General features: G+C 42.2%; 54 protein-coding genes (1 of these 54 running past the window's edge). 31 read left to right on the top strand and 23 right to left on the bottom strand.

Going from position 1 to position 57,671, the window contains the following annotated elements; all coding sequences use genetic code 11:
• On the bottom strand, positions 1–39 hold the 5' portion of the coding sequence (locus AC1DUD_RS28715; protein WP_477380958.1) for a cytochrome ubiquinol oxidase subunit I. Its footprint begins 1,278 nt before the window's first position; 39 of the gene's 1,317 nt are visible here — the first part of the coding sequence; its start codon is at positions 37–39; the stop codon falls past the left edge of the window.
• Positions 40–425: 386 nt separating this feature from the next.
• Positions 426–1,457 (bottom strand): LacI family DNA-binding transcriptional regulator, encoded by a 1,032-nt coding sequence (locus tag AC1DUD_RS28710; RefSeq protein WP_477380956.1) that lies wholly within the window; start codon positions 1,455–1,457, stop codon positions 426–428.
• 130 nt (positions 1,458–1,587) lie between these two features.
• Between AC1DUD_RS28710 and AC1DUD_RS28705 the strand changes: the two genes are divergently transcribed.
• The 7 genes from AC1DUD_RS28705 (at position 1,588) to AC1DUD_RS28675 (ending at position 10,843) form a co-directional block, all read left to right on the top strand.
• A complete protein-coding gene (locus AC1DUD_RS28705; protein WP_477380954.1) occupies positions 1,588–3,066 on the top strand; it encodes a xylulokinase in 1,479 nt (492 codons plus the stop codon).
• Positions 3,067–3,145: 79 nt separating this feature from the next.
• Positions 3,146–4,474 (top strand): xylose isomerase, encoded by a 1,329-nt coding sequence (xylA, locus tag AC1DUD_RS28700; protein ID WP_477380952.1) that lies wholly within the window; start codon positions 3,146–3,148, stop codon positions 4,472–4,474.
• Between the two features lie 48 nt (positions 4,475–4,522).
• A complete protein-coding gene (locus AC1DUD_RS28695) occupies positions 4,523–6,229 on the top strand; it encodes a sodium/sugar symporter (RefSeq protein ID WP_477380950.1) in 1,707 nt (568 codons plus the stop codon).
• 208 nt (positions 6,230–6,437) lie between these two features.
• On the top strand, positions 6,438–7,838 hold the full coding sequence (gene uxaC, locus AC1DUD_RS28690; protein ID WP_477380948.1) for a glucuronate isomerase: 1,401 nt from the start codon (positions 6,438–6,440) through the stop codon (positions 7,836–7,838).
• Positions 7,839–8,867, top strand: a complete 1,029-nt coding sequence (locus AC1DUD_RS28685; protein ID WP_477380946.1) for a PfkB family carbohydrate kinase — start codon at positions 7,839–7,841, stop codon at positions 8,865–8,867.
• The gene (locus tag AC1DUD_RS28680) at positions 8,867–9,529 is read left to right on the top strand and encodes a bifunctional 4-hydroxy-2-oxoglutarate aldolase/2-dehydro-3-deoxy-phosphogluconate aldolase (RefSeq protein ID WP_477380944.1); all 663 of its coding nucleotides are present in this window, start codon (positions 8,867–8,869) and stop codon (positions 9,527–9,529) included. Before AC1DUD_RS28685 ends, AC1DUD_RS28680 begins: the two co-directional genes overlap by 1 nt.
• Positions 9,530–9,550: 21 nt before the next feature.
• Positions 9,551–10,843 (top strand): MFS transporter, encoded by a 1,293-nt coding sequence (locus tag AC1DUD_RS28675; protein WP_477380942.1) that lies wholly within the window; start codon positions 9,551–9,553, stop codon positions 10,841–10,843.
• Positions 10,844–10,892: 49 nt separating this feature from the next.
• Here the strand turns inward: AC1DUD_RS28675 and AC1DUD_RS28670 are convergent, their stop codons facing one another.
• Positions 10,893–11,132: a hypothetical protein gene (locus tag AC1DUD_RS28670; RefSeq protein ID WP_477380940.1), complete on the bottom strand. Its 240-nt coding sequence runs from the start codon at positions 11,130–11,132 to the stop codon at positions 10,893–10,895.
• A gap of 165 nt (positions 11,133–11,297) precedes the next feature.
• Here AC1DUD_RS28670 and AC1DUD_RS28665 point away from each other — a divergent pair, with 165 nt between their 5' ends.
• Positions 11,298–12,233, top strand: coding sequence for an MBL fold metallo-hydrolase (locus tag AC1DUD_RS28665; protein ID WP_477380938.1), 936 nt, complete (start codon positions 11,298–11,300; stop codon positions 12,231–12,233).
• Between the two features lie 21 nt (positions 12,234–12,254).
• Here the strand turns inward: AC1DUD_RS28665 and AC1DUD_RS28660 are convergent, their stop codons facing one another.
• Positions 12,255–12,932 carry a peroxiredoxin family protein gene (locus AC1DUD_RS28660; protein WP_477380936.1) on the bottom strand — a complete coding sequence of 226 codons (678 nt, stop codon included), beginning with the start codon at positions 12,930–12,932 and terminating at the stop codon, positions 12,255–12,257.
• Positions 12,933–13,065: 133 nt separating this feature from the next.
• Between AC1DUD_RS28660 and AC1DUD_RS28655 the strand changes: the two genes are divergently transcribed.
• The 4 genes from AC1DUD_RS28655 to msrA all read left to right on the top strand — a co-directional run bounded on the left by AC1DUD_RS28655 (position 13,066) and on the right by msrA (position 16,186).
• The gene (locus tag AC1DUD_RS28655) at positions 13,066–14,418 is read left to right on the top strand and encodes a sensor histidine kinase (RefSeq protein ID WP_477380934.1); all 1,353 of its coding nucleotides are present in this window, start codon (positions 13,066–13,068) and stop codon (positions 14,416–14,418) included.
• Positions 14,411–15,106, top strand: coding sequence for a response regulator transcription factor (locus AC1DUD_RS28650; protein ID WP_477380932.1), 696 nt, complete (start codon positions 14,411–14,413; stop codon positions 15,104–15,106). The genes AC1DUD_RS28655 and AC1DUD_RS28650 overlap by 8 nt, the downstream gene beginning before the upstream one ends.
• Positions 15,107–15,200: 94 nt before the next feature.
• Positions 15,201–15,452 carry a DUF3820 family protein gene (locus AC1DUD_RS28645; RefSeq protein ID WP_477380930.1) on the top strand — a complete coding sequence of 84 codons (252 nt, stop codon included), beginning with the start codon at positions 15,201–15,203 and terminating at the stop codon, positions 15,450–15,452.
• 74 nt (positions 15,453–15,526) lie between these two features.
• Positions 15,527–16,186, top strand: a complete 660-nt coding sequence (msrA, locus tag AC1DUD_RS28640; protein WP_477380928.1) for a peptide-methionine (S)-S-oxide reductase MsrA — start codon at positions 15,527–15,529, stop codon at positions 16,184–16,186.
• Between the two features lie 81 nt (positions 16,187–16,267).
• Here msrA and corA read toward each other — a convergent pair whose 3' ends face one another.
• Entirely contained in the window at positions 16,268–17,392 is a 1,125-nt protein-coding gene (gene corA / locus AC1DUD_RS28635) for a magnesium/cobalt transporter CorA (RefSeq protein WP_477380926.1), read from the bottom strand.
• On the bottom strand, positions 17,393–18,004 hold the full coding sequence (locus tag AC1DUD_RS28630; RefSeq protein ID WP_477380923.1) for a WbqC family protein: 612 nt from the start codon (positions 18,002–18,004) through the stop codon (positions 17,393–17,395). It abuts the gene before it with no gap.
• A 35-nt stretch (positions 18,005–18,039) separates the two neighbouring features.
• Here AC1DUD_RS28630 and AC1DUD_RS28625 point away from each other — a divergent pair, with 35 nt between their 5' ends.
• The gene (locus tag AC1DUD_RS28625; RefSeq protein ID WP_477380921.1) at positions 18,040–18,924 is read left to right on the top strand and encodes a lysophospholipid acyltransferase family protein; all 885 of its coding nucleotides are present in this window, start codon (positions 18,040–18,042) and stop codon (positions 18,922–18,924) included.
• On the top strand, positions 18,921–19,958 hold the full coding sequence (locus AC1DUD_RS28620) for a glycosyltransferase family 2 protein (protein ID WP_477380918.1): 1,038 nt from the start codon (positions 18,921–18,923) through the stop codon (positions 19,956–19,958). Before AC1DUD_RS28625 ends, AC1DUD_RS28620 begins: the two co-directional genes overlap by 4 nt.
• Here the strand turns inward: AC1DUD_RS28620 and AC1DUD_RS28615 are convergent.
• Complete coding sequence (locus tag AC1DUD_RS28615; RefSeq protein ID WP_477380916.1) at positions 19,930–22,473, bottom strand: mechanosensitive ion channel family protein; 2,544 nt, start codon at positions 22,471–22,473, stop codon at positions 19,930–19,932. The genes AC1DUD_RS28620 and AC1DUD_RS28615 overlap by 29 nt on opposite strands.
• Positions 22,474–22,552: 79 nt before the next feature.
• Positions 22,553–22,972, bottom strand: coding sequence for a type II 3-dehydroquinate dehydratase (gene aroQ, locus AC1DUD_RS28610; RefSeq protein ID WP_477380914.1), 420 nt, complete (start codon positions 22,970–22,972; stop codon positions 22,553–22,555).
• A 40-nt stretch (positions 22,973–23,012) separates the two neighbouring features.
• Between aroQ and xerD the strand changes: the two genes are divergently transcribed.
• The gene (gene xerD / locus AC1DUD_RS28605; RefSeq protein ID WP_477380912.1) at positions 23,013–23,912 is read left to right on the top strand and encodes a site-specific tyrosine recombinase XerD; all 900 of its coding nucleotides are present in this window, start codon (positions 23,013–23,015) and stop codon (positions 23,910–23,912) included.
• Positions 23,913–23,921: 9 nt separating this feature from the next.
• Here the strand turns inward: xerD and AC1DUD_RS28600 are convergent, their stop codons facing one another.
• Entirely contained in the window at positions 23,922–24,344 is a 423-nt protein-coding gene (locus AC1DUD_RS28600) for an acyl-CoA thioesterase (RefSeq protein WP_477380910.1), read from the bottom strand.
• Positions 24,345–24,601: 257 nt separating this feature from the next.
• On the opposite strand from AC1DUD_RS28600, the gene AC1DUD_RS28595 reads away from it, so the two are divergent.
• The gene (locus AC1DUD_RS28595; RefSeq protein WP_477380908.1) at positions 24,602–24,958 is read left to right on the top strand and encodes a response regulator; all 357 of its coding nucleotides are present in this window, start codon (positions 24,602–24,604) and stop codon (positions 24,956–24,958) included.
• A gap of 124 nt (positions 24,959–25,082) precedes the next feature.
• Here the strand turns inward: AC1DUD_RS28595 and AC1DUD_RS28590 are convergent, their stop codons facing one another.
• From AC1DUD_RS28590 to AC1DUD_RS28580, 3 genes are read right to left on the bottom strand one after another with little or no spacing between them, the layout of a single operon-like run.
• Positions 25,083–25,859 (bottom strand): HAD-IIA family hydrolase, encoded by a 777-nt coding sequence (locus tag AC1DUD_RS28590; RefSeq protein ID WP_477380905.1) that lies wholly within the window; start codon positions 25,857–25,859, stop codon positions 25,083–25,085.
• Positions 25,860–25,899: 40 nt separating this feature from the next.
• Positions 25,900–26,283, bottom strand: coding sequence for an SRPBCC domain-containing protein (locus AC1DUD_RS28585; RefSeq protein ID WP_477380903.1), 384 nt, complete (start codon positions 26,281–26,283; stop codon positions 25,900–25,902).
• Positions 26,284–26,306: 23 nt separating this feature from the next.
• Positions 26,307–26,897 carry an acetate uptake transporter gene (locus tag AC1DUD_RS28580; protein ID WP_477380901.1) on the bottom strand — a complete coding sequence of 197 codons (591 nt, stop codon included), beginning with the start codon at positions 26,895–26,897 and terminating at the stop codon, positions 26,307–26,309.
• A 104-nt stretch (positions 26,898–27,001) separates the two neighbouring features.
• On the opposite strand from AC1DUD_RS28580, the gene gpmA reads away from it, so the two are divergent.
• The 4 genes from gpmA (at position 27,002) to AC1DUD_RS28560 (ending at position 31,015) form a co-directional block, all read left to right on the top strand.
• On the top strand, positions 27,002–27,691 hold the full coding sequence (gpmA, locus tag AC1DUD_RS28575; RefSeq protein WP_477380899.1) for a 2,3-diphosphoglycerate-dependent phosphoglycerate mutase: 690 nt from the start codon (positions 27,002–27,004) through the stop codon (positions 27,689–27,691).
• Between the two features lie 89 nt (positions 27,692–27,780).
• Positions 27,781–28,266, top strand: coding sequence for a hypothetical protein (locus AC1DUD_RS28570; RefSeq protein ID WP_477380897.1), 486 nt, complete (start codon positions 27,781–27,783; stop codon positions 28,264–28,266).
• Between the two features lie 621 nt (positions 28,267–28,887).
• The gene (locus AC1DUD_RS28565) at positions 28,888–30,498 is read left to right on the top strand and encodes a hypothetical protein (RefSeq protein WP_477380895.1); all 1,611 of its coding nucleotides are present in this window, start codon (positions 28,888–28,890) and stop codon (positions 30,496–30,498) included.
• A 172-nt stretch (positions 30,499–30,670) separates the two neighbouring features.
• Complete coding sequence (locus AC1DUD_RS28560) at positions 30,671–31,015, top strand: phosphoribosylpyrophosphate synthetase (RefSeq protein ID WP_243487780.1); 345 nt, start codon at positions 30,671–30,673, stop codon at positions 31,013–31,015.
• 130 nt (positions 31,016–31,145) lie between these two features.
• Here the strand turns inward: AC1DUD_RS28560 and AC1DUD_RS28555 are convergent, their stop codons facing one another.
• The gene (locus AC1DUD_RS28555) at positions 31,146–31,709 is read right to left on the bottom strand and encodes a hypothetical protein (RefSeq protein WP_477380892.1); all 564 of its coding nucleotides are present in this window, start codon (positions 31,707–31,709) and stop codon (positions 31,146–31,148) included.
• 123 nt (positions 31,710–31,832) lie between these two features.
• Between AC1DUD_RS28555 and AC1DUD_RS28550 the strand changes: the two genes are divergently transcribed.
• The 3 genes from AC1DUD_RS28550 to guaB all read left to right on the top strand — a co-directional run bounded on the left by AC1DUD_RS28550 (position 31,833) and on the right by guaB (position 36,171).
• The gene (locus AC1DUD_RS28550) at positions 31,833–33,071 is read left to right on the top strand and encodes a M16 family metallopeptidase (RefSeq protein WP_477380890.1); all 1,239 of its coding nucleotides are present in this window, start codon (positions 31,833–31,835) and stop codon (positions 33,069–33,071) included.
• A 104-nt stretch (positions 33,072–33,175) separates the two neighbouring features.
• Positions 33,176–34,453 (top strand): M16 family metallopeptidase, encoded by a 1,278-nt coding sequence (locus AC1DUD_RS28545; protein WP_477380888.1) that lies wholly within the window; start codon positions 33,176–33,178, stop codon positions 34,451–34,453.
• Positions 34,454–34,698: 245 nt separating this feature from the next.
• Complete coding sequence (guaB, locus tag AC1DUD_RS28540; protein ID WP_477380886.1) at positions 34,699–36,171, top strand: IMP dehydrogenase; 1,473 nt, start codon at positions 34,699–34,701, stop codon at positions 36,169–36,171.
• 89 nt (positions 36,172–36,260) lie between these two features.
• Here the strand turns inward: guaB and AC1DUD_RS28535 are convergent, their stop codons facing one another.
• Positions 36,261–37,040, bottom strand: coding sequence for a hypothetical protein (locus AC1DUD_RS28535; protein WP_477380884.1), 780 nt, complete (start codon positions 37,038–37,040; stop codon positions 36,261–36,263).
• A gap of 107 nt (positions 37,041–37,147) precedes the next feature.
• Here AC1DUD_RS28535 and AC1DUD_RS28530 point away from each other — a divergent pair, with 107 nt between their 5' ends.
• The 3 genes from AC1DUD_RS28530 (at position 37,148) to AC1DUD_RS28520 (ending at position 40,498) form a co-directional block, all read left to right on the top strand.
• Entirely contained in the window at positions 37,148–37,732 is a 585-nt protein-coding gene (locus AC1DUD_RS28530; RefSeq protein WP_477380882.1) for an LOG family protein, read from the top strand.
• A gap of 88 nt (positions 37,733–37,820) precedes the next feature.
• Positions 37,821–38,762: a hypothetical protein gene (locus AC1DUD_RS28525; RefSeq protein WP_477380880.1), complete on the top strand. Its 942-nt coding sequence runs from the start codon at positions 37,821–37,823 to the stop codon at positions 38,760–38,762.
• 107 nt (positions 38,763–38,869) lie between these two features.
• Positions 38,870–40,498 (top strand): acyl-CoA carboxylase subunit beta, encoded by a 1,629-nt coding sequence (locus AC1DUD_RS28520; RefSeq protein ID WP_477380878.1) that lies wholly within the window; start codon positions 38,870–38,872, stop codon positions 40,496–40,498.
• 171 nt (positions 40,499–40,669) lie between these two features.
• Here the strand turns inward: AC1DUD_RS28520 and AC1DUD_RS28515 are convergent, their stop codons facing one another.
• From AC1DUD_RS28515 to AC1DUD_RS28495, 5 genes are all read right to left on the bottom strand, one after another.
• Positions 40,670–41,416: a hypothetical protein gene (locus AC1DUD_RS28515; protein ID WP_477380876.1), complete on the bottom strand. Its 747-nt coding sequence runs from the start codon at positions 41,414–41,416 to the stop codon at positions 40,670–40,672.
• A 19-nt stretch (positions 41,417–41,435) separates the two neighbouring features.
• A complete protein-coding gene (locus AC1DUD_RS28510) occupies positions 41,436–43,736 on the bottom strand; it encodes a family 20 glycosylhydrolase (RefSeq protein WP_477380874.1) in 2,301 nt (766 codons plus the stop codon).
• Positions 43,737–44,153: 417 nt separating this feature from the next.
• A complete protein-coding gene (gene trxB, locus AC1DUD_RS28505; protein WP_477380872.1) occupies positions 44,154–45,110 on the bottom strand; it encodes a thioredoxin-disulfide reductase in 957 nt (318 codons plus the stop codon).
• A 73-nt stretch (positions 45,111–45,183) separates the two neighbouring features.
• Positions 45,184–46,359: a dipeptidase gene (locus AC1DUD_RS28500; protein WP_477380870.1), complete on the bottom strand. Its 1,176-nt coding sequence runs from the start codon at positions 46,357–46,359 to the stop codon at positions 45,184–45,186.
• Positions 46,360–46,479: 120 nt separating this feature from the next.
• Positions 46,480–47,475: an aldo/keto reductase gene (locus tag AC1DUD_RS28495; RefSeq protein WP_477380868.1), complete on the bottom strand. Its 996-nt coding sequence runs from the start codon at positions 47,473–47,475 to the stop codon at positions 46,480–46,482.
• A gap of 168 nt (positions 47,476–47,643) precedes the next feature.
• On the opposite strand from AC1DUD_RS28495, the gene AC1DUD_RS28490 reads away from it, so the two are divergent.
• The 5 genes from AC1DUD_RS28490 to AC1DUD_RS28470 all read left to right on the top strand — a co-directional run bounded on the left by AC1DUD_RS28490 (position 47,644) and on the right by AC1DUD_RS28470 (position 52,989).
• Positions 47,644–49,692: a BatA domain-containing protein gene (locus AC1DUD_RS28490; RefSeq protein ID WP_477380866.1), complete on the top strand. Its 2,049-nt coding sequence runs from the start codon at positions 47,644–47,646 to the stop codon at positions 49,690–49,692.
• A gap of 31 nt (positions 49,693–49,723) precedes the next feature.
• A complete protein-coding gene (locus tag AC1DUD_RS28485; protein WP_477380864.1) occupies positions 49,724–50,974 on the top strand; it encodes a dihydroorotase in 1,251 nt (416 codons plus the stop codon).
• Positions 50,975–50,981: 7 nt separating this feature from the next.
• Positions 50,982–51,647, top strand: coding sequence for a hypothetical protein (locus tag AC1DUD_RS28480; protein WP_477380862.1), 666 nt, complete (start codon positions 50,982–50,984; stop codon positions 51,645–51,647).
• Positions 51,648–51,684: 37 nt separating this feature from the next.
• Positions 51,685–52,266 (top strand): DUF4199 domain-containing protein, encoded by a 582-nt coding sequence (locus AC1DUD_RS28475; RefSeq protein WP_477380860.1) that lies wholly within the window; start codon positions 51,685–51,687, stop codon positions 52,264–52,266.
• Positions 52,267–52,425: 159 nt separating this feature from the next.
• The gene (locus AC1DUD_RS28470; RefSeq protein WP_477380858.1) at positions 52,426–52,989 is read left to right on the top strand and encodes a DUF4199 domain-containing protein; all 564 of its coding nucleotides are present in this window, start codon (positions 52,426–52,428) and stop codon (positions 52,987–52,989) included.
• Between the two features lie 199 nt (positions 52,990–53,188).
• Here AC1DUD_RS28470 and rseP read toward each other — a convergent pair whose 3' ends face one another.
• From rseP to AC1DUD_RS28450, 4 genes are all read right to left on the bottom strand, one after another.
• The gene (gene rseP, locus AC1DUD_RS28465; RefSeq protein ID WP_477380856.1) at positions 53,189–54,523 is read right to left on the bottom strand and encodes an RIP metalloprotease RseP; all 1,335 of its coding nucleotides are present in this window, start codon (positions 54,521–54,523) and stop codon (positions 53,189–53,191) included.
• A 19-nt stretch (positions 54,524–54,542) separates the two neighbouring features.
• The gene (locus tag AC1DUD_RS28460; RefSeq protein WP_477380854.1) at positions 54,543–55,730 is read right to left on the bottom strand and encodes a 1-deoxy-D-xylulose-5-phosphate reductoisomerase; all 1,188 of its coding nucleotides are present in this window, start codon (positions 55,728–55,730) and stop codon (positions 54,543–54,545) included.
• A gap of 6 nt (positions 55,731–55,736) precedes the next feature.
• Positions 55,737–57,236: a GH3 auxin-responsive promoter family protein gene (locus tag AC1DUD_RS28455; protein WP_477380852.1), complete on the bottom strand. Its 1,500-nt coding sequence runs from the start codon at positions 57,234–57,236 to the stop codon at positions 55,737–55,739.
• Position 57,237: 1 nt separating this feature from the next.
• Positions 57,238–57,671: glycerophosphoryl diester phosphodiesterase membrane domain-containing protein (locus AC1DUD_RS28450; protein WP_477380850.1), on the bottom strand; the 434-nt coding region annotated here is incomplete at its 5' end.

The following is a 57,671-nucleotide window of genomic DNA, read 5'->3' as shown; positions in this document are numbered from 1 at the left end:
TAAGGCCATTTGGGATCTGGCCGCTAAAAAATCATCCATAAGTATTATACTTAAATAATGGTTGAAATTAAGGCTTAATGTAACAAATCTGTAACTAAATGCTTATTGATATTGAATTTAAAATATGATTTTTATTGAGGGAAAGTTGGATTAGTGAGTATAATTTAGTAAAAATCCAGACTACAAAACAAGCGTCATTTGCCTCATACCTATCCATGACATAATTAAAATAGGGGTCATGTTGAGCTTGTCGAAGCACAGTGGGCAGGGCCTCTGCGCGCGAGTCTTCGACAGGCTCGGACTGACCGGCCCTCTTTTGTCATTTCACCATCAGAGTTCGCCGGATTTAAACACTCGCAATGACGGTTGTAGAAGTTTTATGTCCAGTGAGTCTCCTCTTCGGGGAGATTTAGAGGGGCCCGAGCTTACCCTTTCCTTGCCGTCGACCCCCTGATGATCAACTCTGGCTTTATACTAATGATCTTGGGTTTAACCGAAACCTCGGTGCTGGCGTTCTCCTGGAAAAATAGGTTACCGATAGTTTTACCCATGTAAACGCTGAACTGATCTATCGAAGTTATCGACGGACTGGTGATCTCCGTAAAAGCTTCATTGGAGTAACCGCAAATGCCCAGCTCAGAGGGCACCTTGATATTCATGGCATTGGCCACTTCTAAAACACCTAAGGCCGAAAAATCAGATGTTGAGGCAAATATCGCGTCTGGAGGCTGGGGGAGGTTAAGGAGCTTACGGGTAGCTTCGGCACCGAGCTCTTTTGTCCATGCGTTTTTAACCACCAACTCGTCAATAACTTTCACCTTGTGCGTTTCTAATGCTCTCAGGTAGCCGTTTTTACGCTGACGAAAGATGTTCAGGTTTTGCGGGCCTTCAAGTAAAGCTATTCGTTTATAACCGTTTTCTATCAGGTGCGATACCGCTTCAAATGAAGCCTGCTCGTTATCGTTAATTACCTTGAGGGTTTCCAGTTCTTCGGCAACGCGGTCAAACTGGATGAGTTGAATGCCATGATCAAGCACGTTTTGCAGGTGCTGGTAATCATAACTATCGGCCGATACCGAAATCACAATACAATCTACATGCTGATTGATCAGTGTATTTACACATTGAATTTCCTTATCATGCACCTCGCCCGATTGGCAAATGATGAGGTTATATCCTTTTTGGTAGGTTGTTTCCTCAATGCCGGCTATCACGTTACTGAAAAAGTTCTGGTTTATCCGCGGTACCACCACGCCAATGGTTTTTGAATGTCCCTTACGCAGGTTTGATGCCAAGGTGTTACGTTTATAATTCAGCTCATCGGCAGTTTTAATGATCAGCTCCCTGGTTTTTTCGTTTACCTGGCTGCTGTTGTTCAGCGCCCTTGATACCGAAGAAGCGGTTATGCCGAGCTTGGCGGCAATGTCATAAATGGTGGTACGTTTAACTTTCTTCATTATAGCGTGCAAGTTGGAAAAAATATTTTACGCAATCGATTGCAATTTTTATTTATTTCTTTATTTTCGTTGCGTTAAGTTACCAATTAATAAATACAACCAAAAAATCATACAAAAATCTAAATAAGCTATGCTGTTATTAGGGATTGATATAGGTACTTCGTCGGTAAAGGTAAGTGTAGTTGATGCCGCAACGCAAAATACAATTGCTTCGGCACAATACCCCGACCAGGAATCACCAATAAAAGCATTGCACCCCGGCTGGGCCGAACAATCACCATCGATGTGGTGGGAGCAGGCACAAAAGGCGCTGGGGCGCTGCCATGCCAAGGGAGGCTATAACTCAAAAGATATTGCTGCTATAGGTATAGCCTACCAAATGCACGGCCTGGTATTGGTTGATAAAGACCAAAATGTACTTCGCGATAGTATCATATGGTGCGATAGCCGAGCCGTTGAAATAGGCGATAAGGCTTTTGCAGCAATAGGCGAGGAGCATTGCCTGTCGCACCTGCTTAATTCGCCGGGGAACTTTACAGCCTCAAAACTGGCCTGGGTAAAGGAAAATGAACCGGAGATCTACAGTAAAATTGATAAGATCATGCTGCCCGGCGATTATATCGCCATGAAACTGACCGGCGAAATCACCACATCGGTATCCGCATTATCTGAAGGTGTATTCTTCGATTTTAAAACTAATGGCATCTCCAAAGAGATCATTAACTATTTTGGTTTTGATGAAAGCCTGGTTCCGGTTATTAACCCTGTATTTTCCTCGCACGGTACTTTGCAGGCATCCGTTGCCGAAAAACTGAATTTAAAGGCCGGCATCCCGGTTACCTATAAATCAGGCGACCAGCCCAATAATGCCCTATCACTAAATGTACTTAATCCCGGCGAAGTAGCAGCTACTGCAGGTACTTCAGGCGTTATATATGGCGTGGATGATCAATTGGTTTATGATCAGCAATCGCGCATCAACACTTTTGCACATGTTAACTATAGCAACGAGCAAAAAAGACTTGGCGTGCTGCTTTGCATTAATGGCACAGGCAGCTTATATCGCTGGGTTAAAAACACCTTCGGTACAGGCTACAGCTATAATCAAATGAATGCCGAAGCTGAAAAAGCCCCTTTAGGCAGCGAAGGCTTGCAGGTACTGCCTTTCGGTAACGGGGCCGAACGCATGTTAAATAACAAACAAGTAGGTGCACATTTCCAAAACATCGACCTTAACCTGCATACACCTGCCCATATTTTCAGGGCTGTACAGGAGGGGATAGCTTCATCCTTCCGTTATGGGTTTGATATTATGCGCGGCAATGGCATGAACCCAACCGTGATCCGCGCCGGTAAAAGCAATCTTTTCCTGAGCGATCTGTTCACTCAAACCTTTGTAAATGCTACGGGGGTACCTGTTGAGCTTTATAATAATGACGGCAGCGTTGGTGCGGCCTTAGGAGCGGGCATAGGCGCGGGAATTTTCAAATCACCATCCGAAGCATTCAGCAATATCAAAGCCATTAAACTGGTTGAACCAACGACCGATCAGTTTGAACCCGTTTACCAGGAGTGGAAAGCCTTGCTTGATTTGAAACTCAAAGCGTAAGGCCAAAGGCTGAAAGCAAAAAATTTAGAACCTCAATAATTCAATACACATAAATCATTAATTCGTTAATTAAAACAATATGAGCATAGTAACAGGTGAAAAGGAATTTTTCAAAGAAATAGGCCAGGTAAAATTTGAAGGCCTTGAATCAGATAACCCGCTGGCGTTTCGCTGGTATGATGCAGACAGGGTAGTGGCCGGTAAAACCATGAAAGATCATTTACGCTTTGCGGGTGCATACTGGCACTCGTTCTGCGGTAACGGTGCCGACCCGTTTGGTGGTGCTACGCACGTTTTCCCATGGGATGAAAAAGCTGACGCTGTAGAGCGCGCTAAAGACAAAATGGACGCGGCATTCGAGTTCCTTACCAAAATGAACCTGCCTTACTACTGTTTCCACGATGTTGACGTGGTTGATTATGGTAACGATGTTGCTGAAAACGACCGCCGTTTACAGGCTTTGGTTGATTATGCCAAACAAAAACAGGCAGCCAGTGGTGTAAAACTGCTTTGGGGAACTGCTAACCTGTTTAGCCACAAACGTTATATGAACGGTGCTTCAACCAACCCCGATTTTCATGTATTGGCCCATGCCGGTGCGCAGGTAAAAGCTGCTTTGGATGCAACTATTGCTTTAGGTGGCGAAAACTATGTTTTCTGGGGTGGCAGGGAAGGTTATATGAGCCTGTTGAATACCAATATGAAACGCGAGCAGGAGCATTTGGCTAAATTTTTACATACCGCTAAAGATTATGCCCGCAAGCAAGGCTTTAAAGGCACTTTCTTTATTGAGCCTAAACCATGCGAGCCAACCAAACATCAATATGATTATGATGCAGCTACCGTATTAGGCTTTTTACAGAAGTACGACCTGATCAATGATTTTAAACTGAATCTTGAAGTTAACCACGCTACATTAGCAGGTCATACTTTCCAGCATGAATTACAGGTAGCTGCCGATTCAGGTTTATTAGGTTCAATAGATGCTAACCGCGGCGATACGCAGAACGGTTGGGATACTGACCAGTTTCCGAACGATATCAATGAAGTGACCGAATGCATGCTGATCATTCTTGAAGCTGGTGGTTTCCAGGGTGGTGGTATTAACTTTGATGCCAAGATTCGCCGTAACTCAACCGATCCGGCTGATTTATTCTATGCACATGTTGGCGGTATGGACCTGTTTGCAAGGGCTCTGGTAACTGCTGATAACATTCTGCAAAAATCTGAGTACAAAAAACTACGTACCGACAGGTATGCCTCATTTGACAGCGGCACTGGGAAAGATTTTGAAGAGGGGAAGGTTTCTTTGGAAGATTTGCGTAACTATGCGATTGCTAACGGTGAGCCTAACGTGACAAGCGGTAAACAAGAATACATCGAAAATTTGATAAATCGATATATATAGTTTATAATTGTCAATCATACATATTAAACCAAAAGACAAACCAAAACAATGAACCTCAAAACCCTCTCGAATGGCGATTATGCTGTTTTCTTTATCTACTTTGTAATTGTTGCCAGCTACGGATTCTGGGTGTATAAGCGTAAACACAACGCCGATGCCACCTCAAAAGACTATTTTTTGGCCGAAGGATCTTTAACCTGGTGGGCTATCGGAGCATCGCTCATCGCCTCAAATATCTCTGCCGAACAATTTATAGGTACGAGTGGGTCTGCGTTTAAAATGGGCTTAGCCATATCTACTTACGAGTGGATGGCTTCTATCACCCTCATCATTGTGGCGGTTTTCTTTATCCCGGTATATCTTAAAAATAAGATCTTTACCATGCCGCAGTTCCTGCACCAGCGGTATAATGGAACGGTGGCGATGATCATGGCTATCTTTTGGCTGCTGCTGTACATTGTGGTTAACTTAATGTCAATCCTTTACCTTGGTGCATTGGCTATCAGCGGTATATCAGGGTTGGATATCCACTTGTGTATCTGGTTGCTGGCAATATTCTCGGCGGTTATTACCCTGGGAGGTATGAAGGTTATTGGATATACCGACGTTATCCAGGTAGCTGTACTTATACTGGGTGGTTTAATGGCATCTTATCTTGCGCTTACTTTGTTAAGCGAGAAAGAAGGCACCACTGGCTTACTGAACGGTTTCAAGATCCTGCATAGCGAAGCTACCGATCACTTCCATATGATCTTCAAAAAGGATAATCCAAATTATATGGACCTTCCGGGCTTATCTGTATTGATAGGCGGTATGTGGATCACCAACCTCAACTATTGGGGTTGTAACCAGTACATTACCCAAAGGGCTTTGGGCGCAAACCTGAAAACTGCCCGTGGCGGTATCCTGTTTGCAGCTTTCCTTAAATTGCTGATGCCCGTTATCGTGGTATTGCCGGGTATTGCTGCTTACCTGTTATACCAAAAAGGTATGTTCCACCAGGAAATGGCGAGCTCATCAGGTGTATTGGATCCTAACAAAGCATATCCATCATTGTTAAACTTATTGCCTACCGGCTTAAAAGGTCTTTCATTTGCCGCGTTAACAGCTGCAATTGTAGCCTCATTAGCAGGTAAAGCAAACAGTATCGCTACCATCTTTACATTAGATATTTACAAAAAAGCGATCAATCCTGAAGCTACTGATAAAAAATTGGTTAACCTGGGTAAGATCTCCGTACTTGTAGCCTTATTCTTAGGTATCGTATTATCAGAGCTTATCGGTAAATCATTAATGGGTGAAGGTAAACAAGGCTTCCAGTACATTCAGGAATATACAGGCTTTGTATCTCCGGGTATTTTTGCCATGTTCATCCTTGGTTTCTTCTGGAAAAAAGCTACTTCAAATGCAGCTTTATTTGCAACCATCGGCGGTTTCATATTCTCATGCTTCTTTAAGCTTTGCCCAAAGTTTATTGACTTGAGCTTCCTGTCGCCGTATGGCTTTTCAAAATTAGCTTTACAGGATGATAAGGTAACCCAGCTTTACGAGATCCCCTTCCTTGATCGTATGGGCTTTGTATTTATCATCTGCGTTGTAGGTATGTACATTATATCAAAAATTGATCAGGCCAGGGGCATTACAACTAATGGCCTTGAAATTGAGAGCTCGATGTTCAAAACTTCAAAAGGATTTTTGGCAGGTGCATTAATTGTAACCGGTATTGTAGTTTCACTGTACTCAATTTTCTGGTAGCAGAAATTTTACCAATAGATAAAAAAGGCGACGGGTTAATACTCGTCGCCTTTTTACTTCATAGTTGATGGTTTTTGCCTGCCAGCGAAAACGTTTGCGTGGATTGTTTAGGCTTATTACTTCCAACTTGCCTGTATGATGTGTAATTTGCCGCTTACAAGTATAAACTACTATACCATTAACCCTGGTATACATCTGTTAATAACCAATGAAGAATTTTTTAGATCAGGATTTCTTACTTCAAACTAAAACCGCGCAGCGCTTATATCATGAGTTCGCGAGCCATCAGCCTATCATTGATTACCACTGCCACCTGCCGCCAGATCAGATTGCTGATGATATCAATGTTAAAAACATTACCCAGATCTGGCTCTATGGTGATCATTACAAATGGCGCGCTATGCGTGCAAACGGTGTTAATGAGGCGTATATCACTGGTAATAAAACCGATGAAGAAAAGTTTACGGCCTGGGCTGCAACTGTACCTTATACGTTGAGAAATCCGCTGTATCATTGGACTCACCTTGAACTGCAACGGTATTTTGGTATCAATGAATTGCTTTCGCCCGCGTCGGCACAAAAAATATATGCTCAATGCAATGAAAAGCTGCAATCGCCTGAGTTTAGCATTCGCAACATCCTCAAAAATAAAAATGTAGAAGTTGTTGGCACTACAGATGACCCGCTGGATAATCTTAGTTATCATCAGAAACTGAAACAGGATGCATTCAGTGTAAAAGTATTACCTGCATACCGCCCCGATAAGGCTATGAACGCCGATGATATTGCCGGACTTAACAAATACATTGACCAGCTACAAGCTGTAGCTAAAGTAGATATTTCAAATTTTGATGACTATCTGAAAGCGCTTAAAATCCGTCATGATTATTTTGCGGAGAATGGTTGCAAATTATCCGATCACGGCCTGGAGCAGATCTATGCCGAGTATTATACTGATGCTGAAATCGCCTCCATCTTCACTAAAATAAGAAATAGCGAAGTATTACTGCCTTTAGAAATCCTGAAGTTTAAATCGGCCATGTTGTATTACTTTGCCATTTGGGATCATGAAAAAGGCTGGGTACAGCAATTTCACCTTGGTGCACTGCGTAATAACAATGCGCGTGCCTTAACCAATTTAGGTCCTGATACAGGTTGGGATTCTATCGGTGATTTTGCACAGGGTAGGGCGCTATCCAAATTCCTGAACAGGCTGGATACCACTAACCAGTTAGCCAAAACCATTATCTATAACCTCAATCCAGCCGATAATGAACTGTTTGCTACTATGGTGGGTAATTACAATGATGGATCGGTAGTAGGCAAAATGCAGTTTGGTTCGGCCTGGTGGTTTTTGGATCAGAAGGATGGCATGATCAAGCAATTGAACACATTATCAAACATGGGCTTGCTGAGCCGTTTGGTAGGGATGCTTACAGATTCACGAAGCTTTATGTCGTTCCCAAGACATGAATATTTCCGGAGGTTGCTTTGTAACCTTTTGGGCGATGATATAGAGAACGGCGAATTACCGAATGATATTGAATGGACAGGAAAGATCGTGAGTGATATTTGCTATTTTAACGCCAAAAACTATTTCAATTTTTAAATGAGCAATATCGAAAATACAAAGGGAAGCATACTCTCATTTGGCGAGTTGTTATTACGGATGTGCCCCGATGGTGAGGGACAATGGCTTGCAGAAAATAAACTGCCATTTTTTATAGGCGGCGCTGAGCTGAATGTTGCCAACGCCTTAGCCTTGTGGGAGCAGCCAATAAAATACTTTACCGCTTTGCCTGATAATGCATTATCCGAACAGCTTATCAGTTACTTGGAAAGCAAAAATATTGATACGGCAGCCATACACAAAAGCGGTAACAGGATAGGGCTTTATTACCTTACCCGCGGTAAAGATGTAAAGAATAATGCCATTGTATATGACCGTGCAGGTTCGGCTTTTGCCGATCTGAAACCGGGCATGGTTGATTGGGATGCTGTTCTTGAAGGGGTAAGCTGGTTTCATTTCAGCGCGATTTGCCCTGCTTTAAGCCAGCAAGCTGCCGACGTTTGCGAAGAGGTTTTACAGGCTGCAAGCAGAAAACATATCACCATATCTGTTGATCTTAACTATCGCCCTAAATTATGGCAGTATGGTAAAAAGCCAATCGAGATCATGCAAAAGCTGGTACAATATGCAGACATTATTATGGGGAATGTTTGGGCAGAGGAAACTATGTTGGGCATTCCCGTTACACCTGACATTCATGAATCAGGGCAGCAAAGCATATACCTCAAAGAGGGGCTTTATTCGTCCGAAAAGATCATGGATGCTTACCCGCGTTGCAGGGCTGTAGCCAATACTTTCCGTTTTGATGCCGGTAAAGGAGTTGAATATTATACGTCGCTTTATGCAGGCAACCGCTTCTATCATTCGCCAACCTACACTACCGAAACCGTGGTTGATAAAGTAGGCAGTGGCGACTGCTTTATGGCTGGGCTTATCTATGGTTTTTATAACAAGCAGGATCCCCAGCAATTATTGGATTTTGCTACGGCTGCCGCCTTCGAAAAACTTTTTATTGAAGGTGATGCCACCACCAAAACAGTTGATGAAATTTATAATGCTATGAAATAATGAGTAAAAAAGATATAGTACTTGACGCAATATTAAAGCAAGGTACATTACCGCTGTTCTTTTATAAAGATCCGGAAGTGAGCCTGCAGATAACCCGTACACTTTACAAAGCCGGCATCCGGGTATTTGAATATACCAACCGTGGTGCTGCTGCCCTTGAAAATTTCAAAGTTTTAAAACAAGCCCTTGCCAATGGCGAAATGCCTGGTTTGGAATTAGGTATCGGCACAATCAAAAGTGTTCAGGAAGCTGAGGCATTTATTGCCGCCGGGGCTGATTTTATCGTGTCACCGATTGTTAATCCCGAAGTAGGCAAAGTGGCAGCACAGCATAACCTGTTGTGGATTCCGGGGAGTATGACACCAACCGAGATCTATTTAGCCCAGCAAAACGGTGCTGCTTTAATAAAAATATTCCCGGCCAATATATTGGGGCCGGAGTTTGTATCGTCTATCAGGGATCTGTTTGCAGGTCAGTTGTTCATGCCAACAGGTGGGGTTGACTTGAGCCATGACAGTATCAGTACCTGGTTTAAAGCCGGGGTATGCGCGGTGGGGATGGGCAGCAAGCTCATTAGCAAAAGCGTGTTGGAAAACCAGGAGTACGACAAGCTTTACAACGATACATTAAAGCTGCTGGAAATAGTTCAAACCATTAAATAGCAATTACAAATCAATTTATAGATGAGAGAAGGAAAAATTGGTAACTACAGATGGGTAGTAGTTACTTTATTGTTTTTTGCCACTACGATCAACTACCTCGATAGACAGGTAATAGGTCTATTGAAACCAACACTTGAAAAAGAATTTAGCTGGACAGAAACTGATTATAGTTATATAGTAATGGCCTTTGCAACGGCATACGCTGCTGGTTTATTGCTTTTCGGTAATTTTATAGACAAAATTGGCACCAAACTGGGTTATACCATATCACTCATTGTTTGGAGTGTGGCAGCCATGCTACATGCCGCAGTTACGAGCACTTTTGGGTTCGGTGCAATTCGGGCTGTGTTAGGTATCGGGGAATCGGGAAATTTTCCTGCAGCCATAAAGGTAGTTGCTGAATGGTTTCCGAAAAGAGAAAGAGCACTTGCAACAGGTATATTTAATTCAGGGGCAAACATAGGTGCAGTAGTAGCTCCTATTATGGTGCCGTGGTTATTAGGTGCTTACAACTGGCAAATGGCATTTATCGTTACTGGTGCAATTGGTTTTGTATGGTTGATATTCTGGTGGTTTTGTTACGAAATTCCATCCAAACACTCAAAAATACAGCCTGCCGAATTTGAATATATTCACAGCGACTCTGAACCTGCTGCTTTATCCGAAGAAAATGAGACCAAAGTAAAATGGATAAAGCTGTTTGCCATAAGGCAAACCTGGACTTTCATTGTCGGCAAACTACTTACTGATCCCATATGGTGGTTTTTTCTGTTTTGGTTACCATCTTATTTTTCTACTACATTTAATCTCGATCTTAAAAAACCAAGTTTACCATTGATTTTGGTTTATACTGCGACATCAATAGGTAGTATAGGTGGTGGCTATTTGTCATCATATTTCATCAAAAAAGGTTGGTCTGTTTTTAAAGCGCGAAAAACGGCGATGTTTATCTTCGCGCTTTGCGTATTACCAATCATTTCAGCCAAGTATGCTACTAATGTTTGGCAGGCAGTTGCTTTAATTGGGTTGGCAGCTGCAGCCCACCAGGCTTGGAGCGCCAATATATTCACCACGGCGTCAGATGTATTCCCCAAAAAAGCACTAAGTTCAGTTGTCGGTATCGGCGGAATGGCTGGATCTGTGGGCGGTATATTGTTTCCATTGTTGGTAGGCAACATATTGGAGTTTTATAAAGAATCAGGACACATCACTTTAGGTTATAATATCATATTTATAATATGCGGTTGCGCGTATTTATTGGCTTGGTTTATCATGCACCTTTTATCACCAAAAATGAAACCCGTTAATATTTAACCAGATTAACAAAAGAAAAGCGCCTTAAGAAATTAAGGCGCTTTTCTTTTTATAAAGAATGGCTTGCCGCTTGTTCGGCAAGTTCATCTATCCAGCTTGAGAGATAGGGCTCTGTGCCATCAAGCCTTATCCATTCGCCGTCTTCATCCCTGGCTATTACCAAATGCAGCGTTTCATCTATCGACTTAAATTCGTAGGCATTTGGATAACCGGGACGGGTTACCTGTTGCGCTATACCGTCAATTTCACTATCGGTTCCTGTAAGTGTAGCATCAAATTGCTGTTCCATAATATTTACGATTTATTAACCTAACACAGCTTGGGTAATTTCTGTTTGCACCAGCATTAGGTAAGCGGCTATATTATTTGTTTTTAGGCTGATAAAATTGTTTTTAAATTTAACACAGCTAAAACTTTTCATAAACGAGTTATGTTTTGTTAACAATTATAAACCATGAACAGAAGGCTCAGTACAAAATATTTCCAGGTATCGCAAAGGGTATGGGGAACCAAATTATTGTTCGTTAATATTTATATGATAGCTAACCGCCCCGGTGCCGCTAAAGGCTGGGTTTTGGTTGACACGGGATTAAAAGGTTCGGCAGGTAAGATCATTGCCATGGCCGAAGAGCTTTTTGGCCCGGGAACAAGACCGGCTGCAATTGTGCTTACGCACGGTCATGGCGATCATGCAGGCGGTCTTGAAGAGCTATTGAAGATATGGAATGTACCCGTTTATGCTCACACGCTGGAATTACCTTATTTAACCGGCCTGTCATCATATCCTCCGGCCGACCCTTCATTACGTGATGGGCTGATGAGCCTTTTATCGGTATTTTTCCCTACAGCACCTATAAACCTCGGCACTAAAGTAAAAGCAATCGATATGGAAGAGGGGATTCCGGAACTTCCAGAATGGAAGATCATTCACACACCAGGCCATACACCAGGGCATATTTCATTGTTCCTCCCAATAAATTCAACCCTTGTGGTTGGCGATGCTTTTTCAACCACAAAGGCCGAATCAGCTTTGTATTCCTTTAGTTCGCTTAAGAAGTTAACCGGCCCGCCACGATATTTCACTACCGACTGGGAAGCAGCAGCCGAATCTGTCCGCAGGCTTACTGCGCTTGAACCGAGGACGGTAGCAGCAGGACACGGCCCTGTAATGCGCGGCCGTGAGCTTCATGATGAGCTACACGAACTGGCAGATAATTTTGAACAGCTGGCGATACCTGCAAAAGGGCGCTATGTAGGGCATCCGGCCATTTCAGATGAAATGGGCGTAAAATATATCCCGCCCTATGTAAGCAGCGGGATTTTGAAAGCAACTATTGGCTTGACTGCCGCACTGGCAACATTTTTTATTATAAGGGGGCTGCAGGAATAATCTGCAACCCCATAAGTATCGTTACGATTTAGCTGCCGACTCAATAGCTGTCGCCAATGCCTGATCGATGTCGTTTCCACCTATTTGCAGGAAGCGGATTATCCCTTTTTGATCAATCACCATAGACGTTGGATAATTAGCTACGTGGTATTCCTTACCTACGTTTTGCGTTTTGGGAAACAGCGCATATTCAAAAGTATGGTTCTTTAAAAACGACTTTATCGCGGGACTGTCGTCCCGGCAAAGTGCAAGGAAAACCACATCCTGCCCGGCATATTTGTTTTTAACCATGTTTAGTTTGGGCATTTCTTCAATACAGGGTGCACAGGTAGTAAACCAAAAATTAAGCACCACTGTTTTTCCCTTAAGTGCTGCCAGCGACCAGTTTTTGCCTTTAAGATCGGTCAATGTAAAATCAGGTGCGGGTTGGTTGAGCATTTTTTCCAGGTTAGCCTTCTTTGCGGCTGCTTCCTTCAAAAAATCATCGGTCATGGGCGATAGATGAACTTCATCAGGATGTTTGTCATCATGGCCCATCATGAAGCCCTTGCTTCCCCAGGCTTTGTTAACGCTGTCAATCTTATCGGCAGTTATAACCTTTCCATCCGGTAGGATGTATTTGGCATTATCAGGCATGTTTTGTGCCATTGCCTTCAATATTACACAATTGAATACGGCTAATAACAGGTACTTTTTCATATTGATTTTTGATTTTGTTTGGTACAAAATTATTATCCATACCGTGGTGTAATGTTAACGACCTGCAGTTTAGTGTTAACTAATGTTAACTGCAGGTAAATGAAAAACTATTAACCATATCTTTGTTATCATTGTGAAAAAGAGACTTGTATATATTTTTCTTGCGGCCGTCCTAACCGCAGGCGGTATTATCCTGTTCCAGTTTTATTGGGTATATAATTCCTATAAAACCGGCGAGCGTAATTTTAAGAATACGGCTACAAATGCATTGCTGCGTAGTATAGATATGTACCAGGTACAGCAAAATGAATTGCCTACCTCATTAAAATACAAGGCACCAACCTTGTCTTTTTTCATGAGGACCATTCCCAACCGCGACTCGATAGCATTGGATACCCCAAAAGTGATCAAAAAGTTTAATGCCGAATTTTTAACTGTAGCCGTAGATAAAAACAACCTACAAATTGTGAGGGCAATGGTAGCTCGGCTGTTATCGCAACAATTGCACAAATCACTAAGCCTTGATACTTTAACCCGGATTTTCAAAGGAGAACTAAAAAAGGAAAATATCGACATCCCGCTTAAGTTGGTCATTTTAAGAAACCAGATCAAAACTCCACCCGATGAAATTGCTGCGGTCATCAACTTTTATAAATCGCCTATTGTGGTTAAGGCCGAAGTAAACAGCAACAATTTGTTATTGGCACAAAATATTTTTCCGGCCTCGGTTTCTTTGCTGTTGATCCTGTTATCCGCCGGAAGCTTGTTTTATATGGGTATAATCATTAAGCGCCAGATGCAGCTCGATGGTATCAAAAATGATTTTATAAATAATATAACCCACGAACTACGCACCCCAATAACTATTCTTAAATCATCTAACGAGGCATTGGCCCAATTCGGCGCCGCTGCCGACCCGGAAAAACTGGAACGCTATCTTAAAATAAATGCCGCCGTGCTTGACAGCCTGGATAATAATGTTGACAGGGTACTGGAAATCACCAAATATGAACAAGGTGTAAAGCTGGCAAACCTGCAGCCTCTCAACCTCATGGAATTGGTGAACCAGGTAGCTGCACGGTTTAGCTTATATGAAAATGCCGTTATTGAACTCCAATACGATCTTCCTTATACAACTATTGTTACCGATGGCTTTATTATTGATACCGTCCTCAACAATCTCGTTGATAACGCAATAAAATACAGCGGCGAAAAAGTGAATATTCAAATCGGGATTAGTCCGGCTGCTAATGGCTGGCAATTACAGGTGGCCGATGATGGTATGGGTATGCAAGGGTTACATTTACCGCTTATATTTGATAAATTTTATCGGATCCAAAGCGGCGAACTGCATGATGTAAAAGGTTATGGCCTTGGGCTAAGCTATGTGAAACAGCTGGTAACTGCTTTAAAAGGAGAAATTGGCGTTACAAGCAAAATAAATAAAGGAACGACATTCACTATTGAATTTCCGCTTAATGGATAAAATAAAAGTACTGTTTGTTGAAGATGAACCCGTATTGGCATCGATAGTAAGGGAATCGCTTGAAACTCGTGGTTTTGCCATTGCTGTCGCTACAAATGGCGTGGAAGGCTGGAGCATGTTCAACTTAAACAAGCCGGATGTTTGTGTAGTTGATGTGATGATGCCCCGAAAAGATGGTTTTTCATTGGTGCAGGACATTCGCCGGGTTGATGAACTTGTTCCTGTTATTTTTTTAACAGCCCGTACCCAGACTGAAGATGTGCTGAAAGGATTGGAAATTGGTGCCGATGATTACATGAAAAAACCGTTCAGTATGGAGGAGCTGATATTGCGGTTAAAAGCGCTTGTACGCAGGAAAAGTATCAATAATAAAATGCTTCGTGATACGTCGGAAGAAATTAATATTGGTAATTGCAGTTTTAGCTATCAAAAGCTCGAATTTTATTGTCATAAACAGCTCTTCAATCTCTCCCAGCGCGAAGCCGATCTTTTACAACTCCTGGTACAATGCAAAAACCAATTATTGGAAAGAAAAACAGCGCTCATGAAACTTTGGGGCGATGACAGCCCCTTTAATGCCCGTAGTATGGATGTTTATATCACCAGGCTTCGCAAATTTATTAAGGAAGATTCGACGCTCGAAATTATCAATATCCGGGGCTACGGATATAAACTGATGGAATACTGATTATTTGTAGCCATTACTTTATAGATCCGGATTTTGAAAGTTCGTTACCTGGATTGGGATACCTAATCAAAGGTTAAAGTATTACCTTTACTGCGTGGAAAATTTAAAACCAGATCCTAAAATACTCATCGATATTGTACAAACCAGGATGCCTTACGGCAAATATAAAGGTACTATCATAGCCGATATTCCCGTATCTTACCTGGAGTGGATGTCCGGAAAGGGTTTTACTAAAGATAAAATGGGGATGTTATTATCAACCACATTCGAGATCAAAACAAATGGGCTTGGCGAGATCCTTTTCATGGTGAAAAAATCGCTCATGCAACAGGGAAGCCGGCGTTAATCTTATTTACACGGCAATGACCATCTGCCTGCTCCTTAATGGCGTATATTATGTACTAAATAGTTTTATCAATTATGAAAAAGTTGATCTTATATACAATAGGGATATTCCTGCTTTTAAGCAGTTGTGCCGATGGGCAAGGTTCAAAAAATGGCGATGATTTTGCAGCTTTACCTGCGCCAAAAACGGGGGAATCCGTAGCAACTTTTGGAGGCGGCTGTTTCTGGAGTATGAGTGAAGCCATGTCCGAACTGAAGGGCGTTAACAAAGTAATTTCAGGATATGCTGGTGGTACTACTAAAAACCCAACTTACCGGCAGGTAAGCTCTCAAAACACCAATCATGCCGAAACAGTCCAGATTTATTACGACCCAAAGGTGATCACCTTTGATAAAATAACCGAAGCGTTCTTCTTTGCGCATGATCCAACCACACTAAACCGCCAGGGACCGGATGAAGGTACCGATTACCGTTCGATAGCCTTTTACCGTAACGATGCAGAAAAGAAGATAATTGAAGCTACCATAAAAAAAGTAAATGAATCAAAGCACTATGCTGATCCTGTAGTTACTCAAGTTGTGCCTTTCAAGGTATTTTACCCTGCCGAGAACTATCACCAGGGATATTACCGTACTCACCCCAATCAGCCTTATATCGTAGGGGTATCAGAACCCAAAGTGATTAAGTTTAGGAAAGCGATGAAAGCGGATTTGAAGCCGGAGTTTGCCCGCTAACAAAATAAAGGGAACATTGCACACGGTAATGTTCCCTTTATTTGTTGTACACAACTCCCCTTTAGGACGCTGAGGGGGGATCTATAACCTGTTAAACCAACCCTTTTTCCAAAATACAAATACCTGCACCACAGCTATCAATAACATAAACACAATTGCATAAATATAGCCGTGGTGCCAATACAATTCGGGCATGTTGTCCGGAAGGATATGGCCTTTATCATCCTGCCGGGAAAAATTCATTCCGTAAATACCGGCTATAAAAGTAAGCGGAATAAAAATCACCGAAATAATGGTGAGCACTTTCATGATCTCGTTCATGCGGTTGCTTACCATGGATAGGTATAGGTCGATTATACTTGAGGTTACTTCCTTATAATTCTCAATAAGATCCATAGCCTGGATGCAGTGGTCATATGCATCCCGCAAAAACAGTTTTACTTCCGGCGTTATCAGCGGACTATCAGAGCGGATCATGTCATTGATTTTGTCCCGCTCGGGCCAGCTTGCACGGCGTACAACAATAAGCGTGCGTTTTAGCTGTTGGGCATCAAACATAATGGTTTTATCGGCACTGAGGTAGAGTTTATCTTCAAGCGCGTCCAGATGGTCACCAATCTCGGCTAATAAAACAAAATAGGTATCAATTATAGTGTCGGTAAGTGCGTAGCACATATAACCTGGCCCCGCTGTGCGGATAGCGCCTTTCCCGGCTTTTAAACGGGCTTTTACGGCATCAAAGCGTTCTGTATGATCTTCCTCAAAACTAACGATGATATTATCCTTTATAATAGCCGAAAACTGGCAGTTAATGATCTCGTTATCCTTATTGAATTGAACTATCCGGCTGGTGCAAAACGCATAATCCTCATATTCATCAAACTTAGGGCGCTGGTGGGTATTGGCAATATCCTCCAAAACCAATGAATTGATATTACAATGTGCGCCAATCTGTTCAATCAGATCGGCATCCCCCAGTCCGTTTATCTTGATCCAGTGCGTATGGTTATCGCATTTATTGAGCTGCTTTAAGGCTGTTTTTATATCCTTGCCTTCGCAGGTTACCAGCTCGTCTTTATTGTATGAGTAAACAGATATAATGGGCTTCAGGGCATCATCGGGGATATTGATAGTACCCGGCCTGTCGCCAACATTACCTGCATGTTTATTTTTTTTTAGGCGTAAACGTTTTAAGTTTCCGTTCATTTACAAATAGTTTATTGTTTGTGGCCCCTGGTTAAACAGCAGGTCAATAATGCTCAGGTTTTTCATAAAGCCCCGGCGGTCTTCAAATACCTGGAAATAGGGTTTCTGCTGCATTTCGCTTTCTTTTTTGGGATTAATAGAAAACCGAAAATCATGCAGGTTAGGATATTCGGCCTGGTATTCATCCGTAAAGTTTAATTCTGTCTTTATTTTGGTGAGCTTGAGCAGCAGGTTCAAAAGCTCCTGGTTATAATCAAATAAGTAGGTAATTTGTTTTTCGTAAAACGGCGCAAAATCATCTTCATAAAACTCAAAATAGGCTGAACGGCGGTAACAAGCCTGTAAGCTTTGCCAGTGCAGGCGCTGCCACATAAAATCGTAGCTGATTTTTACATCTTTAACTTTAGTATGATTTTTTGAACCTTTAATTACCGGCACTACCAATGCCAGCACACCATCGGGCGAATAGATATTAGCCCGGTTGCGATAAGTTTGTTTAGGAAAATGTTCTTCTCTTTCTATCAGTATATCAGGCTTGTACGTATTCAGCTGTACAAAATAATCTACCGGCGGAAGATAAAACATAGGTAATACAGCGCCTTTTTCAATCATATATTTTATGTTTGTGCTCAAAATCGGCTAAAATAATGATAAAAAAGGGTTTTACTAAGTTAGGTATATTAATTTTATACCTTATATCGTTACTTCCCTTTTGGTTTTTATACATTTTATCCGATATCGCTTTCATTATTATATACTACATCGTTCATTACCGCCGCGATGTAGTTCAGCAAAACCTGCGCAATGCCTTTCCCGAAAAAACAGATCAGGAGCGCCATGATATCGAACGCAAATACTACCGCTATCTGTCCGACTTGATGGTGGAAACCATTAAAATGATCACAGTATCAGAAAAGCAGATCAGAAAACGGGTAGTGGCTACCAACTCCGAGCTCGTTTTTGAATACTTTGCTAAAGGTAAGAGTATTATTGCAGTTGCGGGCCATTATTGTAACTGGGAAATGGCAGCCCTGAATTTTAATTTTGTTACCGATAAAAGGTTCATGATAGTTTACAAAAACTTGTCAAATAAAACATTCGACGATTTTTTTATTAAAATACGGTCGCGGTTTGGCGGGCAGCCTGTAGCCATGAAGCAAACGCTGCGCAAAATGGTGGAGTACCGTAAGGAGCTTACCGTAAGCGTACTGGTAGGCGACCAAACCCCTGTAATGCATGAGGTAAACTATTTCGCGGATTTTTTAAACCAACCAACAGCCGTATTTTTGGGGATTGAAAAAATTGCCAAAACAATTGACGCTGCTGTTGTTTTTTACGACATGAAAAGGGTAAAGCGCGGGTATTATGAATATACCCTGATACCGCTTACCGAAACACCAAAAGAAACTGCCGAACACGAAATAACAGATATGCACGTGAAGTACCTTGAGGGGATGATCAGAAGAGAACCGCAGTATTGGTTATGGTCGCACCGGAGATGGAAGTTTAAGCCGGAGGATTTACATAGATGACCCATACACCTAAAGTTGCTGTAGTTATTTTAAACTGGAACGGCGTAAAATACCTTAAACAATTTCTTCCTTCGGTACTATCATCAACATATCCCAACCTGGAAATTGTTATGGGCGATAATGCCTCATCCGATGATTCAGTGGCATTCATGCGCGTGAACTACCCATCGGTAAGGATCATCCAAAACGATAAAAACTATGGCTTTACAGGCGGTTATAACCGGGTGCTGGCCCAGGTAGATGCTGATTATTACATCCTGCTTAATTCGGATGTTGAGGTTACACCTGCGTGGATCGAGCCTGTTATTGAACTAATGGAAAGCGATAGTTTAATTGCTGCCGCAGCGCCCAAGATAAGATCATACGCACAAAAAGATTATTTTGAACATGCCGGTGCTGCCGGGGGCTTTATTGATAAGCACGGTTACCCGTTTTGCCGGGGCAGGATCTTTTACGAACTGGAAAAGGACAATGGTCAATATGAGCAATCGGGTGAGGTGTTTTGGGCATCTGGCGCTTCATTGTTCATCAAAAAAAGTATCTGGGATGAAGCAGGTGGTTTTGACGAAAGCTTTTTTGCCCACATGGAAGAGATCGACCTTTGTTGGCGTTTAAAAAACATGGGCTATAAAGTAATGTATTGCGCGCAATCAACCATTTTCCATGTTGGCGGAGGTACCCTTAATTCCGAAAACCCGTTCAAGACCTATTTAAACTTTAGGAACAACCTGCTGCTTATAAAAAAGAACCTTCCTTTCGGGCGGGCCTTTTGGGTGATCTGTGTCCGTTTTATGATGGACCTGCTTGCCTTACTCCGGTTTTTAATGGAGGGCAAGCGCAAAGATGCCTGGGCTGTAAGCAGGGCGCACCAAAGCTTTGTATTAAGCTTGTTTAAAAAGGTAAAAGGCGAAAGGCGAAAGGCGAAAGGTGGCGCAGCACAAAACAAAAAAGGCATATACAGAGGCAGTATTGTTTGGGACTTCTTCGTGAAAAAGAAGATCCATTTTACAGATCTTGATCCTTCGGAGTTTTAGTATCGTCTTGATCCTCTTCCGTTTCTTCGGCTTCGTTTAGGCCTGGCGCTTCTATTTTAATGGGTGGCAAGCCTTTGGGCCATATTACCCGTACATCCTGCTGACGGAACGGTATGTCTATACCTTCTTTAGCAAAAGCATCATAAATATCTGCCAATACCCTGCTTTTAAGAGAAAGCCATGTTGAAATATCCGCAGCCCAAAAGAATAACCTGAAATCAACCGAACTCTCGCTCAGGTTGTGCAGAAATACTGATGGAGCGGGTTGAGGCATAATATCATCATGATTGTTTAGCATATTTAATAACAATGCTTTAACCTGTTCAATATTGGAGCCATAAGCTACCCCGATAATCAGCTCGACGCGGCGGTTATTATTGCTTAATGTCCAGTTAATTACATGGTGCGAGATCAGGTCGCCGTTGGGGATGATCACTTCGGCACCATCAGCTGTGGCTATTTTACTGGCGCGGATCCCGATATCCATAATAGTACCCGAACGACTATCAACTTCGATGATGTCCCCAACCTGGATAGGTTTTTCAAAGGCAAGTATCAAACCAGAGACCAGGTTATTTACGATGTTCTGTAAACCGAAACCGATACCTATACCAAAGGCACTGATAATGATGGTTATCTTATCAATTGGTACGCCCGAGGCCGCAACTGCTAAAAAGAAACCCAAAGCTATCACACCAATGCGGATCAGCAGGGTAGAGGTGCGGTTCTTTTTCTTGGCAACATCAATATCATTGGCATGCTTGGCCGCAATATCGTAAAGGTAGCTGATAATTTTTGACGCGATAGACGACAGCCAGATTACCGCTACAAATATGATCACACTTTGAAATGTGAACTGGGTGTTAGTACCGCCTATGCTACGATTTTTGGTCAGGAAATCACCCAGGTAATCAAATACGGTATCCTCAATATTCAGGTTTTGGGTAAGCATCACCAGCCACAACAGGGCCGCCAGGATACTCAATACGCTTCTGAATTTGTTTTGAAGCAGTTTGTAGTCAATGAAAGAAGTAAGGTTGTTGCTCTTTTTACCAGCTTCCAGCTGGAGGAACAAAGCTTCCATAATGATATGCACAATGTAATACAAAGCAAGGGCAAGCCAAAGGTTATACACCACACTAACTCCAATGATCTTAGCCAAACTCACCCTGCCGAAAACATTGCATAAAAAAGAGGAGCCTTGCAGAAAGATAAAAACCTTAAGTATAAAACCGGTGTAAGGCAGGTAATCATCCTTAGCCTTACGTACTTTTGATAAAAACCTGAAACTTATTACCGAGGCAGCAAGTCCCAATACCAGTATCGCCACCCTGTCGATATTAGTAACCTGGATATAGAGGTTGCTCAGGCTATAAATAATGGTAATACCAAACAACTGCAGCATGTAGCGGAACATGGTTGCTGGACATGCCTTTTTTACCAGGTAAAGCAGGGCTATCATTAGCACCAGTAAAAACATTTCCAAAACTACTACCGGTGGGTGATCATAAAAGTTAGGCAGCAGCGTAAACGTTAAAATTAGTGACGATATGAACGGATGGTTTACAACATAATTAGCCTGGTTAAATACACTCTCGGGCGTATCATTGTCTCGTAAAATCCTTCTGCGACTGGCGCGTATCCATGCAAAAAAGGCGAATAGCACCACTAAACCTCCAAGGTGGATCAGGATATCCCGGCCAATAAAGAAGCTGAAAAGCTTGGCGTTCATATCGGCAGTAGCTTTTGTAGCCGGACCAAAATCATTGCCCTCATCGGCAGTCATGCTCCAGATGTTGCTATACTCCTGCGACATCGCCCGGATGCTGAAATCCCTGATCTTGGTATCAATCTGGTCTTTAAGGTCGAGTATAGTAATATATACAGCCGAAGTTCGGTTTTGCAGAAGTCCCACCTTTACCATCACTTTTTTATTGGTGGTATCAAGCCGGTGGTATTTGCTGTCGATAGCTATTTTCTGAATAAGATAGGTTGTGGCCAGCGAGCTATCGGCAGGCAGGATCTTTAAAACGCTATCGCGTGATATGGCGTCAAGATCATTTTGATTTTGAACAAGCTTGCTGTTGATATCGGCAAGTTGCTCCTGCCACAGGTCAAGCTGGTCATCACTACGGGTAAGCACATCCCTGATAGTATACAGGTACCTTAACGTGCTTGATTTATCATTATCAATAAGCGATTTAATGAGCGTAACCCGCTTTTCAAACGACGGCAGGCGTGTACTGATATCGGCAGTATCTAATTTTTTTGAAAGATTGCTTTTGATCTGGTTAAAAGCAGATGTATAATATTCAACCTTTTGCAGCAGGTTATTTACCGATGTATCCGAACGTTTAAGCGACCGCATCATCGAATCGCGTGATAGGATAGAGGCCCGCAACGAATCCCTTACCGAGTGAGTTTTTTTCTTTTTGGTTTGGCCAAATGTATCAACACTGAATAACAGCGTAACAAAAAGCAAACTTAGTGCGGCAACTCTGAGTATTTTAGGCATCTGAAAAAATAAGCTAAAAGCAATGGTTAAACACTTTTACGTCAAAAGCGTTTTATCAAAACGATAAAATATTTTAATATTATTTAACCGCGAGATTTTCAATGGCCAAACGGTAACTATCCATTCCAAAACCAGCAATTACCCCACGGCAATTAGCCGCGATCATTGATTTATGCCTGAACTCCTCGCGTTTGTGTACGTTGGAGATATGCACTTCAATAACCGGCGTATTGATAGCAGCAATGGCATCAGCAATAGCAAGGGAAGTGTGGGTGTAAGCGCCGGCATTAATCACAATACCATCGTAACTAAAGCCAACTTCATGTAGTTTATTTATAATTTCGCCCTCAATGTTGCTTTGGTAATAATCAATGGTGATGTTTGCAAAGCGTTGACGTAAGGTTTCAAGATAGGTTTCAAAGCTTGCATCGCCATAAATTGATTTTTCGCGAACGCCTAATAGGTTCAAATTTGGGCCGTTTATAATTTGTATCTTCATTAGTTCAAACTTAGCTATAAATCATCAAAACTAAAATCAATTGGATTGGCGTTCGGCAATAAAAGGTTTCCAGGCATATTTAAAATTAGAGAAGTCGCTGTCCGATAACTCCATCGAGGCTTATAGCAGGGATATAGAAAAGTTATATCAATTTTCAGACTTACAGGTAGTTAAACTGAAACCTGAATTAATTACTTTAACTGATTTACGCGGCTTCATTAACTGGATAAATGAGTTGGGCATGATCCCTTCATCGCAGGCCAGGATCCTTTCGGGTATCAAAGCTTTTTATAAATACCTACTGATGGAAGATATCATTAAATCCGATCCATCAGAGCTGCTCGAATCGCCAAAGATCAGGCGTAAGCTGCCGGATACGCTGAGTTATGAAGAGATCAATAAAATCATAGCTGCATTAGATCTTTCAAAGCCCGAAGGCGTGCGCAATAAAGCCATCCTGGAAACCCTGTACGGATCTGGCCTACGTGTATCCGAGCTTACCGAACTGAAGCTCTCCAACTTGTACCTTGATATTGAGTTTATAAAAGTAACCGGCAAGGGCAACAAGGAACGATTGGTACCCATTGGCAGTGAAGCTATAAAAGCGATCCGGATCTGGATAGAAAATGTCCGGGTACATAATTCTATTAAAAAAGGGGAGGAAGATTATGTTTTTCTGAACCGCCGGGGTACAAGGTTAAGCCGGCAGATCATTTTTTTAACCATCAAGGGCTTAGCGGAAACCATCGGGTTAAAGAAAAGAATAAGTCCGCATACATTTCGCCATTCCTTTGCTACGCATTTGGTTGAGGGTGGGGCTGATTTGCGGGCTGTACAGGAGATGCTGGGACACGAAAGTATCACCACAACGGAAATTTATACCCATTTGGACAGAGAATATTTAAAAAGCACGATAAGCCAGTTCCATCCGCGAAGCTAATACCTATCATCAAATGAGGTACTGATCAATTACATCCTGCGGGATCTTTGCACCACGGCCGGTAGCCATATCAATCATAACATAATCAAACCAGCCATCGCAGCAGATCTTTTTGGTGGCTTTATTAGTAATGGTAAACTTTACACGGCAGCCTTTGTCATCTATACTTTCGATGCCGGTTTTCACAGTGAAGTAATCGCCCATGGTTAGGGCACGCTTATAGTCAACATGAGCAGTGCGCACCACCCAGCCGAAACCACGTTCCATAAACTTTTCCATGGCCATGCCGTAGCAGCGCTCCATCTGATCGTAGCGGGCAGCCAGTACATAATCAAAATATTTGCTGTTATGTACGTGTTGAAACATATCTATATCATCAGGGCGTACGCGAAACTCAGATTCAAAAGTGGAGAGTTGGAGTGGTGTATCCATGCAGCAAATATAGCAATCCTATTTAAGCGAAAGGAAAGCCTCCAGTTTCTCTGAAGAACGAAAATGAAATTTAGGAGATAAGTATAAATAGCCAACTGTATTCAGGGTATAGGTATTGTTTGCAGTTATTCATAATAGCGTAAAGTGTAATGTGTGTTTTAAGTTACACGCAAGCGTGAAAGATTTGGTTGCAGATTTATCATACTTTCGCAGCCACACAACTACTATGATAGCATTTTCGTAGAAAAGGGTAATTTATGAGCAAACACATTGTATTAATAGAAGACGAACCTGATATCCTTGAATCTACTGCGTTACTGCTTGAGCATGCCGGTTTCCGGGTTTCCGGCTTCAAAGCTTTTACTACATTGGAAGAGATGGTTGCTTTGCGGCCTGATTGTTTTTTACTTGATGAGAACCTGCCGGCTATAAGCGGTCATATAATCTGTATTTTATTTAAATCGAAACCCGTTACCAGGGATATTCCTGTTGTACTGATCTCGGCTAACCCTGCTATCAAACAAATGGCCGCCCTTGGAGAAGCAGACGCCTATGTGGGCAAACCTTTTGAAATTGATGAACTGGTGGAGGTATTGACCAGGGTGATCATTTAAGGGCCTTACCTGCAAATAACTATATAGTTTCAACGTTTTTTATTTTAAACAAAAGCGTTTAAGCACAAAAGCGGACGGCCATCTTACTGGCCGTCCGCTTTTGAATAGATTTACAGATTATATCTTATGACCACCACTTAAGCGGGAAAACTACTTTGTCAACCGAACTTACTATCATATCCGGCTTAAATGCATAATGGCTCAATTGGTCTTTACTGGCAATACCTGACAATACGAGGATTGTTTTATAGCCCATTTGTACACCACCCTGGATATCGGTTTCCATCGTATCGCCAATTACGGTTGTTTCCGCAGTTTCGAGGCCCAGGAATTTCCTTGCCGAGCGCATCATAACCGGGCTTGGCTTACCGGTTACAAATGCTTTACGACCGGTAGCTTCCTCAATCATGGCTGTTGTTGCCGCTATCCCTAAATTGTTCCAGCCTGGTTTTTTAGGAGAGGGGTCCCTGTTAGTGGTAATAAATTTAGCACCCGCCAGGATCATATCAACTGCACGCTGTACCATCTCTAAAGTGAAATTGCGGCCTTCGCCTAAAACAACAAACTCGGGGTCGGAGTCAACAAGTGTGATACCGTTTTCGTGTAAACTGGTCAGCAAACCGCCTTCGCCCAACACAAAAGCGGTACCGTTAGGACTTTGGTCGCCCAGAAATTTGCCGGTAGCCATGGCACTGGTATAAACATGTTTTGTTTCAACAGTTATTCCCAAACGTTTAAGCTTGCGCACAACCTCAAGACTGGTACGCTGGCTATTGTTGGTCATAAAGGTAAACGGAATATCACTATCAATAAGATGTTTGATAAATTTATCAGCGCCGTATATCAATTCTTCGCCGCTGTAAATTACCCCATCCATATCAATTAAAAGGCCTTGTTTCATGGGTATAAAGTATTTAGTTTTTATTGGGTGAGAGGGTATATTAAGCGCCTTCAAAAAAATCGATCAGGCCACCAAAATAGCTGTCATTCCATCCGTCAACAATGTCGTTATAATCATCATCGGGAATGTTGGTGTGCCTTAACTCTGCCGAGGTGCCATGTTTATCATCGTGCAGTTTGATGGTTACGATAGAATTATCGCTTTGTCCTTCAAAATACCATTGCTGTACAACTTTTTTGTTAGGCTCAAATTCGATGTTTTTGCCTACGATGCTACCATCCCACATTGAAAATTCGGTGCCTGGCTCGGTCGACATTTCGGCAACCTCACCTGTCCAAAGTTCAATAGTAACGGGATTGGTTAAGGCCATATAAATCTCTTCGGGAGTGGCCGGTATGCTGTAATATTTTTTAAAATCTTTCACCCGCGCAATTTAGCTGAAATAAATTAAACCTTCACCGGTCCAATCGGCAAAACAGTTTTTCCATAAACCTCATTCAATACATTGGCAATGCCTGTATAAATGGCCGATGCGCCGCAAATAATACCTTCGTAACCGGCCAGGTGTTTTATGCCAGCGTTACCGGTAGCGTCGCCAGCCACTAACAGGAAAAATAATACGGTTAATGATGCAAAAACAAATTGCAAAGCGCGGTTGAGCCTTAAAGTTCCAAAAAACAACAGGAAAGTAAATACACCCCAGATGCTTAGGTAAGCGATCATGGCACCCTCAGACGGGGCAGTACCCCAGCCAAGCTTAGGCATTACCAATAAGCCAACTAATGAAAGCCAGAAAAATCCGTAGGAGGTAAATGCTGTTAGCCCGAAAGTGTTGTTCTTTTTAGCTTCAATGATACCGGCTATTACTTGTGCTAATCCGCCGTAAAATATGCCCATGGCTAATATCATGGTATTCATTTCAAAAAAGCCGGCGTTGTGAATGTTTAATAAAACGGTGGTCATTCCGAAAGCACATAGGCCAAGCGGCGCCGGATTGGCAATGCCATCCTTCACCGGTACGGGTGTAGTAGGGATCATAATAGGTTTTAGTTTATTTGGTTTGTACCGCAAGCTAACTGAATTATAAATATTAAGCAAGTTTTTCACAACCCTTAACTTACTTTTACGTTAAGTAAATACCTATGCAAAAATTAGTATTAATACGTCACGGTGAAAGTGTTTTTAACCAGCAAAACCGCTTTACCGGATGGGAAGATGTCGACTTGTCGGAAAAAGGTTACGAACAGGCCCATCATGCCGGCAAGATCCTTGATAAAAATGGCTATAACTTCGATATCGGTTTCACATCATACCTGAAAAGATCCATCAAAACCCTCCATTATGTTTTGGAAGAGCTCGATCACCTATGGATCCCCGTTGAAAAATCATGGCGGTTGAACGAACGCTTTTATGGGGCCCTACAAGGTTTGAACAAAGATGAAACCATAGCCAAATACGGAGAAGAGCAGGTGTTAAAATGGCGGCGCGACCCAAATGAGCATCCGCCAGCTATAACCAAAGAAGATGCCCGTTATCCAGGTCACGACCTCAGGTACAAAGACTTAACCGAGCGAGAACTCCCCTTAACTGAAAACCTGAGCGAAACCATGGACAGGGTATTGCCATTTTGGAATGAAAGCATTGTTGCTGCCTTGCGCCGCAACCAAAAAGTTATTGTGGTGGCGCATGGCAACAGCCTTCGTTCGCTTATAAAATATATTGATAATTTAAACGATGAGGAGGTTACAGCGCTGGAAATTCCTACGGCAACTCCCTGGGTTTATGAGCTTGACGAGGGCCTGAACAGGATAAGGCACTATTACCTGGAATAATTTATTACCTGGATAATCATTTATCTTTTACTTGGGGTACTATTGTTTATATTGTAAGCCGTAAACCGATTAATCCCTAATTAAAACGAATGAAAAAATCCGACATCTATGAGGTCGCCATTAAAATACTGGGTATATACCTGCTGGTGGCCGATATTTCTAAACTTCCCGGTCTCATCACTTTTATTGGTAATCATGCAAGTTCACCTGTTGAGCAGCAAGCTGCCGACCAGGGGAGCCTTTTAATCGTAAACGGGTTGAACTTTATTTTCCTGATCATATTGGCCGTGTTACTTATCTCCGGCACAAAAAGAATTACCCGCTGGGTCACTAATGAAAGTGATTACCAGGAAAACGCAAAGCTTTTTGCCGAGCGAAAGGTCATTTATGAAATATCGCTGGTAATAATAGGCGGGCTCTTATTGGTTAGTACCATCCCCGACTTTTTATATCACCTGTATACGCTTGCTAATGTCAATGAGCAAAACAGTGTAATAGCTGCAGGCGCAAAAATATTCACTGGGCTACTTACTGTAACTTTTGCCAAAAGAATAGGGGCCTATTTTGCCAAATAAACTTGAATGATTTTTAATAATGAAAAGAGGCTGTAAAATCAGCCTCTTTTTTTTGTCGTATTCAAACTTAAGCAATATATAGTTTTGGTTGGATTGACTTTACTAACAAAAGGGGGTTAACAGGGTTAACACAATTCGGGGTTAACATTTATTTATGTAGTTAATAATCAATTAATTGATCGTTTTTTATACATAAAATATGTTAACCCCCCTTTTTGTATAAATATTATCGGCTAAATTTCAATTCGTTGGTAACAAAACACCAAGTATGGTCAATTTGGTTTATGATACAGCCTTTTGCTCGTGGCCTGCCTTACAAGGTGTTCCATTTTAAAGAATGATAAAATTTAAAGGACTGACAGTCAGTGTTTTTCAATATTTTCATTTTTTGAAACGCTTAATTGATTGATAATCAAAGGTGACAAAATTATGCAATGTCCACAATGTTCCCCTCTTAAATTGGAACACTCAGCCCGGAATGTAAAAAACGGGATATAAGTTTTAACAGGTTTGCTTAACAAATAAGTTAATGAAATAGAAATGATTACGAATTAACCTTCGTGCACTTTTACCGTATAATTTAATATTATTAACTTATACATTAAAACCTAAAAAATCATTATGCTAAAATTTACTAATCTACGTATGTGGGTGTTGGCCGCTGCTACAACAGGCATGTTGGCAAGCTGTCAGAAAAATGGCCAGATACCTGCATTAAAAGATGCTAATCAAACCATTACCAACAAAACAATCAAAACATTAGCTGTATCCTTAACACAGGGTTTTGAAGTTGGCTCAACCAGTCCTAAAACTGCTTATGATGTATCGCCAACCGGCTCATCAAGTGGTGACAACGTTACTTTATCAGGCAGTTCCTGGAATTTGTATGATGCCCTGATCGGCAACCTCGCTGCCGATCAAAGAGCAGGTTCATGGAGCGCCCGTGTGCGCAATACCGGTAAAATCACTATGCTTTTTGATGTTACCACAGGCATCAGCACAGTTACTATTAAAAGTGCAACTTACAACGGGGACAGCCCAAGCACCTGGGGATTGTTTTATTCGGTTAATGGTGGTTCATCATGGGCTCAGTCGGGTTCAGCAATTATTACTACAGCAACATTAACAGTTTCAACATTTACAGTTACCCAAACCGGTAATGTACGTTTAGAGATCCGTAAGCTTACCGGCGGCAGCAACCGTATCAATATTGATGATATCACCATTAATGATAACGCAGGTGGCGGTACGGGCGGTGGTGGTACTGTGCTTACAGGCAAAAAATTTCTGTTTGATGCAAGCCACCTTGAAAATGCAGGCAGCGCCGATTGGCAGATAGACGCCGATGGTACCGAACAGGTTGCTATTTACACTGGCGGCACTACTACCGAAACCAAAGCTCAGCGTATCCCTACGCCATCATACACAGGCATTACTTCGTCTACTTCTGAAACTTATTGGAAAGGTGCTCTTTCAGCATGGGCTGTGGAACTGGTAAAACGTGGCGAACTGGTTGAATCACTTCCGGTAGGAACTGCAATTACCTATGGTGGTGGCGGTGCCCAGGATTTGAGCAACTACGATGTATTTGTTGTTTGCGAGCCTAACCGTTTATTTACTGCTGCCGAAAAAACTGCCTTGATGAACTTTGTAGCTAACGGCGGTGGTTTATTCATGATAGCTGATCATACTGCGGCAACAACCGCCGGTACCGATGCTAATGGCTACAATCCGTCAGACCGTGACGGTAATGGCTATGATTCGCCAAGGGTTTGGAATGATCTGATGACCAATAACGGTATCAACAATAACAACCCATTCGGCTTTAACATCAATTATGTTGATATAAGCGAAAGCCCGTCTACCAACGTTTACACCGGCTCCAATGCCGATGCTCAAAAAGTATTGAACGGTGCAGCCGGTGCAGCATCAAAAATGGCTTTCTATGATGGTTCAACGGCAACCTTATATCCAACCAATAACTCAAGCGTACAGGGATTATTCTGGCGTAACAGTGCTACTAACGGCGGCACAGCTAATGCTATGGCATTATTGGCAACCTATGGCAGTGGTCGTGTGGTTTGGATCGGTGACAGTTCAGATGCTGATGACGGCACCGGCGATACCGGCGACAGCTTATTTAACGGCTGGTCGGGCGATGCTCCGTCAGGATACACTTCGCATTCGGCATTTCATTTAAATGCTTCATTGTGGTTGGCTAAAGCCCAATAAGTATATAAAGACTTTCCTCAAAGGGGAAGTGCATTTGTTAGTTTAAGTCCTGTTGCCGGTGGCAACGGGACTTTTTTATTTCTGTACTTCAAACAAGTTGGTTGCTTTTGAAGTTGTTATAATAAAAGGTGGTTAACCAGATCATTTTTTGTTTACCTACAAAAACATCACCATGAAAAATTACGAAACCTTAGTGGATGCCACTAATGACCTCCTGAAGAGGGGATATACGGCTAATCTTAGTCTTGACGGCGATACCATAGATGATAAAGAAAAAGATATCCATATGACTGCTGACGATTTTGAGATTGATGAGTTTTACCGCTTTGAAGGTGCAAGCAATCCATCGGATATGTCGATTGTATATGCTGTGTCATCATCCAAATATAACTTAAAAGGCGTGCTGGTAAATGCTTATGGTACCTATGCCGACGATAGTTCATCAGCTTTGGCTGCCAAATTGCATCACGGTCAGGTAAGCCACAACCTGCACGGAGAAGACAGGCCAACCGAGTAAGTCGGTAGCCTTAAGTCGAAAATCTTAAGTTAAAAGTCGGCGACAAATATTTCTGTAGGGACAGCGGGGTATTTGTTGGCGGCTTTTGGCTTTTATGGTCAATTTTCAAAGTCTTCCCTTCAGGGGAGATTTAGAGCGGGTTTGACTTTAGTTCCTTCATCATTTTCCTCCCTGCCGATTGGATAGCTGCGGTACCACTACGCATTAAAAACTCAAGCTGTGCAGGCAGTTCATCCGCCACCCAGGGATAACGGAACCGCAAATTGAGCAAAGCCCAGCCGGCAAACACTTTCACTGCTATTTTTACTTTTGGATCTATCATCCAGTCGAAAAGCTGTTCAATAGCAGGTTCAAGATCAAGGCTGTTCAGCTTTTGTTTTACCGGGGATTGTTCCTTTTCTTCACTTGCGTGCATTAATATTTTTGCATAATGCCTCTGGCAGCCGGGGTTGGTAACCTGTGGTAGCCGTTCAATTAAATATTCGAGATTATTGGTAAAAACAGCCGAATCTTTTAAAAACATATTTTCCAGCAGCCATGCCGCACGAAAACCGAGAGGTTTGTCAGGATGAAAGGTAATATCTATTAAATCGTACAAATCAAACTGTTGTTCGGTCAAAATACGGCTTAGTTCAAGCACCTTAAGCTTGCCTATGGTATTCGCTATTTTTTGGGTAAGTTCGTCGCAGGTCATTGGTAGCTTAAAAGTAAAAAAATACCGGTGCCTAACCTAAAACAGTTGTTCATTTTTGGCATTCACTTTCAATGTCACCAAAAGTTATACATTTGCTATCCGTATTAAAAATTTAATAGATACATGGTTAAATTCAACCGATTTACACTTGACAATGGCCTCAGGGTTATTGTGCATGAAGATAATACCACACCTATGGCCGTGCTCAATATTCTGTATGATGTTGGTGCACGCGATGAAGATCCTGAGCAAACCGGTTTCGCCCACTTATTTGAACACCTCATGTTTGGCGGCTCTGTAAATATTCCTGTTTATGACGAACCACTGCAAAGGGTAGGGGGCGAAAACAATGCCTTTACCAGCAACGATATCACTAACTATTATATCACCTTACCATCGGCTAATCTGGAAACGGCCTTTTGGCTTGAGAGCGACAGGATGCTGAGCCTTGCCTTTAGCGAAAAAAGCCTTGAGGTGCAGCGTAACGTGGTTATTGAAGAGTTTAAGCAACGCTACCTTAACCAGCCATATGGTGATGTTTGGTTAAAGCTTCGTCCGCTGGTTTATAAAACACATCCTTACCGCTGGGCCACCATTGGTAAAACTATTAAACATATTGAGGATGCCCGGATTGAGGATGTAAAAGCTTTCTTTAAAAAACATTACAACCCGCAAAATGCCATCATGGTAGTAGGGGGCAATATTACAACAGAACAGGTAAAAGAGCTTTCTGAAAAATGGTTTGGCCCGATCCCTGCCGGTGAAAAATATCACCGCAATCTGCCACAGGAGTCAAAGCAACTGGAAGCCCGCCGTGAAACGGTAACTGCTAAGGTACCGCTTAATGATGTGTATATCGCGTTTCAGATGGGTACACGTATTGATGATGATTACTATGTGGTTGAGTTGCTTTCAGATATCCTTTCGCGCGGCAATTCATCACGGCTGTACAAATCGCTCATCAAGGAAAAACAGATCTTTAGCGAAGTGCATGCCTATATTACGGGCAGCCTAGATAAAGGAATATTTGTGTTAGAAGGCAAACCGCTCGAAGGCATCAGTATTGAACAGGCGGAAGCTGCTTTATGGGATGAGCTGGAGAAAGTTAAAGCCGAAGAGATCCCTGCCGACGAGCTTACCAAAGTTCAGAACAAAACCGAATCGACCATGATATTTTCAGAAATGTCGTTGTTGGATAAAGCGATGAACCTGGCCTCGTTCGAGCTGCTTGGCGATGCAGACCTGATCAACCATGAAACAGCAAGATATCTTGCCGTAAGTGCCGCCCAGGTAAAAGAGCAGGCCAATAAACTGTTCAGAAAAGATAATTCATCAACGCTTATTTATTTAGCAGAGAAGTAAAACAGAACCTTGATTTATTGGATTTTGGGATTGCCCTGATGGATCGAGTTTATTTTGATCAGGAAATCCTAAAATCGAGCCAATCAAGGTCAAATGATATACATATGATCAACAGACAATTAGCTCCTGAATTCAGGGCTATCGATAATATAAGCCTGATTAGGCCGGAGCATCAGAAGCTTGGCAATGGTTGTAACGTTTTTTGCTTTAACTCCGGCGACCAGGAATTGGTGCGTATTGAGTGGATCTTTGGTAACCTTAGCTTTGATCCGGCAAAACCGTTGCTTAACATGGCAGTAAACTCCATGCTTACCGATGGTACTACAACTTTAACCGCTGCGCAAATTGCTGATAAAATTGACTTTTATGGTGCTTTTTTGCAGGTTGATTATGGTTACGAAAGCTCGCAGGTTACGCTATACAGCTTAAATAAACACCTGCACCACACCTTGCCGGTTATTGCTGATATCCTTAACAATTCAATCTTCCCCGAAAAGGAATTGGAAACTTTTAAGCGTAACCAACAGCAAAAACTACAGGTTAGCCTGCAAAAAAATGACGTGGTGGCACGCCGTGTGTTTAACAGGGCGGTTTATGGAGCTACCATTTTTGGTTATGCCTCTGAAATGCCCGACTATCAAACCCTGCTACATGAAGATATGCTGGCCCATTACAAAAAAATGTATCAGCCTTCAAATTGCACTATCATCATAGCTGGTAAAGTTGAACCCGAAACGCTAACACTGCTTACGGATACGTTTGATGAAAATTGGCCAAATACATCTGAACTGGGTGCTACAATCCAACCCGATATTAAGGCAGCAGCTGAGCTGTTCTATTTTACGGAGAAACCGGAAGCGCTACAGTCAGCGATCAGGATAGGTACGCCTATCATCAACCGTTCGCACGAGGACTTTCAACCTTTACAGGTTTTAAATACTGTATTTGGTGGTTATTTTGGTTCAAGGCTGATGGCCAATATCCGTGAGGATAAGGGATATACCTATGGTATAGGTTCAGGACTGGCCTCGTTTAAGCAAGGTGGCTCATTTTTTATAGCTACCGAGGTTGGAGCTGATGTTTGCAAGCTGGCAGTAGCGGAAATTGAAAAGGAAATAAATATCCTGAAAACTGAACTGGTGCCTGAAGGGGAGCTATCATTGGTGCGCAATTATATGCTTGGCTCACTACTGGGCAGCCTTGAAAATGTGTTTTCGCATGCCGATAAATTCAAAACCATCTATTTTGCAGGTTTGGATTATGATTACTACGACAGGTACACGGCAACTGTAAAAAACATAACTTCCGATAAGCTGATCCAACTGGCTAATACTTATTTTAATTTCGACCAGTTTTACAAAGTGATAGTAGGGAAATATTGATTGATTTCGGAATTGGGATGTTCGATTTCGAATTTGTTTAACGGCGAATTAGATAGCGAGCATCCCAAACCTTAAATAGATTCGAGCGGTAAAATAAAATAAATCCGAAATTGAACATTCGAAATCCCAAATCCTGAATTATCATCTCAAGGCAATTTTAAATAAATCCGAAATCGAAATTCCTTAATCCGAAATATTTTATTACCTTTGCCCGGCAAATAATAACTCCAAAATAATTATTTGCTATGCAGTTAGACCCATCAAAATTTGTTGCCGAAGGATTAACTTACGACGACGTTTTACTACTCCCGGCTTATTCAGAAGTTTTACCACGCGAAGTGAATACCGGAACTTACTTAACTAAAAGCATCCGGTTAAACATTCCCATCATCTCGGCCGCTATGGATACCGTTACCGAGGCTGAGCTGGCTATTGCCATTGCACAGGCTGGCGGTATAGGCATGTTACACAAAAACATGACCATACAGGCACAAGCCGACGAAGTGCGCAAGGTGAAACGCTCAGAAAGCGGCATGATCCAGGACCCGGTTACTTTACTGGAAGATGCGCTGCTTGCAGATGCTTTCCAAATCATGAGGGAATTTAGCATTGGTGGTATCCCCGTTATTGATGCAGATCATAACTTGAAAGGTATTATCACCAACCGTGACCTTCGTTTCCAAAAGGACATGAGCGTTCCCGTAAGTGAAGTAATGACCAAAACAAACCTGATCACTGCACCGGAAGGGACTACCTTAACCGATGCTGCCAACATATTGCAAAGTAATAAGATTGAGAAACTACCTGTTGTTAATAAAGATGGGAAACTGGTAGGTCTGATCACTTATAAAGATATTCAGAAAGTTAAAAACTTCCCTAACGCCTGTAAAGACGAATACGGCCGTTTACGCGTAGGTGCTGCTGTTGGTGTTGCTGCTGACAATATTGACCGTGTAACCGCCCTGGTTAACGCAGGTGTGGACGTTGTTACCGTTGATACAGCTCACGGCCATTCAAAAGGAGTTATTGATATGGTTAAAGCAGTTAAAAAGCTTTACCCTAATTTACAGGTAATTGCCGGTAACATTGCCACGGGCGATGCCGCTATTGCCCTTGCCGATGCTGGTGCCGATGCTGTTAAAGTTGGTATTGGTCCTGGCTCTATTTGTACTACCCGTATCATAGCTGGGGTAGGAGTACCACAATTATACGCGGTATATGAGTGCGCCAAAGCATTGGAAGGCCGTGGTGTCCCGGTAATTGCCGATGGCGGTATTAAACAAACCGGCGATATTGTTAAAGCTATAGCTGCCGGTGCAAGCTCAATCATGGCTGGTTCATTATTTGCAGGTGTTGAAGAATCACCAGGCGAAACTATTATATACGAAGGCCGTAAATTTAAATCATACCGCGGTATGGGTTCGGTTGAGGCTATGGCAAAAGGTTCAAAAGACCGTTACTTTCAGGATGAAACCGACGTGGTAACCAAACTGGTTCCTGAAGGTATTGTTGGTCGCGTGCCATTTAAAGGCAGCATGGCCGAAGTGATATTTCAGTACATTGGTGGCCTACGTGCCGGTATGCACTATTGTGGTGCAGCCAATATCGAAGACCTGCAACGTGCCAAATTTGTACGGATCACAGCTGCCGGTATGCGTGAAAGCCATCCACATGATATTACCATTACCAAAGAAGCACCTAACTATACAAGCAGGTAATTCTTAATATAAACTGCATAAAATAAAAAGTCTGAAGATACAGTAAGCTTAAGTTTACTGTACTTTCAGGCTCTTTTGTTTTAATAGCCTTATTGGCCGGGTACAGATGATGACTTAGGAATCAAACTACTGGAGGTGATGATCTTTAATGCCTGGTCGTAATTGAAACCTGCTTTAACAAGTGCATCAAAATAGTCTTTATTTAATTTAGCTATTTCGGATATTTTACCTGGTTGCTTAAAGTAGGCAAGCTGGGCATCAAGCACTGATTTTGCCATAGATGCATACATTGGCCCCATAGAACTCATCGCGTTTTGCATTTCATTGGAAGGATTCCCATATGATAAACCTGTGGTGGTTGTGTCGCTTTGTATCGGCGGAGGAGGAAGCAAAACTACATTTGTTACTTTAACATGATTGCTTAAAGTAACTTGTTCAGTTAAACTAACATTGTAAAAATTAAAATAGCTTACTCCCGATTTGTTTAACCCGGCATGCTCTATTATATCGATTGAATTTGCGGTAGCAGGTATTTTTTTAAAATATACTTTAAATTCAAGTTTATCGCCGGCCTTTTTTAATACGTCTTTATTGGGCGCCATGGCTATGTTTTCTGATTTAACGTAGTCATAATGTGCGTTGCTCAAATCGGTTTGCAGATAAATCTCCTTGTTGAGCTGCACCCACGCCTTATCCTGATAAGCGTAGTTTTCAAAAGTTACAATAGTATAAAGATTGTTGGTTTCAACCTTTTTAATAATTGTTGATTGATCATCCTTTTGCTCAACTTTAGGAATGGTAAGGTTTTGCGCAAATGCTTGCGTTGCAATAATAAAAAGTGTGATAATGGTTAAAATAGGTTTTTTCATGTGATATTTTTTTTAAATATATTAATAATACCACAATGTAAACTGGTCATATAAATAATGATCAACAGTTATTCATCGCTTAATTTTAAACTTTTATTTTTGCGTATATGAAGTCTATTTGTGTATTCTGCGGCGCTAATTTTAATGGCGACCCTATATTAAAACAAGCAATTGATCAACTGGCCGAAGTAATGGTGAGCCGCGATATTACCCTTGTATTTGGCGGCGGTAAAGTTGGTGTTATGGGTTTAATGGCCGATGCTGTGTTAAGCAGGGGAGGCAAGGCCATCGGTATCATCCCGCAATTTTTAATGGATAAAGAAGTTGGCCATACCGGTTTAACTGAGTTGCATATCGTTGAGAATATGCATCAGCGTAAACAAATGATGAATGACCTTAGTGATGGCATCATTACGCTTCCTGGTGGTTGGGGTACCCTTGAGGAATTTTTTGAGGTACTGACCTGGCTTCAGTTGGGCTTGCATAACCACCCCATCGGCCTGTTAAACGTAAACGGTTTTTATGATCTGTTGCTTAAACAGATGGATGTAATGGTTGAACAGCGTTTCCTGAAGCCGGCCAACCGTGAATTGATCCTTACTTCGGGCGATCCGATAGAACTGGTAAATCTGATGGATACTTTCAAAGCCAAACCGGATGAAGTATGGTTTAAAGACAGAAACCTTACTTAGCCTTTACAACAAATCTCCGCGTAGCTAAAAGTAAAACGAGCTTATTGACTTACTTTGCTAAATTTGTATTTGGCCTAAATTAAATCACGTGAAAAAAATCATTATCATTTTAATATTACTAAGCTGCCCTGTTGCAATCTTTGCTCAAATTGCGCTCGATATTAAGCATAAGAAGGTCAATGAATTTATAAAGCAGGAAGCAGAAATAAAGAGCATTCCATTTGAAATTAAAAACCAATACATTACTGGTCACGATGTAGGGCAGCCTATCGGTTACCGTCGCAAAGAAAGGGATAAGAAACTGCCTGACTTATTGGTGTATTATTTCCCTTTAAAAACTGATTCGTCCATTTATAGAATACTTTATGAATGGGATGAAACTAATTTTACTCACCAGGCTTCTAAACATTCAGTTGACAGCCTTCAATCATTTATTAAAAAATATAAGGAATTACTTGCGTTAGTTCAAAAGCAATTTGGCGAAGGCACAACAACAGGCAGTTTGGACGACCTGTCGCAAATAGAAGCCGGGAAATTTGACCGTAAGGATAATTTTAGCAAGGATAGCGTTGAAGTTGAGATGTATGTAACACTTTCAAATAAATACTTACAGCAAAGAAATGTTACTACAACCCCAACTCATAGGATAAGACTGTACGTAAATAACAAGACAGCAGATGAAGGCTCTCTTAAACTCGACAAACAGAAGTTAATTGATGCCGATAAAAAAGTTAAATTATTTTTAACTGCATTAACAGCTGGTAATTTTGATGGAGCGCGAAAATATATAGCCAAACAAATAGCAAGCCAGGTAACAAACGAGCAGTTAGCTGCATTGCAGAAGGAGGTTGAAAATGATAAGTGGGAATTGAGCACTACAGGAGTTCAATTAACGTTGGGCAATACTATGTGGGGTAATTTACGATATCGGCGTGCTGATGATAATTTGGAACCGCCAAACGAAATACTTAGTATTACCATAGATGAGAATTATGAAATAATGGGCATAAGACCATTAAAACGAAAATAACAACATATATGGCTGTTTATCCGGTGGCATGTGATAGTCAGGATGAGAACTCTGTAGCTTTATTATTATAATTCTTCCTAAATTACCTGTCCTATCTAAAACCAATTATGAATATCGAATTTAATAAAAATGAAGATATTAATAAGCAGCTTGTTTATGAGCTAAACACCCGGCTTAACAAAGTATACCAGGGCGGCGGCGAAAAGGCAGCTGCCAAACAAAAGGAAAAAGGAAAAATGCTTGCCCGTGAAAGGGTGGCTTACCTGATTGATAAAGATAAACCATGGCTGGAGATCGGTGCTTTTGTAGCCGATGGGATGTATGCTGAACATGGTGGTTGCCCATCAGGTGGTGTTATATGTGGCATTGGATACATATCGGGCAGGCAATGTGTTGTTGTTGCCAATGATGCTACAGTAAAGGCCGGGGCCTGGTTCCCGATCACGGCAAAAAAGAACCTTCGCGCTCAGGAAATAGCTATCGAAAATAAACTTCCTATCATTTATCTTGTTGATTCGGCGGGCGTTTATTTGCCTTTACAGGACGAGATTTTTCCGGATAAGGAGCATTTTGGCCGGATCTTTCGTAACAATGCCATCATGAGCAGTATGGGGATTATCCAGATTTCCGCCATTATGGGTTCATGCGTGGCGGGCGGAGCTTACCTGCCCATTATGAGCGATGAGGCCATGATCGTAGAAGGCACAGGCTCTGTTTTCCTGGCGGGATCATACCTCGTAAAATCGGCCATTGGTGAAGATGTAGATAACGAAACCCTCGGCGGCGCTACTACGCACTGCGAAATCTCCGGCGTAACCGATTATAAGCAGCCTAACGATCAGGCCGCGCTTGATTCCATCCGGAATATCATGAGCATGACAGGCGATTATACCAAAGCCGGTTTCGACAGGATCCAGTCATCGGCTCCAAAACTCAATGAAAAAGAAATTTATGGCATCCTGCCAGATAACCGGGAGAAAGCATATGACATGATGGAGATCATCCTTCGCCTGTTGGATAACTCCGAATTTGAACCCTACAAAGATGGTTATGGACAATCTATTATCTGCGGATTGGGTCGCATTGATGGCTGGGCTGTAGGAATTGTGGCCAATCATCGCAAGGTGATCAAATCGAAAAAGGGTGAGATGCAGTTTGGCGGGGTGATCTATTCTGATTCGGCGGATAAGGCTACGCGCTTTATCATGAATTGTAATCAAAAAAAGATTCCGCTGGTGTTTTTACAGGATGTTACCGGTTTTATGGTGGGCAGTCGCTCGGAGCAGGGCGGGATCATTAAAGACGGTGCAAAAATGGTAAATGCGGTAGCAAATTCGGTAGTGCCTAAGTTTACGATTGTTATAGGCAACAGCTATGGGGCTGGCAATTACGCCATGTGTGGCAAGGCCTACGACCCAAGATTGATCTATGCATGGCCATCAGCTAAAATAGCAGTAATGGGCGGCGGACAAGCAGCCAAAACCCTTTTACAGATCCAGGCAGCAGGACTCAAAGCCAAAGGGGAAGAGGTAGATGCTGTAAAAGAAGCTGAATTGTTAAAACAGATAACAGATAGATATAACTCGCAAACAACCCCATATTATGCGGCAGCCCGTCTTTGGGTTGATGGGATAATCGATCCGCTTGAAACTCGTAAGGTGATATCGATGGGGGTTGAAGCGGCTAATCATGCGCCAATTGAAAAGGCTTTTAATGTAGGGGTGATACAGACTTAGTTTTTAGTGATTAGAGATTGGAGATAAGAGATTAGTTAAAATCCTTTACTGAAATTGTTTGGAGATAAGATATAAATAAACCGTCATTGCGAGGCACGAAGCAATCGCGAACTATACAGGGCGGACCTGCCTGCAGGGGATTGCTTCGTGCCTCGCGATGACGGTTGTGTATTATCCTCTATGCCTCTTATGCTTTTTCTTTGATGATTTTGAAGAAGAAGAATTTTGTTTATCTGATGACTTCTTCTCATCAACTTTAGCAGGTTGGTTGTTAGATGTCTTAGTGCTTACATCAGTAGAGTCCTTGCTCAGCTGTTTTACGGTAAATTCATTACCGCGTAAACCATATTCCAACTGACGTTTTGCACCCGACGGTTTTGCCTCTTTACCAGTACCGTTGAAGATCGGGAACTCACGCATCAACTTACCATCCCTGATATAAAAGTTATCATTACCACGGTAACCTTTCCGTTGGGAACTGGTTAGCTTCGGAAAATCAAGCTTATTTGCCTTACTGTTGTTGTCGTTAAACTCAAAAGCGTAGATGGATGTGTAATTGGTTGTATCTTTTGATTTTGCCTGGATCAGGATTTCCGGGTTGCCATCCACATCCATATCCGAATTGTAAACATCAATAATAGCACCATCCAGATCTCCGGTGGTTGTGGTATATTTTATAGCCGACGAATCTGAATGCAGTATCATGAATGATCCGGCTTCTTCCGCGCCACGGCCCCAGCTCAAAACGTCATAGCTCTGCCCCGGCGATACCTCTATCAGTTTATGAAACCTGAAAGGCGCCATCAATCCCGGCTTTTTAGGTGCCGTTGGAGCGGCAGGCGTTTTTATTTCCTGCCTGCCGCATCCTGCCATTAATGCGCTCATCGCAAACGCAAAAAGGTAAAACCTGTTAGTCATATTTTTTATATAGTTCTGCTTAGTTATATAACGTATCTGGGGTTAACTCGGCCTTTGCTTTACCGGGTGCAGTAACAAACACCCTTAATGCTACAGGACCGGTACCCTGGTCAAAATATTTTACGGTCACTTTATGGTAACCCTTCAATAACGGTGCAGCACCCATCTGCTCATTCATGGTATGTTTTCCATCATTATTAACCACCGGCTGGTCGTCAATTAATAAAACCGAACCACCTGCAGATGATGTTGAGAAACCATAAACGCCATCGGTATCAATATTAATAAATCCTGAATAAATTACACCGTATTTACCTTTATTTTTTCGCAGATCGGCCGTATTGAAGGTTTTAGTAACACCGCTATCGGCAGGCATAATGCCTAATTGGTTTGTGCTGGTATAAAGACCGGGAAAAACCTGGTATTTAAGCCCTGTTGCTGCACCTGTATAACTAACGGCCGGCATTGGTGCTTTATTATAAACCAATGTAGTGGTTACGTTGCTTCGCTTACCTGATGGGGTGATCACAATGGTTTGCAACTCGCGGTATTGGTCAACAGGTATATCCAAATTCAATGGAATGGTGTAGATTAAGTCTGTTTCACGCGGGGTATAACCATCAATTGTATAATGAACTTTTGCACCCTCAACAGATGGCTTCAGCACGGCAGTTAACTTATTGCCAATCATTACGGTATCTTTAGCGCCGATGGCTGTTGGCACGTGGTAATCAAAGCCATTTTTATCCAGCCACGCCAAATGGCCCGGTAAACGGGTATCCGCAAAATCAGCGTAATTTTTATTAGCCAACGGCGACCATGCCACTTCCGAAAGGGCTAAGAGCCTTGGCAGCAGCATAAACTCAACTTTGGCATCTGTTGCCACATATTCTGTCCATAAATTAGCTTGTACACCTTTGATGTATTTTTGCTCATCAGGTGTTAATACAGCCGGAGTAGGATTGTAGCTGTAAATTTTTGAAAGTGGTTCGTTACCGCCAATGCTTAATGGCTCCTGGCTTGGTTTGCCCTGGCCATGGTCAATGTATAAGCCGTTACTTCCCGGCGTCATGATCACATCGTGTTTTTGCTGTGCCGCTGCAATACCGCCTTCTTCACCTCTCCAGCTCATTACGGTAGCGTTAGGGGCAAGGCCACCCTCTAAGATCTCGTCCCAGCCAATAATGCTGCGACCTTTAGAGTTTACAAATTTTTCAATGCGTTGTATAAAATAGCTTTGCAGCGCATGTTCATCTTTCAGCTTTAGCTTTTTGATCAACTGTTGGCAAAAAGGCGAGTTTTTCCAGGCATCTTTTGGAGCCTCGTCACCACCAATATGGATGTACTTGCTTGGGAAAAGTGCCATCACCTCGGTTAACACATCCTGTAAAAAAGCAAACGTTTTTTCATTAGGGCAGTAAATATCATTGAACACCCCCCAGGTTTCGGCTGGTTTATAAGTTTTTGACGGATCGCAGCTTAATTCAGGATAAGCGGCCAGTGCAGCCTGCGAATGGCCGGGCATTTCAATTTCAGGTACGATGTTAATGAACCTGTCCGACGCATATTTTACCACCTCGCGGATCTGATCTTGTGTGTAAAATCCACCGTAAGGAGTGCCGTCAAATTGCTGAGGGGTACGGTCGCGGTAACCGCCGATCAGCGTTTGCGCACGCATACTGCTGATCTGGGTGAGTTTCGGGTATTTTTTTATCTCGATACGCCAGCCCTGGTCTTCAGTAAGGTGCCAGTGAAAAGTATTTAGCTTATAGGCAGCCAGGAGGTCAATGTATTTTTTAACCATTTCTACCCCAAAAAAGTGGCGACCAACATCGAGCATAGCGCCACGATAGCCGAAACGAGGGTAATCTTCAACCTGCACACATGGCAGCTTAATGGTAGCGGCATGCTCGGCCGGCATTAATTGCAACAGGGTTTGCACACCGTAAAATAATCCGGCTCCCTTGCCTGCAACAATAACCTGTTGCGGAGTAATAGTTAAACGATAACCCTCGGCAGGCAAACCATCGGTACCGGCGGTTGTAAGGGTTATAACATTTGTACTTGTGCCGCTTTTAACAATAACGGGCTTGTTATAAGCCTGGTTATTAGCAAGGTAATCTTTAAAAAATACTACAGCTCTGTTTGAAGGCGTATCCGCCTGGATAGTGGTTTCCTGGCTCAACACAAATTGGCCGGGAGCTTTTTTCAATGAAACAGGGACAGGGATGATACCCAGGTTTGGATCGCTGTCTTGTGCATTTACAGTGGTACACACTGCAAGCATAGCAAGCAGTATCAAAGAAGCCTTTTTATACATAATTTATCAATCAGGTTAGTATGAGCCCGTAAGATAAATCTTTTTAAAAAAATATAAGAAGTTTTGGTATGTAAAAAATTAGTTTGTTAATTGATTAGGTACTTGTCTGACCGGATTACTATAATCTGTTTAATTCAGCTTCAAGGGGATCTCCACCCGTTGTCGTGTCCTCACGACAACATCTATGCATCATTTTAAAGCGGATAAGTTGCCGTGAGGACACGGCAACGGGGGGAATCCTGTACATCCAAAAAATCTCCCCAAATCCAGGTTCAGAATATGGCGTTGCCTTCGGCCAGGCTATTCGCGAATTTAATAATAGGATCTTTTTATAAATAACAAAAGCGATAGGTTATACCTATCGCTTTTCTGAGGCTAAAAGACTAATCTCTTACCTCTAATATCTAATCACTCAAATCAAGCTGTCACCACATGCTCTTTAGCTGCCAGGTAACGCTCCGCGTCGATGGCGGCCATGCAGCCGGTACCTGCTGCTGTTACAGCCTGGCGATAGATGTGATCTTGTGCATCACCTGCACAAAATACGCCTTCAACGTTGGTTTCGGTTGAACCTGGGCGGGTGATGATATAACCGGTTTCGTCCATATGTAACCAACCTTTAAAAATATCAGTATTAGGATGGTGACCAATTGCTACGAAAAATCCTGTAACGTCAAGATCGGTTTCGGCATTAGTTTGGTTATTGATCACCTTAACACCGGTAACGCTTTGGCCATCGCCTAAAATTTCTTTGGTTTCGGTATTATATAAAATTTCGATGTTCGGGGTGTTCAATACACGGTGAACCATTGCTTTTGAAGCACGAAACTCATCCCTGCGAACGATCATATATACCTTACGGGCCAATTTAGCTAAATAGGTCGCTTCTTCAGCGGCGGTATCGCCGGCACCAACTATGGCTACATCCTGACCTTTAAAAAAGAAGCCATCGCAAACAGCACAGGCCGAAACACCGAACCCGCTATATTTTTGTTCTGACTCCAAACCGAGCCATTTAGCCGAAGCCCCGGTCGAAATAATTACGGTATCTGCAGTAATGGTTTTCACTTCATCAACTACAACTTTGTGCGGCAAGCTTGAAAAATCAACAGAGCTAACATATCCAAAGCGGATGTCGGTACCCAGGCGCTCGGCTTGTTTACGGAAATCTTCCATCAGTTCCGGACCCATGATTCCTTGTGGATAGCCCGGGAAGTTTTCAACTTCGGTAGTTTGTGTAAGCTGACCGCCTGCCAGTAAACCAGTATACATAACCGGTTTAAGATCAGCACGGGAAGCATATATTGCTGCAGTATAACCTGCAGGGCCTGAGCCAATGATCAGGCATTTTACGTGTTCAGTTTCTTGAGACATTTTATTATAAATGAGTTGCGAATTTACAATTTTAAGCGCATAAGGCAAAGCACATATCGTCAACAAAGTGACATCATTTGCCTGTATTGGCAGCAAGTACCCGCATCACATTTCCCCCTAATATTTTATTGATATCTTTTTTACTATAGCCCAATTTCAGCAATTCACCGGTTACTTTAGGGTAATCACTTACGCTGTTTAGGCCAAGCGGATATGATTCTGCTCCGTCAAAATCCGATCCAATGCCCACATAATCAACTCCTATCAGTTTTACTATATAATCGATATGTTTGATCAGAAGCTCAAGCGGCGGCCTGATCTTGTCCGATTCTGTTTTGTACATAACGTTCAATCTGATATTAGCCAGGTCGACATCGTGATAAACTTTGGTTAGTGAATCAAGCTCGGCTTTATGTAGGGCCAGGAACTTAAGCACCTTTGGCGTATAGGTACTATCAACAAAACCGCTGTAAAAATTGAGGCATACAACGCCGCCGTTCTTTGCCAGGGCTTTTAACTGATCATCTCTTAAATTACGGCGGTTGGGATCAATACTATAGGCGCAGCTATGTGAAGCGATAACTGGTTTTGATGTGGTAGCCAGTACATCGTAAAAAGTACGTTCGCCTACGTGCGATACATCAACCATAACACCAAGGTCATTCAGGTGTTTTACTATTTGTTTGCCATAATCTGTAAGACCTAAATGTTTCAGGCTATCCTTTTTAGTAACCTCATCCCGTGCCGAAGTTGCCCACGAAGTACTGTTATTCCATGTTAAGGTGAGATAACGCATGCCGCGTTTAGCAAGGCTGTCGATATAATCTATCCTGTCCTCGATCATATGTCCGCCTTCAACACCTATCAATGCTGCCAGCTTTTTATCAGCAACAGCTTTTTTAAGTTCTTTGGTATTGCGTACTAAAGTTATTTTATCAGGATTGCGTTTTATAAGTGCATACAGCGAGTCTATTTCACGGTTGGCAAAAGCAAAAGCTGTCCCTTTGCCATAGCTTTCACCACACCATATAGAAAAGATCTGCGCATCAAGTCCACCTTCTTTAGCACGAACAAGATCGAAATTTCCCTCGCTTTGACGCTTCCCCAAATCGGCTTTGGTTATCAGTTCGTTTGAAATAACGTCGTTATGGGTATCAATTAAAATAGCCTTTTGATGGATTTGCTGCGCGTTTTGAGCGGATAGCCTTAATGCAAGCAATAAAGGAAATAGTAACAGCGATCTTTTCATAAATGGAAGATAGAAAAATTGGCCACTGATTTAATTGATTTAATTGATTTAATTGATTTAATTGATTTTAGTTTATATGCTATGCGAAGAACCGTTAGGCTCTTCGCATAGTTAACGATGTTATCCAGCGATAACCAGGTCACTTAACTGGTTGTTGATATATTCCATTTCTTCTCCATTAATATGGATGTTGATAGCCTTCGCATTTTGGATAGATTGTTCGGCATTACGGGCACCAACCAGCGCAACAGTTATACCAGGATGATTGATTGTCCAACGGATAACCAGTTGTCCAAGAGTAGCTCCTTTTTCATCTGCCAACGGTTTTATTTTAGCAAGCAAAGCATTGGTACGCTCGATATTTTGATCCGTAAAGTATTTAACGCCTGCACGGTGATCGCCTTCGCCAAAATTTTGGCCGGGTTTCATTTTGCCGGTCAGCAAACCGCGTTCAAGCGGACTGTAAGCCAAGATCGCTTTCCTATTCTCAATGCAATAGGGAATCAGTTCATCCTCAATAGCACGGTTAACCATACTAAACGGAACCTGGTTAGCTACCAGTTTAATAGTTTTGGCAGCCGTTTGCATTTGGCTTACGCTGTAATTACATACGCCGGCTTCGCGGATCTTGCCTTGTTCCTGCAAGCGTAAAATAGCTTCCATGGTTTCATCTATGGGAGTGGATTTGTCCGACCAATGGATCTGGTACAGGTCGATATAATCTGTACCAAGGCGTTTAAGACTGCTTTCACACTCGGCTATAATGCTGTCTTTGCCTGCATAACGATAAACATCTATGTCTTTGCCGCTATTGTCTTTGCTCTTGAAAAAGAATTCGCCTTTGGCCAAATCCCAACGCAGGCCATACTTGGTCAGGATTTGTACTTTATCACGGGGAAGGTCTTTTATGGCCTTTCCAACCAATTCTTCACTTTTGCCCTGGCCATAAACTGGAGCTGTGTCAATTGAAGTTATTCCGAGATCATAAGCGGCACGCATCGCGTCAATAGCTTCCTGATCATCATTACCGCCCCACATCCAACCGCCTGCAGCCCACGCACCAAAGGTTATTGCCGATACGCTAAGTTTACTTTCGCCTAATTTTCTGTATTCCATTTTAAGTAGATTGATGTATGCGTCAAATATATTTATTTATACATCATTTGAAAGCGCTATCGCCTCCTTAGTGTTACCAATGGCATCTGCACATTTGAAATTTGCACATCTGCATATTTATAAATTTAATTAGCACATTTGCAAATAGCACAACCACCTATATAAAATATGTATTTTTTATATCCCGCTTTTCTATTCGCGTTGCTGAGCCTGGCTATCCCGGTTGTGATCCATCTATTCAATTTTCGTAAATACAAAAAGGTTTATTTCAGTAATGTACAGTTTTTAAAAGAGGTGCAGGAACAACAGGCGTCGCGCCGCAATTTAAAGGAACGCCTGATCCTGGCTTCACGCTTGCTTGCATTGTTGTTCCTTGTACTGGCATTTGCCCGTCCGTATATTCCGGGCGCTCAAAATGCTAATGCCGGTAAGCAGCAGGTGATCAGTGTTTTTGTAGATAATTCCTACTCCATGGAAACCCTAAACCGTGAAGGTTCATTGCTTGATGAAGCTAAACGGCGTGCTAAGGAAATAGCTTCGGCTTATAATATTAATGATCGGTTTCAACTGCTCACACAGGATTTTGAAGGTAAACATCAACGGCTGCTTAGTCGCGATGAGTTTAACGATGCTGTCGATGCGGTTAAGTCCAGCCCCCAAAGCAGGAATCTGCAGCAGGTGATCAGCAGGCAGGAAAACTTATTGGAAAGTCAGATCGGTACTACCAAATCGGTGTTTATCATTTCAGATTTTCAAAAAGGAAGGAATGATAAACCCGTAAAGGCTGATAGTAATATAGCCCTCAACCTTATACAACTTAAGGCCGGAAACCTGCCCAATGTGGCGGTTGATTCGGTTTGGTTGCTTAGCGCTGTACATCGGTCGGGTGAAAGTGAAAAGCTGGTTGTGCGCCTGCATAACTATGCTGCCGAAAAAGCCGAAAAGATCCCGCTTAAAGTATTGATCAATGGCGAACAGAAAGCGCTTGGTAGCTTCAGCATCAGTGCACGCGGAGTTCAAAATGATACTTTATCCTTCTCGGGTTTAAAAGCCGGCTGGCAACGCGGCGAGATCCAGTTGCAGGATAACCCTGTTACATTTGATAACCAGTTTTATTTCAGCTTTAATGTAAAGCAGCAAATGCCTGTGTTGCTAATTGACGGCGGCATGCCAAATCCTTATTTAAAAGCTGTTTTTGCCTCGGATGCTTTCTTTGCCGCAACAAGAGTTGCTGATGGTAATGTTGACTACGCGGCGCTGAATACTTATCCCATAATTATTATCAGCGATATTAAAACAATTGCTACCGGACTGGCCCAGCAGCTACGAACATATGTAACAAAAGGAGGGACGCTGGTAGTGTTTCCATCGATAGATGCCGACCTGGCTAATTATAAATCTTTTTTATTAGGCTTAAACACCGGATATCCTGAAAAATTGGTAACACAGGATGTAAAAGTAGCTTCCATTAACAGGCAGAGCCCGGTATTTAAAAATGTATTTGAAAGTTTTCCTCAAAACCCCGACCTGCCGCTGGTTAAAAAATATTACCAGTTAAGTAAAAGCAGTGCTAAACAGGAAAGCCTGATGAACCTTGCTACCGGCGAGCCTTTTTGGGAAAGTTATACCAGTGGAAAGGGAAATGTGTATATATCTGCAGTGCCGCTTAACGAAGACTTTAGCAATTTACCGAGGCATGCCCTGTTTGTGCCGGTACTATTCAGGATGGCCTTGCTAAGCGGGCATGATCAGCCCTTGTTTTATACGCTCGGTGCTGATGAAAACTTTGAGGTGCCGCCGGTGCAAACTACAGAAAAGCAATTGCTTAAACTTAGCAAAGGCGATCAAAGCATTATCCCTGATGTAAAACAGCGGGAGGGGAGCACATTGTTGTATGTTTCAGATCAGTTACGCGAGCCGGGAATTTACTCGCTCAGGAAACAGGACAGTACATTGGCTACCCTTGCTTTTAATGATAACCGGGCCGAATCAGACATGAGTTATTTTACAGCAGCCGACCTGGAAAAACTACTACCAAATGCAAAACCCTTATTAACAGCGGGTAACGGCTCAATAAAAAGCGTTGTGGCCGAATCAAATTTTGGCACACAATTATGGAAACTTTGTATAATTTTGGCGTTGATCTTCCTGCTTGCAGAAATATTGTTAATTAGGCTATATAAGCCTGATCAACAGGGTATTATTCAGGCAGGATAGTTCGATAAAATCTACACATAAAGCAGTGCTAATGAATTTGCTTATCAAATCAGCCACTATTCTTGATCCCGGATCATCCTTTCATCAACAAGTTGCCGATATTTTAATTGAAAATGGTGTTATCACCCGCATAGCCGAAGATATTGACGCTGATGCCGAACTGTTTGACGCCGAAGGCAAGTATGTATCCCCCGGTTTTTTCGACCTTAACTGTAACATAGGCGAATTAGGTCTGGAGACCAAAGAAGATCTTCGTTCGGGTACCACCGCAGCTGCAGCCGGTGGCTTTACGGGTATAGCGCTGATGCCAAACAGTCAACCACCTGTGCACTCAAAATCAGAAGTGGAGTACCTGCTTAACCGTGCAAAAGGTAATTTGGTTGATGTTTACCCTTTGGGTACCATATCGCAAAAACGCGAAGGAAAAGATCTTGCCGAAATGTACGATATGTACCAAAGCGGTGCCAAAGCTTTTACGGACGGCAGTCGCCCGGTGCAGGACGCCGGTTTAATGGAAAGGGCTTTGCTGTATGCGCAAGGTTTTGATGCGCTGGTTTTCTCTTATCCTGAGGATACAGCGATAGCCGGTAAAGCGAAGGTTAATGAAGGCGAGATCAGCACACTGCTGGGTATGAAGGGTATTCCCTCCCTGGCCGAAGAGCTGATGGTTGCCCGTGATCTTTATCTGGCCGAGTACACTGTATCGCGCATCCATTTTACCACCATATCAACTGCCCGTTCGGTTGAGTTGATCCGCGAGGCCAAACGCAAGGGTATCGAAGTTACCTGCGATGTTGCTGCACACCACCTGGTGCTGACTGACGAAGCTCTTTTAGGTTTCGACAGTTTGTATAAAGTTAAACCACCGCTGCGTACTGCCGATGATGTAGCCGCGCTGATAAAAGGGTTAAAAGACGGAACTATTGACGCCATAGTATCGCAACATACCCCACATGAAATTGAATTTAAAGATGTGGAGTTTGAAGTTGCCGAATATGGTATAACAGGTTTGCAAACTGCCTTTTCTCTGGCATTAAGAGCCGGCCTGCCGGTTGAACTTATAGTTGAAAAACTGGCTATTAATCCACGTGAAATACTTGGTATTGAAACACCGGTTGTTGCAGAGGGAGAAAATGCCAACCTGGTAGTTTTTGATACAGATACCGAATGGGAATATAGTGCTGCTAACAACAAATCTAAATCTGCAAACTCGCCGTATATCGGGCACAGTTTAAAAGGTAAAGTATTGTTAACTTACAACAATCAACAAATCTTTAAATAATATACCTATGATCGATCCAAAAATAGAAACCGCCTTCATAGCAGCGCTTGAGGCTTTCTCAAAATACAACAGCTTTGATGCAACCCAGTTAACCGATGAGTTTGCTGATGTTTTTGCATCCGACGAAGATTTTTTATCAAAAGTAGATGAGCTTGATTCGGTTTTTGATGAAAACCCTCAAGTAGAAGGGCTTCGCGAAATATTCTTCGATTTGCTCATGATTAACTTCTTTAGCGCAGATGTTAAAAAGCTGGAAGAAGATTATCTTGACACCCCGGAGTGGGAGAGCATTGAAGAGGAAACACTTGACCGTGGTACCGAGTTGCTTAATCTTTTGCTATACCTTAACGAGTGCGAAGATGAAGATATTGAGCCGGAACTGGAAGATTACCTGAAGGAGTTTTTATTAGTCGATGAAGATGAGTTCCAGGATGAGTACCGGATTTATGAGCCCGTTATCGCAAACCAGATCCTTATAGAAAGCGCGGTATCTGAGATCAGTAAAGTGGCAACGACAATTCCGGAAGATTCAGAACTTAAGGAACTGTTTTACCCAATGCTCTGCTTTTTTCAGAATATTGATCCATCCGATGAAGAGAAAAAAGAGATTGCCGATAATGCTATCAATAAAGAATTTGATATGGCGGTTTTAGAGATTCTGGTTAGTTTCTAATAATACATAGAGCGTTTAAGTAAATATAAATCACCAAATGAGTGAAGAAACAGATAAAAAGATAAAGAAGCAAGGATTGATCAAAGGGGTATTCTTRGGGTTGGTAATATCAGCCATAAGCATTATTTACTTTTATTTTATGGTTACGCTGGCCAAATCAGCTGTGATCATCACCATTGGTTCAATGGTGTTTTCATACTTTCTGCCGTTAGCGGCGGCCGCCGTATTTTCGTTAAGTCTGCGGGCTAAAATAGGAGGGCTATGGACAATGCGGCAGGCTGGTACCGGAATTTTTATCATGTTTTTTGTTTCGTATCTGATGGTTTTTATTATTAAAGACCAGGTTTTTGCAAAAGTAATAGAGCCCAATATGGTTCAAAAAACGGAAACTGCAATGGTTAGTGCCCTGAACAAACTAAAGGATGAAACCACAAAACCGGAAGAGAAGAAAGAAGCTGATGCTAAAATTGTGGAGATGAAAAAAGCTTTTGATGCCGAAAAAACGGTTACTATTGGTCAACAAATCCAATCGTTAGGGATAAGCATTATATTCTTGTTTGTGTTATCAATTATTTTTGCTGCGTTCTTTAAGAGGGAACCGGCAGGATCGGCTTCCTGATTCAAAAGCTGAAACCGTATAACAAAGCAGGCCTTTCAAATTTTGAAGGGCCTGCTTTGCTTATATAAGCTCCTCACTGATTTAAAAATAAACATGTACATGGTATAACTGATTAATAAATTATTGGTTAATTTTAACCAAACACTAAATACCTGTATCATGGAAGTAAAAAAGGCGAGTCCCTCGCAACCAGCCCTGAAATGGGCGTTAATTAACCTGGTAACTTCAATAGTTATCACTTATGCGTTTCAGTTCCTGGATCTCGATCCAAATTCATCCCTTAAATACCTGAGTTTTCTGCCTTTCCTGGCATTTTTGTTTCTTTCCCAAAAAGAGTACAAGGATCAGCTTGGAGGCTACTTAACTTATGGCGAAGGCTTTTTATCAGGATTTTTGTATACTATTTTCACCGGGGTATTCATAGCCATATTTACATACGTTTACTATGCTATATTAAGCCCCGAAATGGTAAATAAGATCATCGACGCATCGCAGAAAAAGATGACTGAAGATGGCAAATTAAGCCAGGATCAAATTGATGCCGCTTTAAGTATGACCCGTAAATATTTTGCAGTATTTGCTGTAGTGGGAGTTGTTTTTATATACGCCATTTTCGGCACAATTGTAAGCCTGATCTCGGCCGCAGTGTTTAAAAACGAACGCTCACCGTTTGATACTCCTGATAATTATGAAGCTCCTAAACCGACTGATCCGGCGGTATAAAAAAGAGGCTGAAAGCAGAATGCACAAGGCTAAAAGCTAATACCTTCTGACTGTTGCATCATCCAATTGATCTATGTGATATTAGTTGATGAATTCTATATATAACAAAACAGGCCTTTCAAGTACAGAAAGGCCTGTTTTGTTATATTTATGATGTGCTTCAGAAGGTTAACTAATTTCTACCTCCAACCACTAATCTCTACTTTTTCATCACCAGCTTCACGATATCGTTACCAAAAACAAATACCATCAGGGTAACTAATATTACAAAGCCTACAATTTGCGCGCGCTCAAGAAATTTATCGCTCAGTGGTTTGCCTTTGATCATCTCAATGATCAGGAATACCGCGTGTCCTCCGTCAAGTGCCGGGATCGGCAACAGGTTCATTAGCGCCAATACCATTGAAAGAAAGCCTACCAGCGTCCAAAAGTGTACCCAATCTACGGTGCCACCAAACAGGCTGGCAATTGCTACAGGGCCGCTTACCGCTTTACCAGGGTTAACATCGCCCTTGAAAATTTTACCAATGCCTTTTGCATTATCCCTGAAAGTACCCCATGCTCTCTGTGCTCCTATTGGAAGAGCTTCAAAAAAGCCATACTTTATTGTCCTGATATCTGGAAAATCAGTTTTTGCACGGTAAAAGCCCAGTTTGCCTTCAGGCGTAACTTGCGCCTGAAGAGTAACCAGTTGATGATTACGTTTAATACCCAATTCAACACGCTTACCTTTATTGGCAACCAGCTGGGTTTGTAATTCATCATAAAATATAATTGGATGGTTGTTAGCCATTACAATACTATCGCCCTTTTTTAAACCGGCTTTTACCGCATTGCTGCCTGGTTCTAACGAATCGACAATAAATTTGGCACGGGGCAGGCGGCTGATAAAGCCTTCTATATCGTGATCATTCAAATCGTTTAAAATGGTACGCGGAATGCTGATCTGCAGAGTTTGGGTACCACGCAGTATAGTAAACACGGTATTATCCAGTAACACTTGCGGACTTGTCAAATCATCAAAGCGCTCAAATGGTTTCCCGTTTATAGCGATAACCTTATCGCCAATTTGAAGGCCTATTTTTTTACCAACCTCGCCCGGTACAATACCATATTTTGCAGCCGAATTAGGGATATAGCTATCGCCAAAACGCATAGTTAACACCCAGAATATTAAAATACCTAATACGATGTTCACAGTAACACCGCCAAGCATCACGATAAGGCGCTGCCAGGCTGGTTTTGAACGAAACTCCCAAGGCTGCGGCGGGCCTGCCATTTGCTCGGTATCCATCGACTCATCAATCATACCGGCTATTTTAACGTAGCCACCCAACGGCAACCAGCCAATACCATATTCAACATCTTTATATGTAAATTTAAACAGGCTCACATTCCAGGCATCGAAAAACAGGTAGAATTTTTCTACCTTAATGCCAAAGGCACGTGCCGCCAGGAAATGCCCCAGTTCATGCAGAATTATCAAAATTGAAAGGCCCAGTATAAGCTGGCCCACCATGATCACTATACTCATTATTTATATTTATGTAATATTAAAATTGTAATGCTTTTGAGGGCAATTGCTGTATATAATTTTGCGCAAAGATGCGTGTTTCTTTGTCAGTATTCAAATAGTCGGTTAAGGTAGGGTTTGCAATGAAATTTATTTTCTGCATACACTCCTCAATAATGCTGCTCATGGTTAAAAAGCCTATTTTACGGTCAAGGAAGCCCGCAACAGCCACCTCGTTAGCAGCATTGACTATACAGGGCATATTACCTCCCTGCCTCAAAGCAGTATACGCTAAGCTTAGATTACGGAAAGTTTCGAGGTCCGGTTTTTCAAAAGTGAGATTAGGATAGTCGGTAAAGCTGAAACGTTTGAAATTGGTTGGAACCCTGTTTGGGTAGGTGAGGGCATACTGTATCGGGAGTTTCATATCCGGCACGCCTAATTGCGCTTTGATAGATCCATCTCTGAACTGTACCAGCGAGTGGATGATGGATTGCGGATGAACTATCACCTCAATCTGATCGGCTTCAACACCAAATAACCATTTAGCTTCAATAACCTCAAGACCTTTGTTCATTAACGATGCCGAATCGATAGTTATCTTAGCGCCCATAACCCAGTTTGGATGTTTAAGGGCTTCTTCGCGGGTGACGTTGGCTAAAAAGTCGAGGTCACGACCACGGAACGGTCCGCCCGAAGCGGTAATGATCAGTTTTTCTATCGGATTATTATCCTCACCAACCAGGCACTGGAAAATAGCCGAATGCTCCGAATCAACAGGTAAAATTTTAACTTCATGTTGTTTAGCCAAAGCTGTTACTATGTCTCCGGCAACAACAAGTGTTTCCTTGTTAGCAAGGGCAATGTCTTTTTCTGCTTTAATGGCGGCTATAGTTGGTTCTAAACCGGCAAAGCCAACCATGGCAGTAAGCACAACTGCAATTTCGGGATGGGTTACCGTATCAATAATGGCCTGGTGACCGGCAAGTACCTGTACCGGTAAATGAGCTAAAGCCTGTTTAACCTCCTGATATTTACTTTGATCGCAAATAATGGCGTACTCCGGCACAAACTCAATAGCCTGGCTAATCAGCAACTCCGCATTGGAGTGTGCTGTGAGCAAAAATGCCCTGAATAAATTGCTGTTCCACCTTATTACATCAAGTGTTTGTGTACCGATGCTGCCTGTTGAGCCAAGAATGGCAATGTTTTTTACCTGGTTACTCAATTATCTCTATTTTATAAAACTCTTTAATCCTTCGGCTATCTTTCTGTCGTTTGACAGCCTCGGTACTTTGTTTTGCCCTCCAAGCTTGCCTTCGGCCCTCATGTAATTAATAAAGGCGTCTTTTTGCAGGCTTTGGATTACCAAAGGTTGTAAAATGTTACCTTCAATCAGGTCAAAATAGTAAATATTTTTATTCTGAAGGGCCTTATCTACTTTTATGGCGAAAGCCTGAAGATTGGGAGGAGGCGTCCCAAACTCAACAAACCATTCGTGGTAAGGTAGTTGGCCTACCGGCGGATTAACCTGCGGGGCAACTGTAAATTCAACCACATCAACGCCTTCTTCTTTAGCTACGCTCATTAATGCATGCTCTACCTCTTCACCTATTACGTGCTCGCCAAAGGCAGAGATATAATGTTTGATACGGCCTGTAACAATAATGCGGTAGGGATCTTTGGAAACAAATTTAATAGTATCGCCTATACTATATCCCCATAGCCCCGCGCTGGTGTTCATGATCAGTACATAGTTTCTATCCAATTCCACATTTTTAATATTGATGCGGGTTGGGTTTTCGTTAAAATATTCTTCGGATGGAATGAACTCGTAGAATATGCCTGAATCAACTAAAAGGAGCAAACCTTTTTCCTTCTGCGAATCCTGGAAGGCAATAAATCCTTCGGAAGCGGGATAAGTTTCTATCGAATCGATCTTAAAACCGATACTTTCTTCTATACGGGCACGGTACGGTTCATAGTTAACCCCACCATAAACATAAAGCTTAAAATTGGGGAAAATGTCTTTTACCTTTTTGCCGCCGCCTTTAGCCGAAAGCCTGTCAAAATACATCTGGCACCAGGGTGGAATGCCGCTGATGAGGCGCATATCTTCATTAAAAGTTTCTTCTACAATGGCATCAACCTTTTGTTCCCAATCTTCAATGCAATTGGTTTCATAGCTCGGCAACCTGTTTTTTTGCAGATAGGCAGGCACGTGATGGGCAACTATACCTGAAAGCCTGCCTGTTGATACGCCATGCTTTTCGGCTAAGGTCGGGCTGCCTTGTAGGAATATCATTTTGCCATCCACAAAGTCGGCCTTACCGGTTTCGTGGATGTAGCTCAGTAAAGCGTTACGTGCTGCTTTGATATGCTCAGGCATGCTCTCTTTGGAGATGGGGATATATTTTACCCCCGATGTTGTGCCTGATGTTTTAGCCAGGTAAGCAGGTTTGCCGGGCCAAAGCACATCTTCCTCGCCGTTAACTACACGATCAATATAAGGGCGAAGGTCTTCGTAATCATATACAGGTACGAGACGCTTAAAATCCTCGTAATTATTGATCTCTTCAAACTGATGATCTTCACCGAAACTGGTGTTTTTGGCTGCATGAACCAGATCTGTAAAAACTTTTTGCTGTAACGAGACAGCGTTTTTACGCACCTTATTTAACTCGCGGTTAACGAAAGCGGCGAATACCTTACTTAATGCAGATTTAAGTCCCATTTTAATTGGTTTCGGATAGGTCATCGTCTACATCCTGGTGGCTGTAAACGAGTTTACGGTAAGTAACCATAATTATCACTTGTGTAAAGGGAAATACAATTACAAACCAAAAATAAAATGCAAGCCTGAAAACCAGTCCTTCTTTATTTTCATCAAAGCCAAGTAAGCTTATAAAGGCTATTACAGGAATAAGTACAATAGCCATTATGAATATAATAAAGGCAAATACCCCCAGGGTTTTAAAGAAATTATCTTTGGTGATCTCAAAACTTTGACGCAGTGATTCGATGGGAGAGGAATCGTCGTCCACAATAAAACAGATACAAAAAATACTGCGTAAGCTTATATAGAGCACAAGGAGCAGTTCTATTGTTTCAATAAGACTATCGAAACCAATATTCCGTTTACCCAAAACATAAAAGAAAACGAGAATAG

This window comes from Mucilaginibacter sp. P4_A11, from assembly GCF_056402535.1.
Note: the sequence above shows the minus strand (reverse complement) of the source record. Positions and strands in the feature narration are given on the sequence as shown.

What these genes read in the sequence shown, in the direction of transcription:
- AC1DUD_RS28710 (WP_477380956.1), bottom strand. Translation starts at nt 1,457, where the DNA reads ATGAAGAAAGTTAAACGTACCACCATTTATGACATTGCCGCCAAGCTC.
- AC1DUD_RS28705 (WP_477380954.1), top strand. Translation starts at nt 1,588, where the DNA reads ATGCTGTTATTAGGGATTGATATAGGTACTTCGTCGGTAAAGGTAAGT.
- xylA (WP_477380952.1), top strand. Translation starts at nt 3,146, where the DNA reads ATGAGCATAGTAACAGGTGAAAAGGAATTTTTCAAAGAAATAGGCCAG.
- AC1DUD_RS28695 (WP_477380950.1), top strand. Translation starts at nt 4,523, where the DNA reads ATGAACCTCAAAACCCTCTCGAATGGCGATTATGCTGTTTTCTTTATC.
- uxaC (WP_477380948.1), top strand. Translation starts at nt 6,438, where the DNA reads ATGAAGAATTTTTTAGATCAGGATTTCTTACTTCAAACTAAAACCGCG.
- AC1DUD_RS28685 (WP_477380946.1), top strand. Translation starts at nt 7,839, where the DNA reads ATGAGCAATATCGAAAATACAAAGGGAAGCATACTCTCATTTGGCGAG.
- AC1DUD_RS28680 (WP_477380944.1), top strand. Translation starts at nt 8,867, where the DNA reads ATGAGTAAAAAAGATATAGTACTTGACGCAATATTAAAGCAAGGTACA.
- AC1DUD_RS28675 (WP_477380942.1), top strand. Translation starts at nt 9,551, where the DNA reads ATGAGAGAAGGAAAAATTGGTAACTACAGATGGGTAGTAGTTACTTTA.
- AC1DUD_RS28670 (WP_477380940.1), bottom strand. Translation starts at nt 11,132, where the DNA reads ATGGAACAGCAATTTGATGCTACACTTACAGGAACCGATAGTGAAATT.
- AC1DUD_RS28665 (WP_477380938.1), top strand. Translation starts at nt 11,298, where the DNA reads ATGAACAGAAGGCTCAGTACAAAATATTTCCAGGTATCGCAAAGGGTA.
- AC1DUD_RS28660 (WP_477380936.1), bottom strand. Translation starts at nt 12,932, where the DNA reads ATGAAAAAGTACCTGTTATTAGCCGTATTCAATTGTGTAATATTGAAG.
- AC1DUD_RS28650 (WP_477380932.1), top strand. Translation starts at nt 14,411, where the DNA reads ATGGATAAAATAAAAGTACTGTTTGTTGAAGATGAACCCGTATTGGCA.
- msrA (WP_477380928.1), top strand. Translation starts at nt 15,527, where the DNA reads ATGAAAAAGTTGATCTTATATACAATAGGGATATTCCTGCTTTTAAGC.
- corA (WP_477380926.1), bottom strand. Translation starts at nt 17,392, where the DNA reads ATGAACGGAAACTTAAAACGTTTACGCCTAAAAAAAAATAAACATGCA.
- AC1DUD_RS28630 (WP_477380923.1), bottom strand. Translation starts at nt 18,004, where the DNA reads ATGATTGAAAAAGGCGCTGTATTACCTATGTTTTATCTTCCGCCGGTA.
- AC1DUD_RS28625 (WP_477380921.1), top strand. Translation starts at nt 18,040, where the DNA reads ATGATAAAAAAGGGTTTTACTAAGTTAGGTATATTAATTTTATACCTT.
- AC1DUD_RS28620 (WP_477380918.1), top strand. Translation starts at nt 18,921, where the DNA reads ATGACCCATACACCTAAAGTTGCTGTAGTTATTTTAAACTGGAACGGC.
- AC1DUD_RS28615 (WP_477380916.1), bottom strand. Translation starts at nt 22,473, where the DNA reads ATGCCTAAAATACTCAGAGTTGCCGCACTAAGTTTGCTTTTTGTTACG.
- aroQ (WP_477380914.1), bottom strand. Translation starts at nt 22,972, where the DNA reads ATGAAGATACAAATTATAAACGGCCCAAATTTGAACCTATTAGGCGTT.
- AC1DUD_RS28600 (WP_477380910.1), bottom strand. Translation starts at nt 24,344, where the DNA reads ATGGATACACCACTCCAACTCTCCACTTTTGAATCTGAGTTTCGCGTA.
- AC1DUD_RS28595 (WP_477380908.1), top strand. Translation starts at nt 24,602, where the DNA reads ATGAGCAAACACATTGTATTAATAGAAGACGAACCTGATATCCTTGAA.
- AC1DUD_RS28590 (WP_477380905.1), bottom strand. Translation starts at nt 25,859, where the DNA reads ATGAAACAAGGCCTTTTAATTGATATGGATGGGGTAATTTACAGCGGC.
- AC1DUD_RS28580 (WP_477380901.1), bottom strand. Translation starts at nt 26,897, where the DNA reads ATGATCCCTACTACACCCGTACCGGTGAAGGATGGCATTGCCAATCCG.
- gpmA (WP_477380899.1), top strand. Translation starts at nt 27,002, where the DNA reads ATGCAAAAATTAGTATTAATACGTCACGGTGAAAGTGTTTTTAACCAG.
- AC1DUD_RS28570 (WP_477380897.1), top strand. Translation starts at nt 27,781, where the DNA reads ATGAAAAAATCCGACATCTATGAGGTCGCCATTAAAATACTGGGTATA.
- AC1DUD_RS28565 (WP_477380895.1), top strand. Translation starts at nt 28,888, where the DNA reads ATGCTAAAATTTACTAATCTACGTATGTGGGTGTTGGCCGCTGCTACA.
- AC1DUD_RS28560 (WP_243487780.1), top strand. Translation starts at nt 30,671, where the DNA reads ATGAAAAATTACGAAACCTTAGTGGATGCCACTAATGACCTCCTGAAG.
- AC1DUD_RS28555 (WP_477380892.1), bottom strand. Translation starts at nt 31,709, where the DNA reads ATGACCTGCGACGAACTTACCCAAAAAATAGCGAATACCATAGGCAAG.
- AC1DUD_RS28550 (WP_477380890.1), top strand. Translation starts at nt 31,833, where the DNA reads ATGGTTAAATTCAACCGATTTACACTTGACAATGGCCTCAGGGTTATT.
- AC1DUD_RS28545 (WP_477380888.1), top strand. Translation starts at nt 33,176, where the DNA reads ATGATCAACAGACAATTAGCTCCTGAATTCAGGGCTATCGATAATATA.
- guaB (WP_477380886.1), top strand. Translation starts at nt 34,699, where the DNA reads ATGCAGTTAGACCCATCAAAATTTGTTGCCGAAGGATTAACTTACGAC.
- AC1DUD_RS28535 (WP_477380884.1), bottom strand. Translation starts at nt 37,040, where the DNA reads ATGAAAAAACCTATTTTAACCATTATCACACTTTTTATTATTGCAACG.
- AC1DUD_RS28530 (WP_477380882.1), top strand. Translation starts at nt 37,148, where the DNA reads ATGAAGTCTATTTGTGTATTCTGCGGCGCTAATTTTAATGGCGACCCT.
- AC1DUD_RS28520 (WP_477380878.1), top strand. Translation starts at nt 38,870, where the DNA reads ATGAATATCGAATTTAATAAAAATGAAGATATTAATAAGCAGCTTGTT.
- AC1DUD_RS28515 (WP_477380876.1), bottom strand. Translation starts at nt 41,416, where the DNA reads ATGACTAACAGGTTTTACCTTTTTGCGTTTGCGATGAGCGCATTAATG.
- AC1DUD_RS28510 (WP_477380874.1), bottom strand. Translation starts at nt 43,736, where the DNA reads ATGTATAAAAAGGCTTCTTTGATACTGCTTGCTATGCTTGCAGTGTGT.
- trxB (WP_477380872.1), bottom strand. Translation starts at nt 45,110, where the DNA reads ATGTCTCAAGAAACTGAACACGTAAAATGCCTGATCATTGGCTCAGGC.
- AC1DUD_RS28500 (WP_477380870.1), bottom strand. Translation starts at nt 46,359, where the DNA reads ATGAAAAGATCGCTGTTACTATTTCCTTTATTGCTTGCATTAAGGCTA.
- AC1DUD_RS28495 (WP_477380868.1), bottom strand. Translation starts at nt 47,475, where the DNA reads ATGGAATACAGAAAATTAGGCGAAAGTAAACTTAGCGTATCGGCAATA.
- AC1DUD_RS28490 (WP_477380866.1), top strand. Translation starts at nt 47,644, where the DNA reads ATGTATTTTTTATATCCCGCTTTTCTATTCGCGTTGCTGAGCCTGGCT.
- AC1DUD_RS28485 (WP_477380864.1), top strand. Translation starts at nt 49,724, where the DNA reads ATGAATTTGCTTATCAAATCAGCCACTATTCTTGATCCCGGATCATCC.
- AC1DUD_RS28480 (WP_477380862.1), top strand. Translation starts at nt 50,982, where the DNA reads ATGATCGATCCAAAAATAGAAACCGCCTTCATAGCAGCGCTTGAGGCT.
- AC1DUD_RS28470 (WP_477380858.1), top strand. Translation starts at nt 52,426, where the DNA reads ATGGAAGTAAAAAAGGCGAGTCCCTCGCAACCAGCCCTGAAATGGGCG.
- rseP (WP_477380856.1), bottom strand. Translation starts at nt 54,523, where the DNA reads ATGAGTATAGTGATCATGGTGGGCCAGCTTATACTGGGCCTTTCAATT.
- AC1DUD_RS28455 (WP_477380852.1), bottom strand. Translation starts at nt 57,236, where the DNA reads ATGGGACTTAAATCTGCATTAAGTAAGGTATTCGCCGCTTTCGTTAAC.